At 60.0% G+C, this 56,250-nt stretch carries 55 protein-coding genes and 1 tRNA gene (2 of these 56 cut by a window edge); 25 read left to right on the top strand and 31 right to left on the bottom strand.

Annotated features, from left to right (window positions below; all coding sequences use genetic code 11):
* From trxA to B060_RS0104995, 6 genes are all read right to left on the bottom strand, one after another.
* A protein-coding gene (trxA, locus tag B060_RS0105020; protein WP_018080668.1) for a thioredoxin crosses the window boundary here: on the bottom strand, positions 1-284 show its 5' portion. 43 nt of this gene lie to the left of the window's left edge; only the first 284 of its 327 coding nucleotides appear in the window; the start codon lies at positions 282-284; the stop codon falls past the left edge of the window.
* A gap of 92 nt (positions 285-376) precedes the next feature.
* Positions 377-3,892: a double-strand break repair helicase AddA gene (gene addA, locus B060_RS0105015; protein WP_018080667.1), complete on the bottom strand. Its 3,516-nt coding sequence runs from the start codon at positions 3,890-3,892 to the stop codon at positions 377-379.
* Positions 3,889-6,885, bottom strand: coding sequence for a PD-(D/E)XK nuclease family protein (locus tag B060_RS0105010; protein ID WP_018080666.1), 2,997 nt, complete (start codon positions 6,883-6,885; stop codon positions 3,889-3,891). The genes addA and B060_RS0105010 overlap by 4 nt, the downstream gene beginning before the upstream one ends.
* Positions 6,882-7,595 (bottom strand): nucleotidyltransferase family protein, encoded by a 714-nt coding sequence (locus B060_RS0105005; RefSeq protein ID WP_018080665.1) that lies wholly within the window; start codon positions 7,593-7,595, stop codon positions 6,882-6,884. The genes B060_RS0105010 and B060_RS0105005 overlap by 4 nt, the downstream gene beginning before the upstream one ends.
* The gene (gene amgK / locus B060_RS0105000) at positions 7,592-9,145 is read right to left on the bottom strand and encodes an N-acetylmuramate/N-acetylglucosamine kinase AmgK (protein WP_018080664.1); all 1,554 of its coding nucleotides are present in this window, start codon (positions 9,143-9,145) and stop codon (positions 7,592-7,594) included. Before amgK ends, B060_RS0105005 begins: the two co-directional genes overlap by 4 nt.
* The gene (locus tag B060_RS0104995) at positions 9,138-9,962 is read right to left on the bottom strand and encodes a GNAT family N-acetyltransferase (RefSeq protein WP_018080663.1); all 825 of its coding nucleotides are present in this window, start codon (positions 9,960-9,962) and stop codon (positions 9,138-9,140) included. The genes amgK and B060_RS0104995 overlap by 8 nt, the downstream gene beginning before the upstream one ends.
* An 85-nt stretch (positions 9,963-10,047) precedes the next feature.
* On the opposite strand from B060_RS0104995, the gene B060_RS27105 reads away from it, so the two are divergent.
* Positions 10,048-10,197, top strand: coding sequence for a hypothetical protein (locus B060_RS27105; protein ID WP_018080662.1), 150 nt, complete (start codon positions 10,048-10,050; stop codon positions 10,195-10,197).
* 120 nt (positions 10,198-10,317) lie between these two features.
* A complete protein-coding gene (locus B060_RS23875; protein WP_018080661.1) occupies positions 10,318-11,196 on the top strand; it encodes a hypothetical protein in 879 nt (292 codons plus the stop codon).
* 171 nt (positions 11,197-11,367) lie between these two features.
* Here B060_RS23875 and rplS read toward each other — a convergent pair whose 3' ends face one another.
* The 3 genes from rplS to B060_RS0104975 form a co-directional block, all read right to left on the bottom strand.
* Positions 11,368-11,811: a 50S ribosomal protein L19 gene (gene rplS, locus B060_RS0104985; RefSeq protein WP_018080660.1), complete on the bottom strand. Its 444-nt coding sequence runs from the start codon at positions 11,809-11,811 to the stop codon at positions 11,368-11,370.
* Positions 11,812-11,854: 43 nt separating this feature from the next.
* Positions 11,855-12,577 (bottom strand): tRNA (guanosine(37)-N1)-methyltransferase TrmD, encoded by a 723-nt coding sequence (gene trmD / locus B060_RS0104980; RefSeq protein WP_018080659.1) that lies wholly within the window; start codon positions 12,575-12,577, stop codon positions 11,855-11,857.
* 114 nt (positions 12,578-12,691) lie between these two features.
* Positions 12,692-15,031: a TonB-dependent receptor gene (locus B060_RS0104975; RefSeq protein WP_018080658.1), complete on the bottom strand. Its 2,340-nt coding sequence runs from the start codon at positions 15,029-15,031 to the stop codon at positions 12,692-12,694.
* A gap of 248 nt (positions 15,032-15,279) precedes the next feature.
* Between B060_RS0104975 and B060_RS0104970 the strand changes: the two genes are divergently transcribed.
* Positions 15,280-15,567 carry an antibiotic biosynthesis monooxygenase gene (locus B060_RS0104970; RefSeq protein ID WP_018080657.1) on the top strand — a complete coding sequence of 96 codons (288 nt, stop codon included), beginning with the start codon at positions 15,280-15,282 and terminating at the stop codon, positions 15,565-15,567.
* A 48-nt stretch (positions 15,568-15,615) separates the two neighbouring features.
* Positions 15,616-16,167 (top strand): dihydrofolate reductase family protein, encoded by a 552-nt coding sequence (locus B060_RS0104965; RefSeq protein WP_018080656.1) that lies wholly within the window; start codon positions 15,616-15,618, stop codon positions 16,165-16,167.
* On the opposite strand, the gene B060_RS0104960 is transcribed toward B060_RS0104965, so the two are convergent.
* From B060_RS0104960 to rbfA, 6 genes are all read right to left on the bottom strand, one after another.
* Entirely contained in the window at positions 16,164-16,853 is a 690-nt protein-coding gene (locus tag B060_RS0104960; protein ID WP_018080655.1) for a pentapeptide repeat-containing protein, read from the bottom strand. The two genes, B060_RS0104965 and B060_RS0104960, sit on opposite strands and share 4 nt — an antisense overlap.
* 551 nt (positions 16,854-17,404) lie before the next feature.
* A complete protein-coding gene (locus B060_RS0104955) occupies positions 17,405-18,409 on the bottom strand; it encodes a dienelactone hydrolase family protein (protein ID WP_018080654.1) in 1,005 nt (334 codons plus the stop codon).
* A 312-nt stretch (positions 18,410-18,721) separates the two neighbouring features.
* The gene (gene pnp / locus B060_RS0104950; RefSeq protein ID WP_018080653.1) at positions 18,722-20,965 is read right to left on the bottom strand and encodes a polyribonucleotide nucleotidyltransferase; all 2,244 of its coding nucleotides are present in this window, start codon (positions 20,963-20,965) and stop codon (positions 18,722-18,724) included.
* A gap of 278 nt (positions 20,966-21,243) precedes the next feature.
* Positions 21,244-21,513, bottom strand: coding sequence for a 30S ribosomal protein S15 (gene rpsO, locus B060_RS0104945; protein ID WP_018080652.1), 270 nt, complete (start codon positions 21,511-21,513; stop codon positions 21,244-21,246).
* Positions 21,514-21,535: 22 nt separating this feature from the next.
* Positions 21,536-22,486: a tRNA pseudouridine(55) synthase TruB gene (gene truB, locus B060_RS0104940; RefSeq protein ID WP_018080651.1), complete on the bottom strand. Its 951-nt coding sequence runs from the start codon at positions 22,484-22,486 to the stop codon at positions 21,536-21,538.
* Positions 22,487-22,666: 180 nt separating this feature from the next.
* Complete coding sequence (rbfA, locus tag B060_RS0104935) at positions 22,667-23,176, bottom strand: 30S ribosome-binding factor RbfA (protein WP_018080650.1); 510 nt, start codon at positions 23,174-23,176, stop codon at positions 22,667-22,669.
* Between the two features lie 83 nt (positions 23,177-23,259).
* Here rbfA and B060_RS0104930 point away from each other — a divergent pair, with 83 nt between their 5' ends.
* The gene (locus B060_RS0104930) at positions 23,260-24,468 is read left to right on the top strand and encodes a DUF418 domain-containing protein (protein WP_018080649.1); all 1,209 of its coding nucleotides are present in this window, start codon (positions 23,260-23,262) and stop codon (positions 24,466-24,468) included.
* A 10-nt stretch (positions 24,469-24,478) separates the two neighbouring features.
* On the opposite strand, the gene B060_RS0104925 is transcribed toward B060_RS0104930, so the two are convergent.
* From B060_RS0104925 to B060_RS0104900, 6 genes are all read right to left on the bottom strand, one after another.
* Entirely contained in the window at positions 24,479-25,780 is a 1,302-nt protein-coding gene (locus tag B060_RS0104925; protein ID WP_018080648.1) for a bifunctional folylpolyglutamate synthase/dihydrofolate synthase, read from the bottom strand.
* Between the two features lie 148 nt (positions 25,781-25,928).
* Entirely contained in the window at positions 25,929-26,336 is a 408-nt protein-coding gene (locus B060_RS0104920) for a hypothetical protein (protein ID WP_018080647.1), read from the bottom strand.
* A gap of 191 nt (positions 26,337-26,527) precedes the next feature.
* The gene (locus B060_RS0104915; protein WP_026172604.1) at positions 26,528-27,463 is read right to left on the bottom strand and encodes an acetyl-CoA carboxylase carboxyltransferase subunit beta; all 936 of its coding nucleotides are present in this window, start codon (positions 27,461-27,463) and stop codon (positions 26,528-26,530) included.
* Positions 27,464-27,480: 17 nt separating this feature from the next.
* The gene (gene trpA / locus B060_RS0104910; protein WP_018080645.1) at positions 27,481-28,299 is read right to left on the bottom strand and encodes a tryptophan synthase subunit alpha; all 819 of its coding nucleotides are present in this window, start codon (positions 28,297-28,299) and stop codon (positions 27,481-27,483) included.
* Entirely contained in the window at positions 28,296-29,519 is a 1,224-nt protein-coding gene (trpB, locus tag B060_RS0104905) for a tryptophan synthase subunit beta (RefSeq protein ID WP_169533916.1), read from the bottom strand. Before trpB ends, trpA begins: the two co-directional genes overlap by 4 nt.
* A gap of 138 nt (positions 29,520-29,657) precedes the next feature.
* Positions 29,658-30,308, bottom strand: a complete 651-nt coding sequence (locus tag B060_RS0104900) for a phosphoribosylanthranilate isomerase (RefSeq protein ID WP_018080643.1) — start codon at positions 30,306-30,308, stop codon at positions 29,658-29,660.
* 127 nt (positions 30,309-30,435) lie between these two features.
* On the opposite strand from B060_RS0104900, the gene B060_RS0104895 reads away from it, so the two are divergent.
* The gene (locus tag B060_RS0104895) at positions 30,436-31,386 is read left to right on the top strand and encodes a glucokinase (protein WP_018080642.1); all 951 of its coding nucleotides are present in this window, start codon (positions 30,436-30,438) and stop codon (positions 31,384-31,386) included.
* A 77-nt stretch (positions 31,387-31,463) separates the two neighbouring features.
* Complete coding sequence (locus B060_RS0104890) at positions 31,464-32,408, top strand: glucokinase (protein WP_018080641.1); 945 nt, start codon at positions 31,464-31,466, stop codon at positions 32,406-32,408.
* 188 nt (positions 32,409-32,596) lie between these two features.
* On the opposite strand, the gene mscL is transcribed toward B060_RS0104890, so the two are convergent.
* From mscL to B060_RS0104860, 6 genes are all read right to left on the bottom strand, one after another.
* Positions 32,597-33,001 (bottom strand): large-conductance mechanosensitive channel protein MscL, encoded by a 405-nt coding sequence (gene mscL / locus B060_RS0104885; protein WP_018080640.1) that lies wholly within the window; start codon positions 32,999-33,001, stop codon positions 32,597-32,599.
* 15 nt (positions 33,002-33,016) lie between these two features.
* Positions 33,017-33,313 carry an integration host factor subunit beta gene (locus B060_RS0104880; RefSeq protein WP_018080639.1) on the bottom strand — a complete coding sequence of 99 codons (297 nt, stop codon included), beginning with the start codon at positions 33,311-33,313 and terminating at the stop codon, positions 33,017-33,019.
* A gap of 281 nt (positions 33,314-33,594) precedes the next feature.
* On the bottom strand, positions 33,595-33,993 hold the full coding sequence (locus B060_RS0104875; protein WP_018080638.1) for a VOC family protein: 399 nt from the start codon (positions 33,991-33,993) through the stop codon (positions 33,595-33,597).
* A 211-nt stretch (positions 33,994-34,204) separates the two neighbouring features.
* The gene (gene rpsA / locus B060_RS0104870) at positions 34,205-35,896 is read right to left on the bottom strand and encodes a 30S ribosomal protein S1 (RefSeq protein ID WP_018080637.1); all 1,692 of its coding nucleotides are present in this window, start codon (positions 35,894-35,896) and stop codon (positions 34,205-34,207) included.
* 238 nt (positions 35,897-36,134) lie between these two features.
* Positions 36,135-36,749 carry a (d)CMP kinase gene (locus B060_RS0104865; RefSeq protein ID WP_018080636.1) on the bottom strand — a complete coding sequence of 205 codons (615 nt, stop codon included), beginning with the start codon at positions 36,747-36,749 and terminating at the stop codon, positions 36,135-36,137.
* Positions 36,746-38,035 carry a 3-phosphoshikimate 1-carboxyvinyltransferase gene (locus tag B060_RS0104860; RefSeq protein WP_035423357.1) on the bottom strand — a complete coding sequence of 430 codons (1,290 nt, stop codon included), beginning with the start codon at positions 38,033-38,035 and terminating at the stop codon, positions 36,746-36,748. The genes B060_RS0104865 and B060_RS0104860 overlap by 4 nt, the downstream gene beginning before the upstream one ends.
* 242 nt (positions 38,036-38,277) lie before the next feature.
* On the opposite strand from B060_RS0104860, the gene B060_RS0104855 reads away from it, so the two are divergent.
* The 14 genes from B060_RS0104855 (at position 38,278) to B060_RS0104790 (ending at position 48,554) form a co-directional block, all read left to right on the top strand.
* A complete protein-coding gene (locus B060_RS0104855) occupies positions 38,278-38,769 on the top strand; it encodes a TIGR02300 family protein (protein ID WP_018080634.1) in 492 nt (163 codons plus the stop codon).
* Positions 38,770-38,942: 173 nt separating this feature from the next.
* A tRNA-Ala gene (locus B060_RS0104850) sits at positions 38,943-39,018 on the top strand.
* A gap of 227 nt (positions 39,019-39,245) precedes the next feature.
* Positions 39,246-40,415, top strand: a complete 1,170-nt coding sequence (locus B060_RS0104845; protein WP_018080633.1) for an AAA family ATPase — start codon at positions 39,246-39,248, stop codon at positions 40,413-40,415.
* 135 nt (positions 40,416-40,550) lie between these two features.
* Entirely contained in the window at positions 40,551-40,694 is a 144-nt protein-coding gene (locus tag B060_RS27100; RefSeq protein ID WP_018080632.1) for a hypothetical protein, read from the top strand.
* Between the two features lie 90 nt (positions 40,695-40,784).
* Entirely contained in the window at positions 40,785-41,417 is a 633-nt protein-coding gene (locus B060_RS0104835; RefSeq protein ID WP_018080631.1) for an HD domain-containing protein, read from the top strand.
* A 45-nt stretch (positions 41,418-41,462) separates the two neighbouring features.
* Entirely contained in the window at positions 41,463-42,125 is a 663-nt protein-coding gene (locus B060_RS0104830; protein WP_018080630.1) for a dienelactone hydrolase family protein, read from the top strand.
* A gap of 83 nt (positions 42,126-42,208) precedes the next feature.
* Positions 42,209-42,829 (top strand): ribonuclease D, encoded by a 621-nt coding sequence (locus tag B060_RS0104825; protein ID WP_018080629.1) that lies wholly within the window; start codon positions 42,209-42,211, stop codon positions 42,827-42,829.
* A 24-nt stretch (positions 42,830-42,853) separates the two neighbouring features.
* Complete coding sequence (gene lptC, locus B060_RS0104820; protein ID WP_018080628.1) at positions 42,854-43,546, top strand: LPS export ABC transporter periplasmic protein LptC; 693 nt, start codon at positions 42,854-42,856, stop codon at positions 43,544-43,546.
* Positions 43,547-43,602: 56 nt separating this feature from the next.
* Positions 43,603-44,109, top strand: a complete 507-nt coding sequence (locus B060_RS23870) for an LptA/OstA family protein (RefSeq protein WP_018080627.1) — start codon at positions 43,603-43,605, stop codon at positions 44,107-44,109.
* A gap of 8 nt (positions 44,110-44,117) precedes the next feature.
* Positions 44,118-44,888 (top strand): LPS export ABC transporter ATP-binding protein, encoded by a 771-nt coding sequence (lptB, locus tag B060_RS0104810; RefSeq protein ID WP_018080626.1) that lies wholly within the window; start codon positions 44,118-44,120, stop codon positions 44,886-44,888.
* Positions 44,889-45,098: 210 nt separating this feature from the next.
* Positions 45,099-46,619: an RNA polymerase factor sigma-54 gene (rpoN, locus tag B060_RS0104805; RefSeq protein WP_018080625.1), complete on the top strand. Its 1,521-nt coding sequence runs from the start codon at positions 45,099-45,101 to the stop codon at positions 46,617-46,619.
* A gap of 248 nt (positions 46,620-46,867) precedes the next feature.
* Positions 46,868-47,479, top strand: coding sequence for a ribosome hibernation-promoting factor, HPF/YfiA family (hpf, locus tag B060_RS0104800; protein ID WP_018080624.1), 612 nt, complete (start codon positions 46,868-46,870; stop codon positions 47,477-47,479).
* A 138-nt stretch (positions 47,480-47,617) separates the two neighbouring features.
* Complete coding sequence (ptsN, locus tag B060_RS0104795; RefSeq protein ID WP_018080623.1) at positions 47,618-48,082, top strand: PTS IIA-like nitrogen regulatory protein PtsN; 465 nt, start codon at positions 47,618-47,620, stop codon at positions 48,080-48,082.
* Positions 48,083-48,167: 85 nt separating this feature from the next.
* Positions 48,168-48,554, top strand: coding sequence for a DUF6896 domain-containing protein (locus tag B060_RS0104790; RefSeq protein ID WP_018080622.1), 387 nt, complete (start codon positions 48,168-48,170; stop codon positions 48,552-48,554).
* A gap of 41 nt (positions 48,555-48,595) precedes the next feature.
* On the opposite strand, the gene B060_RS0104785 is transcribed toward B060_RS0104790, so the two are convergent.
* Together B060_RS0104785 and B060_RS0104780 are read right to left on the bottom strand one after the other, a co-directional pair.
* Positions 48,596-49,015: an Hsp20 family protein gene (locus tag B060_RS0104785; RefSeq protein ID WP_026172603.1), complete on the bottom strand. Its 420-nt coding sequence runs from the start codon at positions 49,013-49,015 to the stop codon at positions 48,596-48,598.
* Positions 49,016-49,051: 36 nt separating this feature from the next.
* The gene (locus B060_RS0104780; RefSeq protein ID WP_018080620.1) at positions 49,052-50,008 is read right to left on the bottom strand and encodes an alpha/beta fold hydrolase; all 957 of its coding nucleotides are present in this window, start codon (positions 50,006-50,008) and stop codon (positions 49,052-49,054) included.
* A gap of 282 nt (positions 50,009-50,290) precedes the next feature.
* On the opposite strand from B060_RS0104780, the gene B060_RS0104775 reads away from it, so the two are divergent.
* Together B060_RS0104775 and B060_RS0104770 are read left to right on the top strand one after the other, a co-directional pair.
* On the top strand, positions 50,291-50,794 hold the full coding sequence (locus B060_RS0104775; RefSeq protein ID WP_018080619.1) for a hypothetical protein: 504 nt from the start codon (positions 50,291-50,293) through the stop codon (positions 50,792-50,794).
* A 19-nt stretch (positions 50,795-50,813) separates the two neighbouring features.
* On the top strand, positions 50,814-51,452 hold the full coding sequence (locus B060_RS0104770) for a CatB-related O-acetyltransferase (protein ID WP_018080618.1): 639 nt from the start codon (positions 50,814-50,816) through the stop codon (positions 51,450-51,452).
* On the opposite strand, the gene rimO is transcribed toward B060_RS0104770, so the two are convergent.
* On the bottom strand, positions 51,449-52,867 hold the full coding sequence (gene rimO / locus B060_RS0104765; RefSeq protein ID WP_018080617.1) for a 30S ribosomal protein S12 methylthiotransferase RimO: 1,419 nt from the start codon (positions 52,865-52,867) through the stop codon (positions 51,449-51,451). The two genes, B060_RS0104770 and rimO, sit on opposite strands and share 4 nt — an antisense overlap.
* A 119-nt stretch (positions 52,868-52,986) precedes the next feature.
* On the opposite strand from rimO, the gene fsa reads away from it, so the two are divergent.
* Positions 52,987-53,640, top strand: coding sequence for a fructose-6-phosphate aldolase (gene fsa, locus B060_RS0104760; RefSeq protein WP_018080616.1), 654 nt, complete (start codon positions 52,987-52,989; stop codon positions 53,638-53,640).
* Between the two features lie 38 nt (positions 53,641-53,678).
* On the opposite strand, the gene B060_RS0104755 is transcribed toward fsa, so the two are convergent.
* Positions 53,679-55,592 (bottom strand): hypothetical protein, encoded by a 1,914-nt coding sequence (locus B060_RS0104755; RefSeq protein WP_018080615.1) that lies wholly within the window; start codon positions 55,590-55,592, stop codon positions 53,679-53,681.
* Between the two features lie 159 nt (positions 55,593-55,751).
* Here B060_RS0104755 and B060_RS0104750 point away from each other — a divergent pair, with 159 nt between their 5' ends.
* Positions 55,752-56,250, top strand: the 5' portion of a protein-coding gene (locus B060_RS0104750; protein ID WP_155847752.1) for an acetyltransferase domain-containing protein. It continues 707 nt past the right edge of the window; 499 of the gene's 1,206 nt are visible here — the first part of the coding sequence; the start codon lies at positions 55,752-55,754; its stop codon lies off the right edge, out of view.

Here is a 56,250-nt window from a genome sequence, read left to right as displayed (position 1 = left end):
TTCGGCATGGCGCCGACCTTCATCGAGGTCATCTGACCATTCTTGAACAGCATCATGGTCGGGATGCCGCGCACGCCGAAGCGCGACGGGGTCATCGGGCTATCCTCGATATTGATCTTGGCGATCTTGATCTTGTCGCCCAGGCCCTCGGCCAGTTCTTCGAGGATTGGCGCGATCTGCTTACACGGGCCGCACCATTCGGCCCAGAAATCGACCAGAACAGGCGTGTCGGACTTCAGGACATCGGCTTCAAAGCTTTCGTCGGTGATCTTGTGCGTAGCCATGGATTTTAATCCTTAGGTCGCTTTTGGGAAAAACGCGCGACGGGACGTTGTTACAGTTTCGACTTCATAGGTAGTGAATAGGCGACCATAAATCAACGACTCAAAATTTCGCCAAGCCTGAGATTTACTAAAGCATCGCTTAAGGGCGTCAATCTTGGTCCATCCGTCCACAAAAGCGCCGCCTCAACCTGGTGGTTCGGATAGATCTGCCGCAGTAAGGCGACATAACCGGCCATCTGGCGCTGGTAGGCGATGGCGGCGCCTTCCGCCGTCTCCGGCGCCGGGCGGTTCGATTTGTAATCGATAATGACGACGCGGCTATCGGTCACCACAAGCCGGTCGATTCGGCCCGACAGCATGATCTCGTCGCCGCGCCCGGTTCTGCCAATGCCACCGGCCAGTGCTATTTCGGGGCGCGATTGCGGACCAAAAGCCTCGGCAAAACGCGCATCGTTGAGGACCGTCATCACCGCCTGTGCCATTTCGCGGCGCTGATCATCGGTGAGATCGGCCTGGCGCTCCAGATAGCGCGCTGCCACCTCAGGGCGCTTGTCCGCCGCGATATCGGGCAGGATTTCAAACAGCTTGTGGATCAGGATACCACGGCGATAACGGCCAAGGCCATTATGCGATTCCAGCGGCGACGGCGCGCGTTCGTTCTCTTCGCGGTCTTCGTCGCCCATCTGCGAAATCGCCGCCCAGCGCTCCTTGCCGCGTTCGCTATCGACATCGGCCTGCGCCACGAGTGCGGTCACGAAGTCCGGCAGGATGACCTCGGGCGCCAGCACCGCCGCCTCGGCGCTCAGCAGGGGCGAACGGGCGCCGTACAGCGTCACCACCGCCTCTTTGATTTGTTCCTCATCATCGAACGGTGCTTTCAGGGCCATCGGTTCCAGCGTGGTCTCCGGCAGACGCGCAAAGGCATCGCTCAGCAAGTCATACCATGGCGCGAAGGCGTTGTTCTTGCCGGTCGCCTTCTTGCCGGCATAGCCGCACAGGGTCAGGCGGTCACGGGCACGGGTCAGGGCCACGTAGAGCAGGCGCAGGCCTTCCTGCTCGTCCTTCAGCGCCTTGGCCGCCCGGATGGCGCTGATATTGCCCGTATCCTGCTTGCGGCCGCCGATACAAAGATAGAGCTCTCCGCCTTCGCCCCGCAGCAGGAGATCGTCCTTGTTGGCGCTGGTGTGCTGCGGCCCGATCGGCAGGATGACCCACGGCGCTTCCAGCCCCTTCGAGCCGTGAACGGTCATGACGCGCACCGAACGGCCGCCCTCTTCCTGCTCGCGCTTGATCTGCGCCGCCTTGAACTCGAACAGATCAAGACAGGCGGAAAGGCCGCTATCGCCCACGCCTTCGCCTTTCAGCGCCAGGGCCAGGGTTTCTTCCAGCACATCCTCGCATTCATCGCCCAGACGGGTCAGGAAACGCTGTTTGATCGAGCGTCCGGCGTCATCGCGGCGATTAAGCACGCGCGCCAGAAAATCAAAGGCGGTCAACTGGTGCGCCGCGCGATGCGCCCATAGCAGAAGCACACGCGCTTCGGCGAAACGGCCGTCCGTATCGGTATGATCGAGCAAAGCGCCCCACAGAGGACCTTCGCGGCCCTGCGCCAGACTATAAAGGTCGTCCTCACTGAGATCGCATAGCGGACTGCGCAAAACGCAAGCCAAAGACAAGCTGTCATTGGGCTGCAGGCAGAAGCGCATCAGGGCGCGCAGGTCCTGAAAGGCGATGTGGTCGCCCAGTTTCAGCCGGTCAGCGCCGGAAACCGGCACACCGGCGATCTTCAGTTCACGGATGATATGTTCAAACAGATGGTCGCGTTTGCGCACCAGAATGAGGATATCGCCCGCATGGAGCGGACGCGACGCCTCGGTTTTCTTGGTATAGACGCTGCGGCCAGCTTCGATCTCGGCCTTGATGGTGGCCGCCAGTTGCCGTGCCAGCCGTTTCGACGGCGGTTCGTGCGACGGGGCATCGACCGGCGCGACATCGGCGTCATCCGCCGTGACCTCCGGTGCCTTGATCGGGCGCACCAGCGGCCATAGCTCGACCAGACCCTTGTGAGCGTTGCGCTGCGCCTTGTGCACGATCGTATTGCCGGTGAAATTGAGCGCATGAGACAGATCCGGCGCCGGGAAGACGGCGTCGACGAAGCCGAGAATCTCCGGCAGGGTGCGCCAGCTTTCGACCAGATCGGGGGCGACGAATTTTTGCTCAGCGGCGCGCACCTGAGCATCGAAATATTGGCCGGCATCAAGGAACTTATCCGGCTGTGCGCCCTGAAAACCATAGATCGACTGCTTTTCGTCACCCACGGCAAAGACGGTGCGCGCCAGATCCGACTGGCCGCGCCCGGAGAAAAATTCCGCCGACAAAGCCTTTACGATAGCCCACTGATCCTGCGAGGTATCCTGCGCCTCATCGACCAGAATATGCTCCAGCCCGCCATCGAGCTTGAACAGCACCCAGACCGACATCAGGTGATCGGACAGCAGGGCCTTGGTCTTGTTGATCAGGTCCTGGAAATCGAGCGCGCCTTCCTGACGTTTCTGCGTTTGGTAGATGGCGCTGAAAATGGCGAAGAGGCGCAGGCCATCGAGCGTGTTTTCAGCGATTTCCGCCGCCTTGAGGCGTTGCATCAGATCAGCGACATCGATCGCCAGGCGGTCCATCAGCAGGGCGTCGGCGGCACTGGTTTCCTTGGTGTACGGGCTTTTGCGCGGCTCGTCCTTTTGCGTGAAGAACACCGTCTTGAGCACGTCGAAATCGAGTGGCTTACCGGCCATCTGCGCCTCGATCAGCGTCAGGAAGGCCGCCCCCGCCTTCTGATTGGTGCTGGTGCTGCCCGCCATCAGTCCGGCGGCGAGATCACGGATCAGTTGCCACTCCAGCCGGTTTTCATAGGCCTCAAGGCAGGCGTGTGTCGTGCAGACACCCTCCAGCCCCAGACTGACAAACAGGTCATGTGCCCAGTCGCCTTTGGCCTGAAGCGCGTCAAAATGCGCTTTGATGTCGTCGTGCTGATGTATGAACTGCTGTAATAACCGCTCGAAGCCCATAACCTTGAGCTTGCGGATCAGTCGGTCGCGCGCCGCCATCACCTCAGCCAGTTCCGGCGTATCGAGCGTCAGCAGACCGGCGCTGGCCTTTTCCGACAACTGCCCGCCGATCAGATCGTCCAGCACTTGAAAGGCGGGTGATAGACCGGCTTCGAGCGGGAAACGGCGCAGCAGCTTTTCGCAGAAACCGTGCAGTGTCTGGATTTTCAGACCGCCGGGCGTTTCCAGCGCCTTGGCGAACAGGGCGCGCGCGCGCGGCAGATCGTGCACCGCCTCATCGATGCTGGCCAGGTCACGCGCCAGTTCATCATCGGCCGCCACAGCCCAGCCGCCGAGCCGCTCGAACAAACGGCCCTGCATTTCAGCGGCGGCGGCCTTGGTGTAGGTGACGCACAGGATACGTTCGGGTTTGGCGCCGCCCAAAAGCAGGCGCGCCACACGGTTGACGAGGGTCGAGGTCTTGCCGGAGCCGGCATTGGCGGTCAGGAAGGACGAGGCTTTCGGATCGGCCGCTATATTCTGAGCGTTCGGATTTTGGGCGTTCATGCCTCTTCCTCCGCTTCCGCAGACTCATCATCGCCCAGCACGCTCCACTCATAGAGCCGTGCCAACTGGTCGTAATCGCCGCCGCGCACCTTGAGGAACTGTGGCGCGGTCCATGACAGGTAGGGTTTGGAAGGCTCGGCATAATCTTCAAGCCGGCGTTTCAGGCTGGCCAGCGCCGCTTCGGCCAGATCATTGGCGTTTTCGCCCTTTTGCACGGCGGACTTTTCGGTCGTGCTGTCGGGCGACACCCGCACATAGATCAGGTCGCCGATCGGCTTATCGCCATCGATGCCGGCAAAGCCACCATGGCGCAGGATCGCCGCGGTCAGGGTCAGTTGCGGATAGAAGCCGGCGGTTACCTGTTTGGCAGAAGGCGGCTGGCCGGTCTTGAAATCGAGAATATCGACGCCGTCCTCGCGCACCTCGATGCGGTCGGACTTGGCGATCAATGTGAAATCGCCACCCGCCGTAGCCATCACCAGTTCACCGCGTTCCTCGATGCGCAATCTTGGTCTTGCCGCACGGCGCTCCGCCTCGAAGGCGACGAATTCGCGCGCCAGATCCGGCAGGAGAGGCCGTTGCAGCGCCATCTGCGACGGTGACAGGTGCGTGGCGGCAAGCTCTTCCTCCAGCATGGCGGTCAGGCGGCGCACGCCTTCCGGGCCCAGCACGTCCTCCGCCGCAAAGCGCTCAAGGCTCTTGTGGATGGCGGTGCCGCGCTGGCGCGCCTCGACCGGCTCATTGGGGCGGTCCATCGGCCTGAGGCCCAGAATACGTTTGGCATAGATGGCGTAAGGATCGCGCACAAACACCTCGACCTCGGTGACCGACATGCGGTCGGGTCGCACGGCCACCGGTGGCTTTGGCGCCGGGCGCAGAGCGGGGCGGAGCAGGGCGGGCTTGCTTTTCAGGCCACAATCCAGCGCGCGTGACCAGGCAAGCACCTCCGGCCGCGTTTCGATCTTGATGCCTGCGCCGTCGCACAGGGTTTGCAAGCGCCACAGCCAGCGCGACGCCACCTGTGGCTCACCTTCACGGCGATGCCGCGTGACAAGGTAGACCTCCGGCGCTGTGGCCGCCTGGACAAAATCGTGCGCTGACAGGCCGGTGCGGCGCTCGGGTGTCGGCAAGCCCAGCTTCTGGCGCATCGGGCGGGAGAGAAACGGGTCCATATCCGGCGCCTGCGGCCACACGCCTTCTTCGAGACCAGCCAGAATCAGCCGGTTGGCCTTGACGAGGCGCGCTTCGATGGCGCCGAGAATGAGCAGGCGCGGGTGGGTATTACCGCCGGTGCGCACCTTGCCCTTGCCGATCAGATGACCGAGAATATCGTTGACTTCGCGCTGGCTGCTGACCGTAAAGCCGGCGCTTTCGCGGATCAGTTCGGCCAGCATTTCCGAGGCCTGCGCGCCGGGTGCTCCTGCCCACAAGACCTGCCCTTCATCGGCCGCCAGACGTTCGGCCAGTGCGACAACGCGAACAACGGCCTCGCTGAGTTCGCTCGGCGCGGCCGCGATGGCCGACTGCATCAGGCCAAGATAGTCCGTCCACAGATCAAGTGCTTTTTCATCCGCAGCCAGGGCAGCCGTAATCGCATCCGTATCGTTGGGCGTAGCGCCGCGCAAAGCCCTGGTTTCCAGCCCGTACAGGCCCTTATGGCCCGACAGACGGCAATAGGGGTTCTGCAGCAGGCTCAACAGCCGCACCGGATCGTGTGGTGTCTCCATCAGGCTCAGCAGATCGAGCAGGAAACGCCCGGTCAGGCTGTTCGAGAGCGGCTCACCGGCCGAGGAATCGGGCTGCAAACCCCAGCGCGACAAACGCGCGGCCACGCGGCGCGACAGGGTAATATCAGGCGTGATCAGCGCCACCACCTTGTTCGGTTCTTCCAGACATTCGCGCATCAGAAGCGCGATAGCCGAGGCCGCCTCTTCATCGCGCGCCGTGTGGATCTCTACCAGCCCCTTCAGGCCTTCCGTGAGGGTGTCGCCCTCTTCGGCCCTGAGCACGGCGATTTGTGCCAGCCAGTCCTTGGTGGCCTCGGCGGGACGCAGCGCTTCATTGATCAGGCGGCGGCGGGCATCACCCTTGCGGTCGGCTTCCATTGAGGCTGGCCAGGTATGGATCTGGTCGCGCGTCACCTCATGGCGGTCGAGCGTACGCTTCATCGTGCCTTGCGGATGCGATTCCTCGATCTGCGCCCAGACATCTTCGGCGAGGTGGAGATCGAGCCCCGGCAGGACCACGGCCCCCAGCGGCGCTTGCGCCACCACATTCATCAGGTCGGCCATCGAGGGTGCAGAGCCGGTCGAACCCGCCAGAATGAGCGGCGTATGCGGCGGATGCTCCGTCCACTGATTAACCAGACGGCGGATCAGGGTCACCTGCCGTTTTGATGGGTCCATCAGGCCCAGGTCATGCAGGCGTTTCGGCCATTGGCGCACGGCTACATTGAGGAATTTCGCCGAAATCTGCCAATGGCTGGCCCAGCCTTCGAGCGCATACTGGTCTTCGCCAATACCCGAGACGAGATTTTCCAGTTTGCCGACCGCATCAACCTCTTCCAGCGCCAGTGAATCGAAAAAGCCAGCCAGGCTGTCGGCCAGTTCGAGCGCCAGTCGGGCGGAAACCTCGCGGCCTTCGAGCCCGTCATATTCAGCCGTGATCAGGCGCGCCAGCTCGAAGCGACGGCGCAAGGGGGAAAGCGCCGGCGGCAGATCAAGTCCCAGCGCTTCGAGATCGAACGGCGGCTCGCCTTCATCGAGATCGCCGATGGCGCGGATCTGTGGCAGCAGCAAGGCCCCACCGCGCGCCTGCTGCGAAAATGACCGCGCCATCGAACGCGCGCCGCGCCGTGTGGGGGTCAGGATTTGCGCTGTCGAGAGCTGGTCGCCGAGAGATTGACAGATGCCCTTGGCCAGATCGTTGAGGAAGCACCGCCCGGACGGGATGGTGAACCAGCGCGGTCCTTGTCTGGCGAAAATATCGTTCATGACCTAAGGCGCGCCTCGGCGGCATCGCGCGCTGCCGGATCACCGACATGCATCCAGTCGCCGGTCATGACGCTGCCGTGCAGACGACCTTCAGGCGCGAGTCTGCGCCAGATTTTCGACAGGGAAAAAGCCGCTTCATCGACACCATCGACGATCTGCGGTCTGGTGATCTGCACGCCCATATAGGCATAGGGCGCCTGCGCCGCCTCGCCGCGAAACCGTAAGGCGGTGCCGTCCAGAAAGAAGTCGCCATGGCCGTCGAAGCCCATGGAGCGCGCAAGCGGGGCCAGCATTAGGGCGGCGTCCATGGTCTCAGGGTTCCACATCTGCGCCAGATCCTTCATGGCGTCATGACCGGCGTCCTCCAGCCAGACGCTGTCGGTATTGACCACCCAGACCGGATCATCGCCGAGCAGGGGGCGGGCTTTTTTCAGGCCACCACCGGTTTCCAGCAGGGCGTCGCGTTCATCGGAAATAAGGATATCGAGATCGCTGCGCGTTTTCAGATGGGCTTCCAGCTTGTCGGCGAAGTAGTGGACATTGACCACGAAACGCTTCGCGCCGGCCGCCTTGAGACGATCAAGCATATGGTCGATCAGGGTCCGCCCCGCGACCTCGACCAAGGCTTTCGGCTTGTCATCGGTCAGAGGCCGCATCCGCGTGCCGAGGCCGGCGGCCAGAATAAAGGCGGTTTCAGGGGCGCGTGTCATGATATCAGCCTGTCGTTGAAGCCATAGCGGCCGAACCAATCGCGCAAGCCCTCCATGCCGTCGGCACGAAGATTGCGGCTTAGGTGCCCCAACATGCGCGGCATGAAGGCCGCATATTTCGGTTTGTGATCCCGCGTCACCAGACGGGCGAATACGCCGAGGATGCGCGCGGCGTTAAGCGTGGCCAGCGCCGTATAGTCGCGCATGAAGGCGGCGCGATCGACCTGCGGACGCAATTTGAAATAATGATCCAGACACAGGGCTTCCAGCTCGGGCGACACATCGCGGCGGGCGTCCTGCAACAGCGACAGCAGATCCCAGGACGGGTGCGCGCGCAGGGCATCCTGAAAATCGATCAGACCCACGCGCTGAATGCCTTCGCGTTCTGGCAACCACAGCAGGTTTTCGGCGTGGAAGTCGCGATGGATAAAGACGGTTGCGCCGGCTTCGGCGCGTTGGCGCAAGGGCGCCCACAGCGCTTCCCATTCAGCCAGGGCCGTCGTATCCAGCGTGCAGGCCGGATCATAGTGCGGATACCACTCGGTGAAGACCTCGGCGCCTGTTTTCAGCGCCAGATCGTCATAGGCGAGCAGGGGCCAGCCGCCCGGCAGCACGTCCGGCGGCGTCACCGCGTGTAGCTTGGCCTGAACCTCGATGGCTGCCAGATAGAGCGGCGCTGCGTCCTGCCCCTGGTCGATCAGGGTCACAAAGACATCGGCGCCCAGATCTTCGCTGATCAGCAGGCCATTGCCTGAGTCCACCGCGATGATGTCCGGTGCCGATAGTCCTTGCGTCCGCAAATAGTCGGCCACCGCTACAAAGGCCTCGATTCGCCCGCCAGAAAGGCGCGCCAGGGCGAAATAGCCCGAAGTCCGCCGCTCAGATTCGCTTTCTCCCGGCCGGCAAGGCTCTGCTCCCGGCACGGGCGGCTGATCCATCAGCATAAAGCTTTGACCATCGGCGCGTACCAGACGCTCGTAGCGTCGCGTTGAGGCGTCACCGGGCAGGGGCTGGCGCATGGCGTCGGCAAAACCGGCATCGCTCAGGAACCGTTGTTTAAGACTTTCACGATCTGAAACGTTGAAATCCGGCATTATGTTTCTGAAGCGCCCATGCGGTGTTATCGTGACCTTTCGGCCCTGATCCCTATCGGCTTCTTCTAGGATGATATCGAGGCGATCGTCAAAGCCCAAATGACCCAGCCGCTCCGGCCATTCGATCAACAAAACGCTATAGGCCAAGGCGTCGTCGAGCCCCAGTTCATAAGATTCTTCCGGCGCTTTCAGGCGATAGAGATCGAGGTGGGCGATCTGAAAATCCGCTGTGTCATAGGTCTGCATCAGGGTAAAGGTCGGCGACGGCACGTCTTGATCAGAACTCGTCAGTGTACGGATCATTGCGCGTGCCAGCGACGACTTGCCCATGCCGAGACCGCCACGCAGATAGACGATATCGCCGCTTTTAAGCTGGGGCGCGAGGCGTGCGCCCAGATCGATTGTGGCGGCTTCATCGGGCAAATGCAGGGTTTGGGCTTTGGTGAGATCAGGCATGAAACGGCTCGTCGGGATGGGCTTGCAGCGTCTGTTCGACATAGGCCTTAAGGCTGTCCGTGTCCAACCCTTCGGTCTGCGGCGCGATCACCGGCCCCACGGTCAGGTCGAAACGCTTGCCGGCCTTGTTGAGGAACTCATGGAACAGGGTGATGTCGCGCAGTTCCTGTGAAAAACGGTTGAACAGGTGAAACCAGACGCTGTCCGGCCCGGCAAGGTGCATCGGCACGATGTCCGCGTTATATTTCTGCGCCAGCGATACAGCGGTCGGAGCCCACGCCGGATCGACCAGCCGGCCCTGAGCATCGCGCCTGGCCAGCCGTCCGGCCGGAAACATGACGACGCAGCGTTCGGCCTCGAAAGCGGCCTTCGCCCCTTGCAGGGTGGCGCGGGTTTTGTCGCGGGTGCGCTTGGCCTCGACCCACTCCACCGGAATAAGCGCCTCGGCGAAGCGCGGATTGACGCGCAGGGCGTCGGCATTGGCGAAAAAGATGGCGTCAGGCCGGCGCTTCAGGAGGGCGTCATAGACGGCGATGCCATCAGCGATGCCCGTCGGGTGATTGCAGACGACGACGCAGCGGCCGGACTGTGGCACGCGCTCAAGACCGCGGGTGACCACCTCAAGCGACAGCAGTTTCGAGACGTAATCGAGGCTTTCCGCACCGCCCTTGTGCGCCACCGCATCGGCCATGCGCACGGCCTTATGGCGCCCCAGGAGGGCATAGAGCACGGGCTGCGCGACAGGCCAGACGGGCGAGGCCACCAGCCCTGGTGCCCGCTCATGGATCAGTTCGTCGATAATATGCCGTGTCGCCATGGCCCTTGGTAGACCTGTTTGCCCGATCTGAGCAAGCACTCGGCAGGCCCTTGGCAATCACGCCGCATCCCTATATGACGGGTTCATGCCCGATAGCCTTGCCAAACCGCTAAGCGTAAAACCTGTCAGCGAAGATCGTCGCCGTCCCAAGGCGCTGCTGCCCTATGTCGCTCTGTGGGTCATGGCCATAGGGTGTGTGGTTTTTGCCCTGTGCACGATGTTTCTGCAGCGTTAGGGCGCTTATCCGTTCATTTGAATGGATTTCTTATATTAACCATGATGCCTTTCGCGCTAGCACGTTAACGATTATAGTCGGCCGCAGATGAGCGGTGCCGCAAGGCGCGTGGGGGTACATATGAACCGTAAATTCCTGCTATGGGCCATGGCCTTTGTGGTGATCTGCCCGGCCCTGTTTGGCGTCGGTTACTGGGTGTGGTGGGATCAGGTCCAGCGCTATGCCCCGGTCACCATCGCCAGCCCGACCGATGCCGCCGCCATTACCAGCCTGTTGACGCGCGCCGATTACGTTTCGCCCGATTTCCAGAAGGATGTCCTTACCACAGGCCCCGCATCCGGTATCACCACAGCCGTGACCAAGCCGGTGGACAAGCGCTGGGTCTATCTTGTGACGTACCGCGATTGCGCCCCGTGCCGCGCCTATGAGGATGTCGAGTTTCCGCGCCTGCAGGCCGGTGGCGTCGAGACCCGCATCGTCGCTTTTGCCCGCGAGGACAATGGCAATGTCAAGCAATCGACGCCGGAGGAACGCTCGACCATCGCCGAGCTGTGGCTGAACCGGAGCTGGCTGCTTTACCAGCAATGGCGCAACGCCGCGCCGGAAGCCTGGAAGGCCGAGAACATCGCCGTGGCCGATAACGATCTGGCGCGCTCGGGCGTGGTCTGGGCGTCGCGCGACTTCATCAACCAGCTTGCGCCGCTGTTGCGCAACAGCAAGGTCAATGTCGCCTATCCCATCGTCATCTGGCGCAACAAGAATAACGAACTGCGCGTCTGTAGCTGCGCCAGCAACAAGGCCTATCACTTCATCCGCGAGGACCTGGGCTTGCCCGGAGATCTCGAAACCGATGTCAAGGATCTGCTGCATCTCCCTAAAAACCTGATGCCGTTTGGCAGTGAAACCTCGGCGTCGTCCTCATCCTCCAGTCTGGCGCCGGCGCCGGGATTGAGCGCCGACAAGGATTATGGTCCGGGTGCGGCGCCATCGAGCTTTTAGAGCGCTTTCCGAAAAGTGTGACGCACTTTTCGGATAAAAAAGCGCGTCAAAACAAAAAATTAGAGCGCCGATCTGATTCAATCAGATCGGCGCTCTAAGACCGGCCATCAAACCATAAAAAACCCCGCCCTGTTGCCAGAGCGGGGTTTTTTATTGGGTCGGTTTAAAAGCTTACGCTTCGGCGTCCGGGTTGCCCGAGGACTCAGCGGCGGTCAGTTGCGCGCGAAGTTCGGCGCCCTTGGAGCCGCGCGTCGAGTTCATCGAACGCTCGACGATACGGGCAGCCTTACCGCGGCGATCGCGCAGATAGTAGAGCTTGGCGCGACGGACAACACCGCGACGCTTCACTTCGATGCCTTCGATCAGCGGCGACAGCAGCGGGAATACGCGCTCAACGCCTTCGCCGAAGGAGATCTTGCGGACGGTGAAGTTTTCATTGATGCCGGCGCCGGCACGGGCGATGCACACGCCTTCGAAAGCCTGAACGCGTTCGCGCTCGCCTTCCTTGATCTTGACGCTGACGCGCAGGGTGTCGCCAGGCTGGAATTGGGGGAATACCTTGGTGCCGCGCATCTTGGCGACTTCTTCGGCTTCAATCTTTTGCAGCAGGTTCATAGGAACGCTCCTAATAATTATGCGTCTTTCGACACGTTGAGGCTTATTTGCCTTTTAGCTGTGATTTGGAAAGATACGCCGCCCATAGATCAGGCCGTCGTTCCTTCGTGGTCGCCTCTCTTTGCTCCTGTCGCCACTTGGCAGCCTTTTTATGGTCGCCGTTCAGCAGCACTTCGGGGATGTCGAGGCCCTCGAACGTCCGCGGTCTTGTGAACTGCGGCTGCTCCAGGAGTCCATCCTCAAAGCTCTCATTATCGAGACTGGCCTGTGCGCCGAGAACCCCCGGTATAAGTCGCACCACCGCCTCGATGGTCACCATCGCCGCCGCTTCTCCGCCCGCAAGGACGGCGTCGCCGACGCTGATTTCTTCGAACCCGCGGCTGTCGAGCACCCGCTGATCCACCCCTTCAAACCGCCCGCACAGGACAATCAGCCCTGGGCGTGTGGCCCATTCCTTGACCTTCGCTTGCGTCAGGGGCCTGCCGCGTGCGCTCATATAGACAAGAGGGCGATCATTAAGCTCTATCGAATCAAGAGCTTGCGCGATCACATCCGCCTTTAAGACCTGACCGGGGCCACCGCCCGCGGGGGTATCGTCAAGAAAGCCGCGCTTATCGCTCGAAAAGTTGCGAATGTCCAGTGTTTCCAAGGCCCAGCGCGCAGATTCTTTCCACGCCGTGCCGATCAGCGAAACGCCGAGCGGCCCCGGAAAGGCTTCCGGAAACATGGTCAGGACGGTGACTTGGTAAGGTGTAGGGTCGGACATGCCGGCTCTATAACCGCAAGCGGCGCAAGAGTCACCCATCACAGCCAAGAAACCCGATCATCACCGCACAGGCGCGATGTCCCCCTCCCAAAGTGCGGGGAGGGGGAGCGAGGCTTAGCGCTTCAACCGCAAGGTCAGGCCCACTGCACGGGGCTGGCCAAGGAACGCCTTGTAGCTGCCGGCCTGGAACGGCGCGGAAAACGCGACCTGGTAGTAGGTATCGTCCGTCAGGTTCTGGCCCCACAGTTCTAGCGCCCAGCTTTCATCCGGCGCGCCGATGCTGAGGCGGCCATTATAAAGCGTGTAGGCGCGTTGCATCTTAATCGGCGCCAGATCGGAGCCGGTGTTATAACTGCTGTTATACTTGGCCGAGAGGGTGGCAACGAAGCGGTAACGACCGACGGCGTGAGCATAATCGACGCCATATACGCCCGACCAGCGCGGTGCGAACGACGCTGTGCCATTGGCCACCAGCGGCACGCCCGGCACGGCTTCGGGCCCGAACGTCGCCTCGTTATAGGTCACGCCGCCATTGAGGGTAAAATCACCGACCAGATAGCGGCTTTCGACCTCGATGCCCTGGCTTTTCAGGCGCGGCACCGAATTAACGACAAAGTTGGTGCCGAGGAAGGTGTTGAGCTGGAAGTTGCGGAAGCTTTCATCGAAGGCCGCGACATCGAGCGCCAGACGGCGGGAGAGGAAGCGGCCCTTGAAGCCGATCTCGACCGATTGCGAGGTTTCACGCTTGAAGGATGTATCGGTATCGGCCGTCAGGTTGCTGTTCTGCTCGCGATCGAGATTGAAGCCCGCACCCTTCCAGCCTGTGGCGTAGGAGGCATAGGTCATCAGGTTTGGTCGCGCCTGCCATTTCAGCTTGAGCGAGCCGGTCGTGGCGTTATCGGTGTTCTTCTGTGTGAGGGTCAGGTCATTGAACGCCGGATTGGACCACGGCTGGCAGATGGTGGTCTTCACCGAGGCGCTGGCGCAGGCAATCCCGTCATCGCTGTTGGTATAGGCCGAGGTCAGGCGCTTGGTTTGGCTATTGTAGCGCAGGCCGCCGAGCAGAGAGACGGTTTCGCTGATGTGCCACTCGGCATGACCAAAGATGGCGGTGTTGCGCTCGTGCTGACGATAGGTGTCGTGATTGCCTTCGCCTTCGACAAAGGATTGTCCGACCGGCAGACCGGTCAGTTGCGACACGCGGTTGATATTGGCGCCGGCGCTCAACAGCAGGCCGAGATAGGATTCGTAATCGGCGCCGTAAAGGGTTTCGTCGTGGCGCGTCAGGTCTTCCGAATTGGCGTAGAGACCGGCCATCCATTCGAACGCGCCGTTTTGGCCATTGAGACGGATTTCCTGCGACCAGGTATCGATCCGGTTGCCGAAGCCACCATTAGGATCACGGTAATAGATATCGGCGCTGGAGAAATCGGCGTCATAGCCATTGGTGTGATCCCAGTGGCGATAGGCGGTGATCGAGGTGAGCTGCATATTATTGGCCAGGCGCAGATCCCATTGCGCCGAAAGACCGGCATCGGTCAGCTTCTGCTTGGTCGAGCGGTTGGACCACGCCTGACGTGCCTTCGGATCGACCACCGAGGCCGTGCCGTCATCGGACGCCAGTTGATCGACATAGGCGCGGGTGCTGCCGATGGCGATGGCGGTGCCGACGCAGCACGATTCATCGCGCTTGGTGTAGTCGCCGATGAGGCGCAGGCGCGACCAGCCGTCGCCGTCATAGAGCAACTGACCGCGCGCCGACCAGTAGTTCTGATCGCCGTCGTCGGTCTGGGTGCGCGGGCCGTCGCCGGTATGGACATGGTACTGCCCCTCGCGCTGGCGCTTCACCAGCGACAGCGAGCCGGCCCATTTATCGGCCAGCTTGCCGGTGGTGTAACCGGCGACGCCGAGCGTGCCCTGCTCGCCGGCCGTCAGTTCGAGCGATGCGTGCGGCGTGAACGACGGCAGCTTGCTGACCACCTGAATGATGCCGGCTGATGCGCCCTTGCCGTAGATATCGGACTGCGGCCCTTTGAGGATTTCGATGCGGTCCAGCTCGCCCAGATCGCTCATGGCGGTGGCGGTGCGGGCGCGCGACACGCCATCGATCACCACGCCGACCGAGGAATCGAGGCCGGGATTGTCACCCACCGTGCCGACGCCGCGCAGGCGTGCCGTGGTCTGGGCTTCATTGGCGGTGGAGGTGATCAGCAGCGATGGGGTGAGGGTCTGCAGGTCCTTCAGATCGTGCGCGCCGGCTTTTTCAAGCTGGGTGCCGGAGACAACCGAAACCGTCAGCGGTGCGCGGCTGAGCGGCTCAGCCTTCTTTTGCGCGGTGACGATCACCTCGGTTGGGTCGGTATCTTGGGAAAACGCAGGAAAGCTCAGCCCCGCCAGCATCACGCCGGCGAGCGCCGTGCCTGTCAGGAGACGGCACGAAAGGGGTAACATCATATTTGGCCTCTTTTTGTAGCCCCATTTTCGGGGTCTATACGGAATCCGCCTAAGCGTTTTGTTATAGCCTCGCAAGCGTCAAAAGCGTGTAAACAGGCGCTCTTTACGCAACGTAAGCCTGAAAGCCTTATCTATCAACGAATCGCGTTACGCACGTACAGGATGGTTTTCCAACACCTGTTGTCAGGAAAGGACAGTCTTGTTACGGAACCCTGCCAGGTTCTGACAGCCACGGAAAGCGCACCGCCATGACACCCTATGTTTTGATCCTCCACGAGGTCGCTGACTATCCGGCGTGGAAAGTCATCTTTGATAACGCCGCCGTTATCCGTAAGGCGGCCGGTGAGATTAGCTATCAGGTGTTGAAATACGATACCGACGCCAACCGCATCGTCCATTTCTCGGCCTGGTCATCTCTGGACAAGGCGCGACAGTTCTTTGAATCGCCAGAACTGGTCGAGATCCGAAAAGTGGCAGGGGTGAAGGCGCCGGATTTCATCTATCTGGAAGAAATCGAGCGCGGATTGCTGACATAGTCGGGTTTCTGGTTTGCTGTTATGATGCCCTAAAAAAGGGAGCGAACCATGCGGACACTCAGCGTCTTCAACAATATCAGCCTTGATGGCTATTTCACCGACGCCCGCAACGATATGAGCTGGGCCCACGGCGCCGATGATGCGGATTTCAACGCCTTCGTCGCCGGCAATGCGTCGGGCGATGGCGTGCTGGTGTTTGGCCGCATCACCTACGACATGATGGCCGGCTGGTGGCCCAGCGACATGGCGGCGCAGGCCATGCCCGAGGTTGCGGCGGGCATGAATCGCATGACGAAGTACGTTTTTTCACGCTCGATGACGTCAGCGGACTGGCAGAACACGCAGGTTTTCAACGAGGATGCGGTCGAGGCCATGCGCCGCCTGAAAGCGGAAGCCGGCGGCGCCATGGTGGTGCTTGGCAGCGGCAGCCTGGTGGCCCAACTGGCCAGGGCCGGTCTGGTCGATGACTATCAGGTGGTGGTGTGCCCGGTCGTGCTTGGCGCTGGCCGTTCGATGTTTGAGGGTATCGACCGGCGCGACCTGATCCTGACGCAGAGCCGTGCTTTCAGCAACGGCAAGGTGTTTCTGCGCTACCGTTAGCGAACATGCAGGCCGAGTTCGGACAGCAGTTCGGCGGCCTGAGCGCGCGAGATGGTGGCGCCCTTGAACCGGCGGGCATCTTCCAGCCGGACGCCGCCGATATCGGTGCCGCGCAGGTCAGCCCCTTCAAAACGCGCATCGGTCAGGATGGCGTCGCGTAAAGAACAGTCCTCAAAGACGGTCTGGCGGAAATCGCAGCGATGCAGTTCGGCATTGTGCATGTCGAGCGATTTCAGCGTCTGCTTGCTGAACGAAAAACCGCGCAGGCGGGCGTCGTTCAGGCGGCATTCCTCAAAGGTGACATCGAGCGCGCGGGTATCGAGCAGATTGGCGCCGGTCAGCTTGCAGCGTTGGAAACGCGATTGCGACAGGGTGGCGCCACGGAACAGGCTGTTGTTGAAATCACAGCCGGTGAACCGCGACTCGATCAGGATGGCGCTGGTGAAATCGGCGTGCGCGCCCTTGCATTTGATGAACTGCGTGCGTTCCAGCTTGGCGCTGACGAACTTGGTCTTGCGGAACAGGCAGTCCTCGAACACCCAGCCATTGAGGATGAAATCGGACAGATCGACCTCTTCGACCTCGCAGCCGACCAGCTTGACGGGTGTGCCCTTATTGGCCAGCAACAGGACCGCGCCACGGTCGAGGATTTGGTCAGTTATGGTGGTGGCGGGTTCTGGGGTCATGGGTCAGTCAACAATTACAGCTAAATGAAATATTGTCAGTGCAAAGGACAGTGCATATCCGAGCCAGCCTGTCCTTGTGAATTTACGTCGAATGGCCGATACGGTTGCCAATATGAATAAGGCGAATGTTACATACTTCGCGCGCCAAAAGAAATTTGTCACGCTTGGGTCTGTGTATCTGCCGCCACAAATCATCTCACCACTATCATCAAGATGACATAGCAAATGAACACTTATGTTCATCCTTACAATAATAAGGACAACAAACCACAGCAACGGCGACCACGCGATTAAGGTATTCCAGTTTTGCCGGGCGAAATAGCGTTGCCAGAAATTTTGCATAAGCCTCAGCTTGCATTCAGGTAAACACATAGCTCTTACAGCACATGCTGTCGAGTTACGGGGTCGAGGGTTTGGCGCCAGCGAACGTATAGCGTTCGCAAGCCATGGTGACCCCTCAACTATCAGATAAAGAAAAGGCGACCCCATAAATGGGATCGCCTTTTCTTTATTCAGAGAAGACGAAGGGGCCGGAGGCCACTTCCACCCCGTTACTTGGCGGTTGGGAAATTCTTACGCTGGATGGTCCATTCCTTGTCCGTGCAAAGGCCGCAGGCCTCACCGACGAAATAGGTTTCAGCCGTCTTGTCACCGCGCAACTGCCATTCCAGCCACTGCACAGCCACCTTGGCGGATGGCCCACCATTGGGGCGCAGGAAATCGCCGCCATGCGAGGCGCTGTTATTCGCCACCATGACCGGCACATGATTGATGTGCTCAAAGTCATCCATGCCGTTCTTGTAAGCAATATCTTTCGGCCCGCCCAGAATATAGAGGATAGGGGTATGCAGGGTTTTAAGCGTTGCCTTAGTAACGTTTAATGCGGAGAGGAAATTGTTGCCGTCCGGAAAGGTGCCGCTGTTATCGATGATGACCGCTTTCACGCGCGGATCGCCAGCCAGACCTAAGGCCTGAATGCCCCCGCAGCTAAAGCCGGACACCGCAATCTTGGCGGGATCAATCTTGCCGAAATAGGGGCTGCCGGAGCGGGCGTTTTCCGCCAATGCCCATTCGAGGCCCGCCTTCACATCTGCACCGGTCGTTGCCGTGCCGGGAGCGGCACCTTCCGGACGCTTAGGTTCCGGGGTCGAGCCGGGGCCGGAATAGATGCCACCGGGCGCGATGACCACGTAACCGTAGGAGGCCAGCTCCGCCAAATGCAAACGCGAACCCGCGCCATCGGCCGAACAGGCGCCATTGCCCCAGGCCACAATGCCGAGCGTGCCCGAAGCGACCTTTGACAAATCCTTTGGCCGATAGACAACGTGATTGGGCAGGCTGGAGTCCTGTTCCTTCATCGCTGGATAGGCACCGGTGCCTTCGGTATCCGGGGCCTTGGCGTAGGCCGCCTGATCAGCATCAGATTTGGCCTTTTCCTCAGCGGTTTGCGGCGGAAAGACCGGCATGTTCGGCGGCGGAGCATTTTGGGCCACGACCGAACCGGCCATGGCCATGGTCATGAGGGCGATAAGGCTTAGTCCTGTTGTGTATTTCATGGCGTCCCTGCTTTTTTATTGTCGTTATCGACTAATTGTCAGACAAGAAATAATCCAAATACCGAAGATTGTCACGTGTTAACAGGGCCCAGCCATACGCTGTCGCGTTATGGTGGTGAGGGGTCCAAGACCCCTCCCCTTGCATTAAAAAAGCCTGCCACCCCTCAAAAGGGATGGCAGGCTTTAAAATCAGCAAGAAACCCCACCCCCATCCGGCTTCGCCGGACGGTCCCCCTCCCCGACAAGTCGGGGAGGTATAAGGCAGAGGCGTCAACCCAGACTCTGACGAGTTAGGGTCCTAGGGGCTTGCCCCTAGTCGCGACGCGGACGGCGCGGACGGCTCGAACGCTCGCCACGGTCCGAACGCTCACCACCTTCAGCCGTTTCCAGCTCAGGCTCTTCGCCGGACGCGATGCGGGCCGCTTTTTCAGCCGCCAGCTTTTCCGTCAGGTCTTCGCCAGTTTCCTGATCGACCACCTTCATGGAGAGCTTCGTCTTGCCACGATCGTCGAAGCCTAAGAACTTCACCTTCACTTCGTCGCCTTCGTTCAGGACGTCCGAGGTCTTGCCGACCTTTTCGTTCTTGATCTGCGAGATGTGGACGAGGCCGTCCTTGGCGCCGAAGAAGTTCACGAACGCGCCGAAATCGACGACCTTCACGACCTTGCCCTTGTAGATGGCACCGACTTCCGGCTCCGACGCGATCGACTTCACCCAATCGCGGGCGGCGTCGATCTTCGATTGTTCCGAAGCCGAGATCTTGATGGTGCCGTCGTCGGCGATGTCGATCTTGGCGCCCGTCTTTTCGACGATTTCGCGGATGACCTTGCCGCCGGTGCCGATCACTTCGCGGATCTTGTCGGTCGGGATCTTGATGGTTTCGATCTTGGGAGCGAATTCGCCCAGTTCTTCACGCGCACCGGAGATCGCCTTGTTCATTTCTTCCAGGATGTGCAGACGACCTGCGCTGGCCTGGCGAAGTGCCTTGGTCATGATCTCTTCGGTGATGCCGGCAACCTTGATGTCCATTTGCAGGGACGTGATGCCGTTGATCGAACCGGCCACCTTGAAGTCCATGTCGCCGAGGTGATCTTCGTCACCCAGGATGTCGGACAGGATGGCGTATTCGCCGGAGGGCTCAAGGATGAGGCCCATGGCGATACCCGAAACCGGCGACTTCAGCGGCACGCCGGCATCCATCAGGGCCAGCGACGAGCCACAGACGGTCGCCATCGAGGAGGAGCCGTTCGACTCGGTGATTTCCGAGACCAGACGGATCGTGTAGGGGAAATCTTCCGGGGCCGGGAGCATCGGACGCACTGCGCGCCAGGCCAGCTTGCCGTGGCCGATTTCGCGGCGGCCGGGCGAACCCATGCGGCCGGTTTCACCGACGGAGTACGGAGGGAAGTTATAGTGGAGAAGGAACTTCTCCTTGTAGGTGCCTTCCAGGCTATCGATGAACTGCTCATCATCGCCGGTGCCGAGCGTGGCCACGACCAGCGCCTGGGTTTCACCGCGGGTGAACAGGGCCGAACCATGGGTGCGCGGCAGGATGCCGACTTCGGACACGATCGAACGGACCTTGTCGACGGCGCGGCCGTCAACACGCTTGCCGTGCTCGATGATGTCGCGGCGCAGGACGTCGGCTTCACATTCTTTGAAGGCGGCGCCGAAGATGGCGGCGTCTACGCCGTCAGGATTTTCTTCGGTCTTGACCAGCGAAACGGCGGCCTTGGACTTGGCAGCGCCAACGGCTTCGTGGCGCGGGTGCTTTTCCTGGATGGTGTAGGCGTCGCGGATATCCTGGCCGACCAGGCCCTTGATCTTCGTGACGACGTCGGAGAAATCTTCGGCTTCAAACGCGAAGGGTTCCTTGGCGACGTGTTCGGCCATCTCGATGATGGCGTCGATCACCGGCTGCATGCCGCGATGCGCGAACATCAGAGCGCCGAGCATGGTGTCTTCCGACAGTTCCTTGGCTTCCGATTCCACCATCATGATGGCGTCCTGCGTACCGGCGACAACGAGGTCGAGGTTCGATTCCTTGATCTGGTCAACGGTCGGGTTCAGCACGTATTCGCCGTCGATCAGGCCAACGCGGGCGCCGCCGATGGGGCCCATGAAAGGCACGCCGGAGAAGGTCAGGGCCGCGGAGGCGGCGACCATGGCGACGATATCGGGATCATTTTCCATGTCGTGCGACAGGACGGTGCAGACAACCTGCACTTCGTTCTTGAAGCCCTTGACGAACAGCGGGCGGATCGGACGGTCGATCAGGCGCGAAACCAGGGTTTCTTTTTCCGAAGGGCGGCCTTCGCGCTTGAAGTAACCACCGGGGATCTTGCCGGCGGCGAAGGTCTTTTCCTGATAGTTGACGGTCAGCGGGAAGAAGTCCTGACCGGGCTTCGGCTTGCGGGCGTAAACGACGGTGGCCAGGACGGTGGTCTCACCGTAGGTGGCCAGCACGGCCGAGTCGGCCTGACGGGCAACGCGGCCCGTTTCCAGCGTGAACTTGCGACCAGCCCAATCGATGGATTTTCTTTTGATATCAAACATATGTTGTCTTTCATTCGGCTCCGGAACAGCCCCATGCCGTTCGGGAGGTGGCCACATAACGTTTAAGCGGCGCGTGTAAGGGGCTCTTCAGTTAAGCCCAGCGTATAAGCGAGATGCAGTCATCTCGCGGGGTGTATAAGCAGGCCGAAAGCATCGGCCGGGGTGTGTAAAACCGCCGGAAAGGCGGGTCGTTTTCAGGTGCCCTGTCACGTCTTTGCCTGAGGGCCAACAAGCAGAAGGGCTCGGAGTTGCCCCCAAGCCCTTGGTCGTTCCGATATTTAGCGACGCAGGTTGAGCGTGGCGAGGATAGCGGTGTAGCGGTCGGTGTGACGGTTCTTAAGGTAGTCAAGAAGACGACGACGTTGCGACACCATTTTCAGGAGGCCGCGACGGCTGTGGTTGTCCTTCTTGTGTTCCTTGAAGTGTTCGGTCAGGTTGGCAATGCGTTCCGTGAGGATTGCGATTTGCACTTCTGCACCACCGGTATCACCTTCGGTACGGGCGTGGGTTTTGATGACTTCTGTCTTGCGATCAGCGGTAATCGACATCGGGTTTCTCCTTAGTGAGAATTTAAAGATTCAAAAGACGCGAGGGATGAAGTGTTCCGCCGCGCAGTTCGCACAAGGCCAATACCTGCCCGTTAAACACCGCCTGAACCGTATCGGGAAACTCCGCATAGCCGTCATCGAGACGGGCTTTGAGAGCCGCATTTAACAGTTCAATCTGACGGGGCAGAAGGGCAAGGTCGCGTCCCTGCTTCAATCTTGCGGCCTCATCTTGCGTCACAGGCAGGCCCGGGATGTCGTCCAGTGCCGTCTCTACGCCAAGTAAAGCCTCAAGATGGGCGTTCCTATGCACTAATTCCTCAAGCTTTTCCAGTGTTATTGAGTCTTTTGTTTCAAACGCACCCACCGCCTCGCGACGAAGCGTGGTGACGTGACCGCAAACACCCAGTTCCAGGCAGATGTCGCGCGCGATCGAGCGGACATAGGTGCCCTTGCCGCAATGGAGCGTAAAGCTGGCGGTTTCGGTGTCGAAAGCATCGAGCGTCAGGTCGAATACCTCGATCTCGCGGGCTTTCAGTTCGACCTCGACACCCTGACGCGCCAGATCATAGGCGCGCTTGCCATCGACCTTGATGGCCGAAAACGCCGGCGGCACTTGCTCGATCACGCCGATAAACTGGGGGAGGGTGGCTTCGATAGCATCCTTCGTCGGGCGGGCATCGGATTCAGCGGTGACGCGGCCTTCGGCGTCGTAACTGTCGGTGGTTTTGCCGAAGGTGACGGTGAAGCTGTAGGTCTTGTCGGCTTCCATCAGGTAGGGCACGGTCTTGGTGGCTTCGCCGAGCGCGATCGGCAGGATGCCGGTGGCGAGCGGATCGAGCGTGCCGGCGTGACCGGCCTTCTGCGCCTGGAACAGCCAGCGGATTTTCCCGACCGCCGAGGTCGAGGTCATTTCAAGGGGTTTGTCGAAACATATCCAGCCGTGGATCGCTTCGCCTTTTTTCTTTCGGGCCATGGGAGTCCGTTTGTGTTGAAAGGAAGCAAGAAACCCCACCACCATATCGCTTCGCTCATGGTCCCCCTCCCCGAACAAGTCGGGGAGGTACAAGAAAACGAAAGCCTTGTACCTCCCCAGTTTTACTGGGGAGGGGGACCGCGCCGCTCTTGCGGCGTGGTGGTGGGGTTTCTTACTTAACTACTCTTCGTCCTCATCATCATGATGCAGATCGCGGGCGATATCCGGACGCATGAACAGAGCATCGATCCGTGCGGCTTCATTGAAGCTTTCATCATGCAGGAAGCGCAGTTCCGGCGTGAACTTCATCTCGATATGACGGCCCAGAACCCCGCGCAGGAATTTCGCGTGCTTGTTCAGCGCCGCCACTGCCGGACCGATCTGGTCCTTGGTGATGGTCACGGCCGCCTGATCGCTGGCCAGACCGGCGCCGAGCGGTTCGACGAACACGGTGGCGTGGCGCAGATCGTTGGAGCAGCGCACTTCGGTGATGGTGATCGAGACGCCCGCCAGGGCCTCATCGTGGATATCCTCATCGCGCAGGATTTCGACCAGGGCGTGGCGCACCAGTTCGCCGGCGCGCAACTGGCGCTGGGTGGGGCCGAGGTCCGTGGGCGTGCGGCCGTGGGCCTTGTTGCCCTGCGCCCGCTGGGACTTGTCTTTGGAAGAGCTGTATTTCATCAGGCTCATATAGGCGTTTTTGCTGATTTTTCTATTCAAAAATGCGGCGGGTGCGCTATGCAGAGTAAAACCATAAGTTTTACAGGGCTTCCATGACCACCAGCAAACCCAGTTTCGTGCCCCGTATGGAGGGGCTTGACGCCTTGCGCGGCTTCGCCCTGATGGGGCTTTTCTTCGTCCACATGCCCGAACTCTACGAACTGTACTGGGCGCATCCGGTCACCGATCCGGTCCAGCTTATGTGGCACGATACCATCTTCACGATCTTTGCCGGCAAGTCGTTCGCGCTGCTCGCCCTGTGCTTTGGCGTCAGTTTCTTCATCATCATGGATCGTGCCGGTAAACGCGGCGTCGATTTCACCGGCCGCTTTGTCTGGCGGCTTGTGCTGCTCGGTGTGATCGGCGTCCTGCACGGCCTGTGGTATCGCGGCGATGTGCTGGAAGTTCTGGCCCTGATGGGGCTGTTCCTCATTCCTTTCTATCGCCTGAAATCGAACGCGATCATTTTGATTTTGGCGACCTTCTTCCTGCTCCAGCCCCTGATAATCGTGCAGATGATCAGCGCCTTTAACGGCGCCACATGGGCCAATACCCCGCCGGATTACTGGACCGCCCCGACGCCCGACGCCTATCTCACCGGCAAGAGTCTCATCGAGACCATCCGCATAAACTGGGTTGATGGCCATCCGTTCAAATGGGACTTCATGCTGAAAGCCGGACGCCTCAGCCAGATCCTTGGCCTGTCGCTGGTAGGCATGGTGCTGGGCCGTATCGACTTTTTCGGCCAGCCGGAAAAGTTCCGCACCCTTCGCCTCACCGCCCTGACCATCGCGGCAGCGGTCACCGTTGGTCTGTGGCGGGGCAAGCCTTCGCTGATTACCTTGATACCGACCTCCGACGCCGTCTTTATGCCACGCTCCTTGTGGGATTCGATGCTGTCGGGCTGGTTCGACCTCAGCCTGATGACGGTGCTGATGATGGGCTTCCTGTCGCTCTATTACAGCTTCGGCCACAAGGTGCTGAACCTGCTGGCGCCGGTCGGCCGCATGACCCTGACGCTTTATGTCGGCCAGTCGCTGATCTTCGTGCCGGTGTTTTACAGTTTCGGACTGGGGATGCACGCCACCATGCTGCAATCAACCGCGGTGCTGATCGCCATTGTCGTCTTCGCGTTCCAGGTCGCCTTCGCGCACCTGTGGTTCAAGGCATTCCTCTACGGACCGCTCGAATGGCTGTGGCGCGCCGGCACCTATCTGACGCTTCAGGTGCCGTTTATCCGCCGCACGCAGGCCTCACTTTAGAGGCCCTGCCTCAGACAGGATAGGTTTCAGGACTCAAGGCCAGACAGTCGCCGACGAGATAGAGCGAGCCGCAGATCAGCACCCGCAAGGGCGTATGCGGCAGGGCTTGGATAGCCTCCAGAGGGCTTGCGGCGATCACCGCTGTGAGCCCTTTGCTTTGTGCGGCTTTCGCCAGTTCGGCGGGTGCAATGGCGGCATCGCTGCTGAACGGGACGCAGGTAATCTGCGCCTCCAGACCCGCGAAATGGCCGAAGAACTCTGTGGCGTCCTTGGTGTTGATCAGGCCGCAAATCAGATGCAGGGGCTTCGGGTCGCGCGCCTGCCGCCGGTCGATAAAGTCATGCAAGGCCCGCGCGGCGTGGGGATTATGCCCGCCATCCAGCCATAGTTCGGACGCCCGGTTCTTTAGCCCTTCAAACAGCGGCCCCGCTTTAAGCGCTTGCAGGCGGCCGGGCCATTGGACTGTCGTCAGGCCGGTCTCGATGGCGTCTAGGGTGACGCCGAGCATGAGCGTGGCCTTGATGGCGAGCGCGGCATTCTCGATCTGGTGTTCGCCCGCCAGAACGGGCAGCGGCAGGTCATAGAGCGCGTCTTCGTCCTGAAAGATCAGCCGGTCGCCTTCGCGCCAGGCATCTATGCCCTGTCCCATGCTGGTGAGGGACACGCCCAGTTTCAGCGCCTGCCGTTCGAGAGCCTGCGAGGCCTCTTCCGGTTGACGGGCGCTGAGGGCGGGCACGCCGCGTTTGAAGATACCGGCCTTCTGACTGGCGATGGTCTTGAGATCGTTGCCGAGGAAGGCCTGATGATCGTAATCGATCGGCGTGATGAGCGTCAGTTTCGGCTGGCTGACGATATTGGTGGCATCTAACAGGCCACCAAGGCCGGTCTCCAGCAGCAGCAGGTCGGCGGGGGTTTCGGAAAAGGCCAGGAAGGCGGCGGCGGTGGTCGATTCAAAGAAGGTCAGGGCTTGACCGTCATTGGCGATCTCGACGCGGTTGAGGCAATCGGCCAGATAGTCCTCACCAATCAGCTTACCGGCGAGGCGAATGCGTTCGGCGAAACGGACGAGGTGCGGCGAGGTATAGACATGAACCCGCAGGCCTTGCGCTTCGGCCATGGCACGCAGCAGGGCGATGGTCGAGCCCTTGCCGTTGGTACCGGCCACATGCACGACTGGCGGCAGCTTATCCTGTGGAGACGCTAAGGCTTCGCAGACGCGCAGCATCCGGTCGAGATTGAGGTCGATCAGCTTGGGATGCAGGGCTTTCAGGCGTTCAAGCGGTGCGTCGAAGGGGAGAAGGCGGTCGGTCATGTCATACTTCCCCCTCGCCCCGTTTACGGGGAGAGGGTTGGGGTGAGGGGCTAATCGATGAGGTGGCCCCTCACCCGGCCCTTTGGGCCACCCTCTCCCCGTAAACGGGGCGAGGGGATATATCCGCCCATTAGCATCTCAATCAGATTCAGGGGAGAGGTTTTGCATCCTTGTCCGGACGGCGGATCAGCCAGGCAATGAGCGCAATGGCTGCCGCCCACAAACCATAAGCACCAAGATCGTAGATATTGTCGGCTATGCTGGTCTTATAACTGTCAATGGCTCCATAACTAACACCAGAAAGCATACCGCACAGGGCGTAAGGTGCGGCCTCTCGCCATTTATTAGCATATAATATGGAATGAATGAGCAGCCCGATCGGCAGAGCAAAGAGCGAGATTAAAACCGAGCCTAACATAACAGCGTCCAGGTAATAACTTTTGAACTCGGGCTCGGAACGGGTGATAAAATAAGCCCCGAAAAGCGTTGTAATGAAAACACCCACTATTAGGCCGATGAGCGTTTTCACCAGTCGATGTTGCTTGATATTTTCCATAGCTGCCCCTCGTCATCACGCTAAGACCAAACTTATGTCATGGGAGGTGGGTTTGGCGCCAGCGAAACGCATGCGTTTTGCCAGCCATGGTGACCCCACAACTTACACGTCCAATAAAAAATCCGGCCAAACCGGCCGGACTTTTTATTGGAAGGCAGAACTTGGGGCCGCAGGCCCCAAACCCCGATAACTTAGGCTGCGCGGCGCTTGCCGCTCATCAGCATCGACATCAAAGCGCCCAGCACTTCCGGCAGTTCCGAGCGCGGCACAACGCGATCGACCATGCCCTTTTCGACCAGGAATTCCGAACGCTGGAAGCCTTCCGGCAGCTTTTCGCGGATGGTGGACTCGATCACGCGCGGACCGGCGAAACAGATCAGCGCACCGGGTTCAGCCAGATGAATATCACCCAGCATGGCGTAAGACGCGGTGACGCCGCCGGTGGTCGGGTCGGTCAGCACCACGATATAGGGCAGTTGCGCTTTTTTCAGTTCCTGAATGCCGAGCGTCGTGCGGGCCATCTGCATCAGCGACAGCGCGCCTTCCTGCATACGGGCGCCACCGGCGGCCGTGAAGACCACCATCGGCACCTTGCGCGCCACGGCGGCTTTGGCGGCGGCGATGAAGCCCTCACCGGCGGCCATACCTAAGCTCCCGCCCATAAAGGCGAAATCCTGCACCAGCACGATGCAATCGACGCCTTGCACCTTGCCATAGCCGATGGCCATGACATCGCGTTCGCCGGTGGCGGCGCGGGCAGCCTTCAGGCGGTCCTTGTAGGGCTTGCCGTCGGAGAAGTGCAGCGGGTCTTCAACCACTTCCGGCGTCGGCAGGGATTCCCACTGGCCATCATCGAAGGTGAATGTCATGCGTGCCTTGGGGCCAATCCGCATATGGCGGCCATTGGGCGTCACCCACAGGGCCGCTTCCAGATCCGAACGATAGATCATATCGCCGGTATCGGGGTCTTTCACCCACAGGTTTTCCGGCGTTTCGCGCTTGTTATTGACGAAATTGGATATGCCGGGCGCGATCTTGCTCAGCCAGCCACCGCGCTCGCGGCGCTCGGCAGATTTCGCGGAGGCCGGTAATTTCGGGCCCTTGTTAGACGTATCAGCCATAGCCATACTCTAAGTTACTCCAGTTAGTCCCGAGCCTGATGCACAGCCTGTGCCAAAATCGCGGCCTTTTCCAGCACTTTCACGCTGGATGGGGTATTTTCCAGTAAAGAAGTCTTGATCTCATCGACCAGAGCCGAGCCCACGACCGCCGCATCGGCGATGCGGGCGACAGACGCAGCACTTTCCGGTGTGCGGATGCCGAAACCCACCGCTACGGGCAGGTTGGCGGCGTCGCGCACCTTCGAGACCGCCTCGGCAATGGCGTCGGCATCGACCGATTTGACGCCGGTGACGCCCGCTACCGAGACATAGTAGATAAAACCGCGAGTCCGTTTCACAAGCGTTAACAAACGTGAATCGTCGGTGGTGGGGGTGGCCAGGCGGATCAGGGCGATGTCGTTGGCGTCGAGCGCGTCGCTTAAGGCATCGGCCTCTTCCGGCGGGCAATCGACCACGATCAGGCCGTCGGCGCCAGCCTCTGCAGCGCTTTGGGCAAAGCGCTCGTAGCCCAGGAAATCGACCGGGTTCATATAGCCCATCAGAATGATCGGCGTGTCCTGATCGATCTCGCGGAAGCGCTTCACCAGCATGAAGACATCGCGCAGCTTGGTGCCGGCGGCCAGAGAGCGCTCGGCGGCATGCTGGATGGTCGGGCCCTCGGCCATCGGATCGGAGAAGGGGAAGCCCAGTTCGATCAGATCGGCACCGGCGGCCGGCAGGCCTTTGAGAATTTCAAAGGTCGTTTCCAGATCGGGATCGCCGGCCATGATATAGGCGATGAAGGCGGATTTGTTGTGCGCTTTCAGATCGGCAAAACGCTTGTCGATACGGGCAATACTCATGACAACGCACTCCCGTTCTTCTCGCCCATGTGCTTGGCCACCGTTGCGATATCCTTATCACCGCGGCCTGACAGATTGAGCACGACAATGCCGCCCTTGCCGACTTGGCGCGCCAGATCGCCGACCTTGGCGATGGCGTGCGAGGATTCCAGCGCCGGGATGATGCCTTCGAGCCGTGAGGTCAGGGAAAAGGCTTCCAGCGCCTCTTCATCGGTGCAGGTGACGTATTGCGCACGCTTGATCTCGTGCAGATAGGCGTGCTCAGGCCCGATGCCGGGATAGTCGAGACCGGCGGAAATCGAATGGCCTTCCAGAATCTGGCCGTCTTCGTCCTGCAACAGATAGGTGCGGTTGCCATGCAGCACGCCGGGGCGGCCGCCATTGAGCGAGGCGGCGTGGCCATTATAGACATCGAGGCCGTGACCGGAGGCTTCAACGCCGACCAGCTTTACGGTGTCATAGTCGATGAAGGGATAGAACATGCCGATGGCGTTCGAGCCACCGCCGACGCAGGCGATGACGGCGTCCGGCAAGCGGCCTTCCATTTCCAGGATCTGCTCGCGCGTTTCCTTGCCGATCACCGACTGAAAATCGCGGACCATTTCCGGATAGGGGTGCATGCCGGCGGCGGTGCCGATCATGTAATAGGTGTTGTGGACGTTGGTCACCCAGTCGCGCAGGGCTTCGTTGAGCGCGTCTTTAAGCGTACCGGCGCCGCTGGTGACCGGCGTCACCTCCGCGCCCATCAGCTTCATGCGGAAGACGTTCGGCGCCTGACGCTCGACATCCTTGGCGCCCATATAGACAACCAGCGGCAGGTCAAACTTGGCGCACACGGTGGCCGAGGCGACGCCGTGCTGGCCAGCGCCGGTTTCGGCGATGATGCGCGTGCGGCCCATCCGCTTGGCCAGCAGGATCTGGCCGATGCAGTTGTTGATCTTGTGGGCGCCGGTGTGGTTCAGCTCTTCGCGCTTGAAATAGATTTTCGCGCCGCCGTGGTGCTCGGTCAGGCGTTCGGCGAAATAGAGCGGCGACGGGCGGCCAACGAAATGCTTGAGCAGGCTGTGGAATTCGGCCCAGAAGGCGGGATCGTTCTTGGCGTCTTGCCACGCCTGCGTCAGCTCCAAAACCAGCGGCATCAGGGTCTCTGGCACATAGAGACCGCCGAAATCACCAAACCGGCCACGGGCATCGGGTTGGGCGTAGGTGTTGGGTCGCAAGACGGGATCGCTCACCGTGAAATTCCTTCAGGGCTAAATGATAATGTCTCCAAACTCGGCTGAGTTTGGCAAGGGCGACTGCCCGCCCGAGCTGTTGCGAGGCAAGCCCGCGCGGCGTTAGCGCACAAGAAATGTGCCTTATAGCGACTTTGCCGCTTTTAGGAAGTCTGAAATGAGACCGGCGTCCTTGATGCCGGGCGCGGATTCGACACCGGAGGAGACATCGAGCATCGATGCACCACTCTCTTGTACGGCGGCGGACAGGTTGGCGGATGACAGGCCGCCGGCCAAAAACCACGGTTTTGCTGCGACGTGGTGACGCATCAGGCTCCAGTCGAAGCTTAAGCCCAGTCCACCGGGCAGGGCGGCGTCCTTCGGCGCCTTGGCGTCAAACATCATATAGTCGACGTGCGGTTCATAGGCGTGGGCGCCGGCCAGATCGGCTTTTTCGCTGACGCTGATCGCCTTGATCAGGGGTATGCCTGTTAACCTTTGGATCTCGGCGACGCGCTCCGGGCTCTCCTTGCCGTGGAGCTGGATCAGGTCGGGCCTCACGTCGTTCTTCAGAGCTGCCAGCAGATCGTCATCGGGATTGACGACAACGCTGACAAGGGGTGTGGAAACGTTTACCCGGCGAATCACCTGCATGAGGCCGGACATGGCTTCCAGGGGCAAATGGCGCGGGCTTTTCGCAAAGTGGACGAAGCCCAAAAAGTCAGCGCTGTCATTTAGCGCCGTTTTGGTCGACTCAAGCGTCGAAATCCCGCAGATTTTCACTTTTGGAGGCATAAAACACCTTGAATTTGTCGCTCATAACGCAGACGCTTCAACATAAATCAAGGTTTGGGACTTAGATTTCAAATTAAATCAAGCCGGCTCACAAGAAGCGGCGAAAAAATTTAGGGCAAGGAACATCATGGCCGACCACGTGCTATTGAGTGACATCAGTAACGGCACCTACCTAAAGCTGGCTATCGCCAGGCGCGGGGAGCGTCCGAAAGAAACCGCACATTACGCCTGCAACAGCCTGGAAGGCTTCAAGACCTCAATCCGCGACTTTCTCGATGCGCAGGGCAATCCGCATCTGAGCGGCGCGGCGATTTCGGCGGCCGGCTGGGAGCGCGGCGGCATTATCCAGCTTCCCAACCATGGTTTTTCGATCGATCGCGCCGACATGCGCGGTTTCCTCAATACCCAACGTATCAATCTGGTCAATGATTTCGTCGCCAAGGCGCTGGCCATTCCGCGCCTCGAAGAGGGCGAACGCGACAAGATCTGCGGCGGCGATCCCCTCGAAGAACAGGTGATCGCGGTTATCGGTCCGCACAATGGCCTTGGCATGTCGGCGCTGGCGCCTGACGGCATGGGCAACTGGACGGCGATGCCGACCGAGGGTGGCCACTCCGATCTGGCTCCGACCACAGACCTGGAAGAGGCTGTGCTGCGCGTGCTGATCGACAAATACGGTCACGTGTCGCGCGAGCGCGTTATCTCCATCCCCGGCGTCGTCGATGTCTGGAAGGCGCTGGCGAAGATCGACGGTGACGATGAGGCGCGCACGCCGATGATCGAGGAGATCATCGCCATGGCCAGCACCGGTGATGAACGCTCGAAGCAGGCGATTGATCTCAGCATGGGCTGGTTCGCCGCCATGGCCTCAGACGTGGCGCTGATCCTGGGGGCGCGGGGGGGCGTCTATCTGGCCGGCGATCTGCTCGATCAGATCGGTGATCTCTTCGATGTCGAAGCCTTTGTGAAACGCTACAGCGACAAGGGGCGTCTCAGCCGTTATGTCAGCGAGGTGCCGGTGTTCAAGACGACCGCCCGCGATATGGAAATCATCGGTCTGGCGACCCTTTTTGACTAAAAGCGCTTTCCGAAACGTGTGACGCACTTTTAGGATCCAAAAAGTGCGTAAAAGCAAAGTTCAATCCGGAGCGGACAATGTCCCATGTTTTGTTGTGTGATTTTACCTTTGGTTCCTACATCAAGCTGGCGCTTGGCCAGCCCGGCCGTCGGCCTGAGCCGGCCACCCTGCACGCCTGCGCCGATCGCGACGCCTTCGACCGCGAGGTGCTCGGCTTCCTGAAAGAGCGTGGCGATCCGAAGCTGCTTGGTGTGGCTATCTCCTCGCGTGGTTGGGAACGCCGGGGCGTGCTGCAGTTGCCCGACGAAGGCATAACGCTTATTCGTGACGAGGTGCGTGACCTTTTGGGCGTCAAGCGTTTGAATCTCGTCAATAATTTCGTGGCGCGAGCCATGGCGATTCCCCATCTCAAGCCTTCCGAACGCGAGCAGATCTGTGGTGAGCAGGCCATGGAGGAGCAGGTTATCGCCGTGCTTGGTCCGCACCACGGGCTGGGTCTGGCCGCCTTGGCGCCCGACGGTGCCGGGCACTGGACCGCCATGCCGTGCGAAGGCGGCCATTCCGACCTGCCGATCGATACCGAGCGCGAATGGCAGGTTTGGCGCGTGCTGCATAACAGGTTTGGCCATGTGGCGCGTGAATGCGCCGTCTCGCTCTCAGGTCTGGTCGAGGTGTGGCAGGCCCTGCATGTCATCGATCAGGTGGGAGCGGCCAAGGCAAAGCCGGAAGAAATCGTGGCGCTGGCGCGTGGGGGCGATGCACGCGCGCTTGAGGCCATCAGCCTCAGCATGGGCTGGCTGGCCGGCATGGCGTCGGATGTCGGGCTGATTTTGGGCGCACGCGGGGGCATTTACCTGACCGGCGACCTGATGGACATGCTGGCCGACCTGTTCGACCGCAAGGCCTTCTGCGCCCGTTATCTGCACAAGGGTCGCCTCACGGGCTACGTGTCGGAAATCCCGGTCTATCGCACGCTTGCGCCGGACCTGGAGATTATGGGTCTGGCAACCCTCTTCGATTAGCCCAACCCTACTGTGAGGGGCTGCAAATAGCCGCTTTTCTGCGATACGATGCTCACGTACTTAAGTACGTTCCGCTTCGTTTCTCGAAAAACAACCATTTTGGCTGCGCCGAACTCCGTTTCGCCGCCTCATAGCGGGCTATGCGCGGGTACAAATGCAAAAAAGCCGGAGCATCGCCCCGGCTTTTTTTATGTCTTTTTCAGTTCGGCCAGAATGGCGGCCAGCAGCTCTTCCTGCGATGGCCCCGGCGGCGCCGGATCGGCGGCGGGCGGGGGAGGCATCAGACGGTTGATGGCCTTGACCACCAGGAAGATGGCGGTGCCGATGATCAGGAACTGGATGATGGTATTGATGAAGGCGCCATAGGAGATAGCGACTTCCGCCGTCTTGGTCGCCACGTCGGCGGGCTTCAGGATCAGCTTGAGATTGGAAAAATCGACGCCGCCGGTGATGAAGCCGATCGGCGGCATGATGATGTTGTCGACCAGCGAGGTGACGATCTTGCCGAACGCGCCGCCGATGACCACACCGACCGCCAGGTCGATGACATTGCCGCGCATGAGGAAGGTTTTGAATTCCGAGGCGATGCTCATGGTCAGGCCTTTCGCTTAGCCGTTGTCGTCGCCGGAGAGGTTCAGGCGTTCGCGCAGCTCCTTGCCGCTCTTGAAGAAGGGCACATGCTTCGCCGGCACCTTGACGGATTCGCCAGTACGCGGATTGCGTCCGGCGCGGGCAGGGCGGGAGCGGACAGACAGGGCGCCAAAACCGCGCAACTCGACGCGACCACCTTTTTCAAGCGTGGTGATCATGGATTCCAGAATGAGATTGACCGCGCGCTCGACGTCTTTTTGCGTCAGGTGCGGATATTCGGAAGCCAAGCGCTCAATGAGTTCTGATTTCAGCATTGCTCTCCCCCATCAGGTTTGACCGGAGCAACGAGCATGTCTGAAAATGAAAATGAGTTCAAGGGGTTGGATATAAATTAACGTGTTGGTAGCGCTACCATAGACACATTTTTTCAACCAGCAGGTAATTTCCTTAATCGCGCAACGGGCTTTGAGGGAACCGGTATCATAAAAAACCCCGTGGTCCGTCGGTTTTTAAAAAAACCTTACGCCACGGGGGGTTAGGCGAATTCCGGTCACTTTACCGTGTTGCAGCATATGATAGAGGCGCGGTACGCGCTTTATGCTTTGGCGGCGGGTTGGTTGATGGCCCAGCCGACACCGAACGGATCGGTGAGTTGTCCGTAGGTATCGCCCCAGAACTGGACATCGAGCGGCATCCTGATCTCGCAGCCGGCGGCGACGGCGCGGTCCCACCACAGTTGAGCGTCTTCGACCATCAGGGTCATGGTGAAGCTGATGGAAGGCTGGTGCGGATAGCCGTGTTCGGGAAAGGCGTCGGACAGCATCAGCGAGCCGTTGTTGATTTCAAGATGTCCGTGCATCAGGCGGCCGTCTTCGGTCGGGCGGCGATCATGCTCTATGGCGGCGAAGGCCGCTTTGTAGAAATCGATCGCCTTGGCGGCGCCTATGACGGTCAGGTACGGAATGACACCGTGAATCAGGTTGGGAAGGGACATGTTTCAACTCCTTGTGGATGCCCACTGTGCCAGTGCGCTGACAAAAACATGGCAGCGGCAACAGGCCAAAACGGAAGGTGCCGGTATGTAACGGGCACAAAAAAGCCGGAGCCCCTTGCGAGACTCCGGCTTAATTTTGGATCCTGACCCTTGCCGTTCAAGCGCCTAAAACGCTGTCACGATTTCGGGTCCAGGGTCGTTACGACCCTGGTTAGGACTCTTGCTTACCGCGCAGAGCGGCGCCGAGGATATCACCGAGCGAAGCGCCCGAATCCTGCGAACCGTACTGTTCGATAGCTTCCTTTTCGGAGGCCATTTCCAGAGCCTTGATCGAAACGGAGACCTTGCGGGCCGCCTTGTCGATGTTGGTCACCTGGGCGTCGATGCGATCGCCGACGGCATAACGCTCAACGCGCTGCTCGTTGCGGTCACGCGACAGGTCGGACTTGCGGATAAAGGCCGACATCGGCGCGTCATCTTCACCGAACTTCACTTCGATGCCACCGGTGGTGACTTCCGTGACGGTCACAGTGATGTTCTGACCCTTCTTGTAGGTGTCGCCGGTCATCGGATCGCTGCCGAGCTGCTTGATGCCCAGCGAGATGCGTTCCTTTTCCACGTCGACGTCCAGAACCTTGGACTTGACGACATCGCCCTTCTTGTACTTGGCGATGGCTTCTTCGCCCGGAACGTTCCAGTCGAGGTCCGACAGGTGGACCATGCCGTCGATTTCGTTTTCGAAGCCGATGAACAGGCCGAATTCGGTGGCGTTCTTGACTTCGCCTTCGATGGTGGAGCCGACCGGATGAGCGCTGAGGAAGTCGTCCCAGGGGTTGTTCTGGGCTTGCTTCAGGCCGAGCGACACGCGGCGCTTGGAGGCGTCGACTTCGAGCACGACGACTTCAACTTCTTGCGAAGTGGAGACGATCTTGCCCGGATGGACGTTCTTCTTGGTCCACGACATTTCCGAAACGTGCACCAGACCTTCAACGCCCGACTCGAGTTCGACGAAGGCGCCGTAGTCAGTGATGTTGGTGATGCGACCGGAGAACTTGCCGCCGACCGGATACTTCAGGTCAACACCATCCCACGGATCGGACTGCAGTTGCTTCATGCCGAGGCTGATGCGTTGCGTATCGGGGTTGATCTTGATGATCTGAACCTTGACAGCGTCGCCGACGTTGAGGACTTGCGACGGATGCGACACGCGCTTCCACGACATGTCGGTCACGTGCAGCAGGCCATCGATGCCACCGAGGTCAACGAACGCACCGTAATCGGTGATGTTCTTGACAACGCCGTCACGGATTTCGCCTTCGGCCAGTTGGCCGACCAGCTCGGTGCGTTGTTCGGCACGGGCTTCTTCTAGGATGGCGCGACGCGACACGACGATGTTGCCGCGCGGGCGATCCATCTTCAGGATGGCGAAAGGCTGTTCCTTGTTCATCAGCGGAGCGACGTCGCGCACGGGGCGGATGTCGACCTGCGAACCGGGCAGGAAGCCCGAAGCGCCGTCCATATCAACCGTGAAGCCGCCCTTAACGCGACCAACGATCGTACCCATGACAGGCTCGCCCTTGTTGAAGATAACTTCAAGACGGGTCCAGGCTTCTTCACGGCGGGCCTTCTCGCGGCTGATGACCGCTTCGCCCATGGCGTTTTCGACGCGCTCAAGGTAAACCTCGACGGTGTCGCCGACCTTCAGGGTCTGGCCGTCAGCGAGGCCGAATTCCTTCAGGGAGATACGGCCTTCGGTCTTCAGACCGACATCGACCATAACGTATTCTTTTTCGACGGCGACGACGAGGCCGTGAATGACCTGGCCTTCAAGCATGTCGCGGCCGTGCATGGATTCGTCAAGCAGGGCGGCAAAATCGTCGCGCGACGGATTGTATTCGCTCATAAAGTCTCTTTGTTGGTTAGCGCGTGTCCCGTCTTTCATATCCCGAAAACGACGTTGAGGCCGTGGCGTTCGACGGGGAAAGGGCGCGGGGGTGCGGCTTTGGATTTTGTGAAGTTTGGGTTTGGGAGGCAGCCATAAGGCGGGCCCCAAGATGTGAACCACAAGCTCGAAAGCTCCGAAGACGTCCCGTGTGCTGCCTCTAATAAAACCGCTGTTGGATTTAACGCTCTGTCGAGCGTCACAGACGGCTTTTCACAAGGGATCGCGCAGTTGCGATGGCGGCTTCTATACCCAAGTCGGAGGTATCTAGCAAGAGCGCATCTGTGGCTTTTTCCAAAGGGGCGCTTGACCGCGACGAATCACGCTCATCACGGATGCGGATATCGCTCAAAACCTCGGCCTCGCTAAGGTCCGGATTGAGTTTGACCAGTTGCAGCCAGCGCCTGTGGGCGCGCACTTCAGGTGCGGCGGTCACGAAGAGCTTGACCGTGGCGTGGGGCGCGATGACGGTGCCGATATCGCGGCCATCGAGCACGGCGCCCGCGGGCTGGTTGGCGAAATCCTGCTGATATGTGAAGAGGGCGGCGCGGACTTCTGGAATGGCGGCCACCTGAGAGGCGCGCTCGCCGGCGTCTCGGCCGCGCAAGGCCTCATCGGCCAGGGTTTCGGCGTCGATCAGGGTGGCGGCAAGGACGGGATCGATATGACGGACATGCGCCAGGTGACCGGCGGCGCGGTACAAAAGCCCGGTATCGAGAAACGGCAGGCCGTAATCGGCGGCGATTACCGAGGCCAGCGTGCCCTTGCCTGACGCGGCCGGGCCATCGAAGGCGATGAGGAGTGGGCGGGTCATTCGAACGTCATCTCAACACCGACGCTTTGCAGGTCACGCCAGTAACCGGGATAGGTCTTGGCGGTGCAGCCCGGATCGAGGATGCGGATGCCGTCGATCACCAGAGCCGCCTGGGCGAAAGCCATGGCGATGCGGTGATCGTGATAGGTATGGATATCGGCCTTTACCGTGCGGCCGATCAGGCTGCGATCGGGCGTAACCAGCAGATCGTCGCCGATTTCCTCCGCCAGACCGGGCTGGATGCGGTTCAGTTCGGTGGCCACGGCGTTGATGCGGTCACATTCCTTGACGCGCAGATTGGCGATGCCGACAAAACGGACCGGGTGGTTGTTAAAGGCGGCCAGGACGGCGATGGTCGGGATGGCGTCCTGCATCTGACTGCCGTCGATAACAGCCGGCAAATTAGGGAACTGCTTTATAAAGTCATAGGCCTTGGCGTCCGGCTGCATCATGGCTTCCGGCGCAATGCCGATGTCGATAGCCGTGTCCAGCAGCGCATTGATGCCCCAGATATAGGTGGCGGCGCTGGCGTCGGGCTCCACCCAATAATCGCGCGCCGCATAGGGCGTGTTGGCGATATCCCAGCTCAAGGGGGCCGTTTGCGAGATGTTGGCGCCGAACGCCTTCATGCATTCCAGAGTGATATCGATATAGCCGCGTGCGCCGATATCGCCATCTTTTACGCGCAAGGAGAAAGGCGCGTCGCCCTTGGTCCCGGCCATCATCAGCGCCGAGACATACTGGCTCGACAGGCTGGCATCGACTTCGATGGTACGCTTGCTGAAGCCGCCTTCGCTCGACACCGTCACCGGCGGGCAGCCGGTCGGGGCCGTGGCGGTAACGCCGGCCGCGTTGAGGGCTTCCACCAACGGCGCTATGGGCCGTTTCTGCATATGCGCATCGCCGGTGAGGACGGTCGTACCCTTGATATTGGCCGCCGCCGCCGTCAAAAAGCGCACCGCGGTACCGGCATTGCCGAGAAACAGCGGCGCTTGCGAAGGCGTAAGCGTGCCGGTGCTCGTCACCATGAAATCGGTGTCGCCAGCGTCCTCGACCGTTACGCCAAGCTGACGTAAGGCCTGCGCCATATAGGTCGTGTCGTCGCTTTTGAGCGCGCCGCTGATGTGGCTTTTGCCTTGAGCCAGGGCGGCGATCAGCAACACCCGGTTGGTGATCGACTTCGATCCGGGCAAAGCGATTTTGCCAGCAAGCCCTGCGGGTGCGCCGGTTTTTTGCGGCACAAGCCTTACGGCGCTGGCCTGAGCGGGTGTCTGATGAGCTGTCATGACGCGCTTACTAGCAAATAACCGGCGATGCACAATCACCATTTTACGATCCGAGACCCGCTGTGCGGCGCAATGACCTGTGCATAAGCTCTGCTTCGGGAAGCGAAAAAGAGCCATAAAAATTAGCCAGAGTGGGATTTAAGGTTTTGACAGGAAGCCTATCTAGTGGCAAGGGAGCCCATCAAAAGCTTTTTTCAAAGCCTGACTAAACCCAAGCCCAAACCTCACTTAAAGGAATTCTCGTGGCTGATCCTGCCTTAGGCACCAAACAAGTTTGCCCGAACTGCACGGCAAAATTCTACGACCTGAACAAGCACCCGGCGCATTGTCCGCGTTGCGAGTTCGAGTTCGACCAGGAAGAAGTCGTCCGCACGCGCCGCTCGCGTGTCCGCACCGCCCCGACCGATTATGAAGATACGGACGAGGAAACCGAAGATCTGGCCAAGGCAAAGGCGGCGGCTGAAGAGGAAGATGAGGACGAAGAGCCCGAAATCATCACGCCGGAAATCGATCAGGTGGTTGCCGACGATCCGCTGCTGGTGGACGAAGACGAAGACCTCGATCCGGCCGATCCGGCTCGCGTCGGTACGCCCGATAGCGTCGACATGGATATCGAAGACGCCGAACTGGTCGACGATGACGCCGACGACGTGCCGTTCCTCGAAGACGAGGACGACGCCGATTTCGACGAAGAAATCGACGGCCTGCCCGGCGAAGAAGACGACGACCGCTAAATATCAAACCCGCCGGCGCGATCCGGCGGGTTTTTTTAGGCCTGTGTTGGGTCTGTGCGTCATGCCTGTGAAAAAGTTCAAAAAAGTTCGCAAAAGGGCTTGCGTCCCCGCGAACCCTGAACTAGAAGTCGCCGCCTCGGACGGGGCAACCCATTCGATGCCATCCTAAAGATGGGGCTTTAGCTCAGCTGGTAGAGCGCTTGCATGGCATGCAAGAGGTCAGCGGTTCGACTCCGCTAAGCTCCACCAATAAAGCCCGCTTCCCTAAAGGACGCGGGCTTTTCCAATTCAAAATCAAGCATATAGCCTGCGCCGTCCAAGCGCTGAAGGAAAAGATCCCGCTTTGATTCAGGGTATCTTGTCGGTAGGCGCAAGACTGGGCGGTAGCCTTTGGCCGGACGTTGCGGCAGGGTGAAATCGGGTGCCCGCGTTTCTGCATATCTTGCCAAGCACATGCGCGGCCCATAAGCTGAGCCATGATCACCACCCTGGCCATCTCCGGTTACCGTTCGCTGCGCGATGTGCGGCTGGAACTGGATATGCTCAATGTGGTGACCGGCGCCAATGGCTCCGGCAAGTCGAGCCTCTATCGCGCCCTGCGCCTGCTGGCGGAGATCGCCCATGGCGGGATTGTTCGCTCGATTGCCTCCGAAGGCGGACTGGATTCGACGCTGTGGGCCGGGCCGGAACAGTTTTCGCGCAGCATGAAAAGCGGTGAACACGCCATTCAGGGCACGGTGCGCAAGCACCCGGTCAGTCTGAAGCTGGGCTTTACGTCGGAAGACTACGGCTATGCGATCGATTTGGGCCTGCCGCCACCGCTGACCTCGGTTTTCCCGCACGATCCGCATATAAAGTCCGAAAGCCTGTGGCTGGGGCAAATCTTAAGCCCGCGCAATGAAATCGCCAAACGCAAGGGCCCACTCATTCAGGTGCGTGACAAGGCCAATATCTGGCAGGAGGCCCTGACCAATCTGTCGCCCTTCGACAGTCTGATGACGCATGGCAGCGATCCCCGCGAAGGCGCGGAACTTTTGCTGGTGCGGGAAAGCATGCGCAACTGGCGATTTTACGATCACTTCCGTACCGACCGCGAGGCGCCGTTGCGTCAGCCGCAGATCGGCACCCATTCGCCGGTGCTCGCCAGCGATGGCCACGACTTGGCGGCTGCTATTGAAACCATCCGGTCCGTCGGGGCGGTCGAAGATATGGCTGAGGCTGTCGACGATGCCTTCCCGGGATCGCGGATCGAGGTCGAATTCGCCGGCGCTTATGTCGAGATCGTCATGCGCCAGACGGGTCTCTTGCGCCCGTTGAAAACGGCTGAGTTGTCCGACGGTACTTTGCGCTATCTGCTGCTGATCGCCGCCCTGCTGTCGCCACGCCCACCGTCCCTGATGGTGTTGAACGAACCGGAGATGAGCCTGCATCCGGATTTGCTGGCGCCGCTCGGTCGCCTGATTGCTAATGCTTCCAGACGGTCGCAGGTGATTGTTGTTTCGCACGCGCCGGAACTCGTGGCGGCTCTGGAAGCGGCCGCGCCCACTCGGCGCATTCTGCTGGAAAAGGAGTTGGGCGAAACCGTTATCCGCGATCACGACATGCAGACATTGGAACGACCCACCTGGGAATGGCCGGCGCGGTGATCACTTGTGATCAGGGTTAACACCTGATTCAGGTCTTCATCATCGAATCTTGATAATTATCGGCTATAACCAGACGACAGGTTCATAATAAGGACAGGCACAGACCCGTCCGATTGCGTGAGTAGAGGATTGCCTATGCAAAAGATCGACGCCGTAAACTGGATTTCCGCCGCGCGCAGTTGTGCGCCGGCGCAATGTGCCGCCGCCTTCGTCTCGGCCATGGCGACGCCACGCAACCGCACTTACGCCGATACACAGCGCCAGCCATCGGCCCGCTAAAACTCTGACATCTTACCCCTTCAAGCGACCGATGGTATCGCGATATGCCGCAATCGACCTGCTCGATACGGTGCTGGCCCTGACCCCGGCATGATGACTCTGGAAACCACATGGTTGGAATTGTGTGAACGGCTGGGCGTCCAAAGCTCACGCCGTCATCCGGTTTGGCAGGTTTTGGTGTCCGCCTATGGCGAACCATATCGCCACTATCATACACTTGCTCATATCAGCGCTGTGGTGGCCCATGCCGAACGCCTGCGCGAACATTTCCAGATGCCCGATACCGTGCTGCTGGCCCTGTTTTTTCACGATGTCATCTACGATGCGGCGCGGCAGGATAACGAAATGCGCAGCGCCGACCTGATGCGCGAGCTTCTGCCCGATATCGATACCGAACGCGCCGGCGCTATGATCGTGGCGACGCAACATCACACCGCCACATCTGATCCGGATACCAACCTGCTGCTCGATATCGACATGTCGATCCTGGGCGCGGACTGGCCGGCCTATCGCGCCTATGCCGAGGGCGTCTATCGCGAATATCTGCCGGTCTATGGTCATGACGCCTATGCGGCGGGCCGCGTGGCGCTGTTCCTCCAGCCGACGCTTACGCGCGACTCTCTTTTCCTTACGCCGGAATTTGCCGGACGCGAAATCGTGGCGCGTGACAATCTGCACAGGGAAATCACCTTGTGGCAGGCCGGCGGGTTTGCGCACGCTTAGATCCGGCCTATATATACCCCACCACAATCTTCTAGGAGACCCTGCATGGGCCGTATGATCACCCTCAATCGCGCCGATGGCGGCCATCTCGACGCTTACCTCTCCGATATCGACAAGAGCAGGCCAAGCGTCATCGTCATTCAGGAATGGTGGGGTCTGAACGACCACATCAAGTCGATCGTCGATCGCTTCGAGTTCGAAGGCTTCAATGCCCTGGCGCCCGACCTCTATCATGGCCGCATCACCAAGGATGCCGACGAGGCCGGCCACCTGATGAACGGGCTCGATTTTCCGGGCGCGGTCCATCAGGATATCGCGGCGGCGCTCGACTACCTGAAAGAGATTAATCCGTCCGTCGCCGTCATGGGCTTCTGCATGGGCGGCGCTCTGACCATCGCTGCCACCGCTCGGCTCGAAGGCTTCAAGGCGGGGGTGTGCTACTACGGCGTGCCGCCGAAGGAATTCGCCGATCCGGCCGATATCAAGGTGCCGTTCCAGGGCCATTTCGGCACGAAGGACGATTGGGTGACGCCGGCCGTGGTGGCCGATATTGAGGCCTCGATGACGAAGGCCGGCCATGTGCCGGAACTCTACAGCTATGAGGCCGACCACGCGTTCTTCAACAAGACCCGCGCCGATGTCTACGATCCGGAAGCCGCTGAGCTGTCGTGGACACGCATGATGGCTTTCCTGCGCGCTAAACTCTAGGAGCAATTGACCTTTTCGGGATTTGGGATTAGGCCAAATCCCAAAGGGGCAATGTAAACAGCTCCAGCGAAAAGGCATGTATTTTGACCGTATTTTATCACGAAGGCGATTTGCCCGAGGGTCTTGATCTCGGCGCGTCCGTCGCCATCGATTCCGAGACCATGGGCCTGCGTTTCCGCCGCGACCAGCTCTGTGTTGTCCAGCTTTCCGCCGGTGACGGCCACGCCCACGTCGTGCGTATGGCGCGCCCCGGCTATGATTGTCCGAACCTCAAGAAACTGCTGGCCGATCCGAACGTGCTCAAGCTCTTTCATTACGGCCGCTTCGATATCGGCATGTTCGAGCTGCACCTGGGCGTCACCACGTCGCCGGTCTACTGTACCAAGATCGCCTCGAAACTTGCGCGCACCTACACCGACCGCCATGGCCTGAAGGATCTGACCCGCGAACTGCTGGCTGTCGATCTGTCCAAGGCGCAGCAAAGCTCGGACTGGGGCGCTGCCACCTTGTCACCCGAACAACTGGCCTATGCGGCCTCGGATGTGCTGCACCTGCACGCCCTGAAAGAGAAGCTCGATATCATGCTGGCGCGCGAAGGCCGCGACCATCTGGCCAAGGCGGCGATGGCCTTTTTACCGCACCGCGTCAAACTGGATTTGGCAGGATGGGAAGATTGCGATATCTTCGCGCATAGCTGGGCATAATCCGCTCCAATTGACAGGCCAATTATGACCCTGACGGACCTCCACGAACCGCTTCAGCCTTTGGGCAATGCGGTGCCGATCGACTTACAGGTTGAAAAGGCCGAGCGTCAGGTGCGTCTGGCGCAACAGGTGGCGGCCGTGCGCCGTCGCTCGCGCATGATCGCCTTCCTGCGCAAGGCCTTGCCGGGTTCGATCATCCTCCTGGGTTTGCTCAATGTCGGCTGGATCGCGGCCCAGACCATCATCAATTCGATGAACGTCTACAACGCCGCCACCAGCGAAGTGCGCATGACCAATCCGCGCTATTATGGCCAGGGCTCCAGCGGTGACCACTTTACCATCAGTGGTCTGGAGGCGATCCGCAAGTCGCAAAACGCGACCACGATTCAGCTTAAAGCGCCCTATATGGAATTCAAGAACGGCGATAACGAACGCCCGACGCGCATTTCGGCGGCCAATGGTGTTTATGACCAGACCAACAACACCTTCACCCTGAACGGTCATGTGGTCATGGAGGCCGGCGGATCCGATTTCGTGGTCAAGACCGAGCAGGCCATCGTCAATCTGGAGAATTCGACTGTCTATGGCGACAAACACGTTGAAGGAACGGGTTCGGTGGGTCATATAGAGGGAGAATCCTTTATCATTTCCAATGACGGACGTGTCGTTGATTTCAAGGGTAAGGGCGAGACCAAGGTCTGGGCGCAGATACAGTAATCAAAGGTTTTTCGCCGCAATCCGGCGCGAAGGGCTCTCTAAGGGATGACGACGTGATGAAGACGCATAAGGTTGTGGCGGTGCTGGCGGCGGTCGGGCTGGGTTTTGGCCTGTCGGGTGCCGTGCAGGCGCAGGTGTCCGGTCAGGGCGGTCCCGTCATGGTTGGCGGCGACGCCATGCACCTTGAAGAAAACACCCATACCCAGGTGTGGAACGGCCGCGTCGAGGTCAAGCAGGACGATGCCCGCCTGCGCGCCGATAATATTCGCATCACCTTCGCGCCCGGCGATAGCGGCAGCGGTTTCGGCCCGGTTCAGGTCATCGAAGCCACCGGCAACGTCTATTATGTGACGACCGACAACACCATCAAGAGCGATCAGGCGGTCTACACCAAGTCCGCCGACAATCTGATCTTCACCGGCCAGGTTATCCTGACGCAAAAGCAGAACGTCATGACCGGCAGCCGTCTGGTCTATCAGGTGACCAATAAGGTGACCAATTTCGACAACGGCAATGGCCGCGTCAAGGCAATCATCTATCCCGATAAAAAACCGGCACAGTAGACCATTCAATGAACAGTATTGAAGAGCTTCATCCGTCTCCGGTCAAGGCCGACCTTACCCAAGGTATTCTCGTGGAGGGCATCGGCAAGACCTACAAGGAACGCGCCGTCGTCAAGAGCGTCAGTCTGAAGCTCGGCCGTGGTGAGGTTGTCGGGCTTCTGGGGCCGAACGGCGCCGGCAAGACCACCTGCTTCTATATGATCACCGGCCTGATCGAAGCCGATTACGGCACGATCAAGCTCGATGGTCAGGATATCACCCACCAGCCGATGTATCAGCGCGCCCGTATGGGGCTGGGCTATCTGCCGCAGGAAGCCTCGATCTTCCGTGGCATGTCTGTGGAACAGAACATTCTGGCCGTGCTCGAACTGAATGAAAAGGACCCGGCGGTCGTGCGCGAAGAAACGACGCGCCTGCTCGAAGAACTACGCATCACCCATATCCGCCATTCGCCGGCCACCGCCCTGTCGGGGGGTGAGCGTCGCCGCGTCGAAATCGCCCGCGCGCTGGCCGGCAAGCCCTCCTTCATGCTGCTCGATGAGCCTTTCGCCGGTATTGATCCGCTGGCGATCTCGGATATCCGCGAAGTGGTCATGTACCTCAAGAGCCGCGGTATCGGCATTCTGATCACCGATCACAATGTCCGCGAAACGCTCGATCTTGTCGATCGCGCCTCGATCATCCACTCCGGCGAGGTGCTTTTCGAAGGCACGGCCGACCAGATCACCCACGATCCGGAAGTGAAGCGCGTCTACCTCGGCGAGTCTTTTAATTCTTAACGGCTTTGATTCGTTAATGTTAACGTTTCGACAGGAATTGTTAACGCAATAATGCCAGACATGATTTTCGTACGGTTTCCGCAAAAATGACGGGAGCTAAAGAAATATAGACGTTTTTCGCTCAGTATGACGCGAACATGTTTTTCGTTTGGCGCGCAATACACCCGAAAAGTGACAACCACTTTATCGGATTGCGCTTGAAGGTCTGAAATGGCGCTCGGTCAAAGATTAGAACTCAAGCAGGGACAGGGGTTGGTGATCACCCCTCAATTGCAGCAGGCTATCAAGCTGCTGCAATTGTCGAACCTTGAGCTTGAGGCGGTGATCGAGACCGAACTGGAACGCAATCCGCTCCTGCAGCGCGATGACGCCGATCCGGTCGGCGACGCCAACGACTCAGATGCACCGGCAGAGGCTAGCGACAGCGGCGAATCACGCGAACTGGAACTGAGTGACCGTGACACTATCGCCGCCAATTCCGATCTCGATGCCTCGTCTTCTGATGTTTATGGCGATGATGAGCCGGTGGTGCGCGAGCGCGAATCGGTTGTCTCCGACTCCAACGAAGGCCCGGTGGTCGACTGGTCCAAGGCGGGCAAGGGCGGTACAGGCTTTGATGGCGACGAAGATATGGAACGCGCCCTGACGCGCGAAAAAACCCTGACCGAACACCTGACCGACCAGGCCCTGATCGCCCATTTCAGCGCGCCGGAAATGGCGATCGCCCAGATCCTGATCGATGCCGTCGATGAGGCCGGCTATATGCGCGCGCCCCTGACCGAGATCGCCGATCGGCTGGGCTGCGAACTGGCCCTGGTCGAGAAGGTGCTTGGCACCTGCCAGGGCTTTGAGCCGACCGGCATCATGGCCACCAGCGTGCCGGAATGCCTGAAACTGCAACTGGTCGAGCGCAACCGCTTTGATCCGGCCATGCAGGCCCTGATCGATAATCTTGAGCTTCTCGCCCGCCGCGATCTCAGCGCCCTGCGCAAGGTGTGCGGTGTCGATGAAGAAGACCTGAGCGAGATGATCGCCGAGCTGAAATCGCTCAATCCGCGCCCCGGCTCCGCCTATGGGGCCGAGCCGTCGCAGACCGTGGTGCCCGATGTTTTCGTGCGTGCCGATGCCAATGGCGGCTGGCGCATCGATCTCAATTCCGACACCCTGCCGCGCGTTCTGGTCGATCAGAAGTACCACACCAAGGTGGCGACGGCGGCGCGCTCCGAATCCGAGAAATCCTATCTCAACGAGTGTTTGAGCCAGGCCAACTGGCTGATCAAAAGCCTGGATCAGCGCGCCCGCACGATCCTCAAGGTATCTGCCGAGATCGTCCGCCAGCAGGACGCCTTCTTCGTCTATGGCGTCGAATATCTGCGCCCGCTCAATCTGAAAACCGTGGCCGACGCCGTGGGGATGCACGAATCGACCGTGTCGCGCGTCACCTCCAACAAGTATGTCGCCACGCCGCGCGGCGTCTTCGAACTGAAGTTCTTCTTCACCTCGTCCATCGCCTCGAATGACGGCACCTCGGCCCATTCGGCGGAATCGGTGCGTCACAAGATCAAGACCCTGATCGACGGTGAGAAAAACTCCGGCGAGATCCTGTCGGACGACCGCATTGTCGAAATTCTGAAAGAAGCCGGTGTCGATATCGCCCGCCGCACCGTGGCGAAATATCGCGAAGCCTTGCGCATTCCGTCTTCGGTCGAGCGCAAGCGCCAAAGCCGCTAACGCACTTTCCGGTGTGCGGCAGTCTGGGCTTGCCCCGTGATTAAACTGATAAAAAACAAGGTGAATGGGGTGCTTTTCTGTCGCACCTCCTACACGATTTCTTGACTTCCCATCAGGCGCAAGAGGCGTACAGTCGAGGCGTACCCGCAGGGATACGCCCTGGGTGCCCATTGCCGCCGGCCGCTCAACATTCGTCTTTGGCCGGCGACGAAGTTCTTGTTGTTTTAAGAACGGAGCGACATATCGCTATGCAAATTCAAGTCAGTGGAAAGCAGGTCGAGGTCGGTGACGCCTTGCGCGAGCGCATTGAAACCGAACTTACGTCAGGCATCGCCAAATATTTTGAACGCGGTGGTGACGCCGAAGTGACCATCTCCAAGCAGGGTCACTTGTTCAAGGCGGATTGCTGGGTCAGGCTGGCCTCGGGCCAGACCCTGATCTCGCATGGTTTTGGCGGCGACGCCCATTCGGCCTTCGACGGTACGCTCGACACCATGGAAAAGCGCGTGCGACGCTACAAGCAGCGCCTGAAGCAGCATCATAACGGTACGCCGGCCAAGGAAGAAACGGCCAATGTCACGGTCCTGCGCGCCTTCGATATCGAGGATGACGCCGACGAAATCGATGACGGCATGGATCACACCTCGCCACCGCACTCGATGATCATTGCCGAAACCGAGCAATCGCTCCGCACCATGACGGTCTCGATCGCCGTGGCCGAGATGGAGTTGTCCAACTATCCGGCGATCATGTTCCGTAACGCCGCCCATGGTGGCCTGTCGGTCATCTATCGCCGTCCCGATGGCAATATCGGCTGGATTGATCCGCAGCGCACGGCGCCCAAGACCATGACTCAGTAGACGACTCAACCCTTGGTGTGTGAGGGGTGGCTTGACCTTGTCGATCCATCCCTCTATGGCAGGGCTGCGACTGCGATCTGGTCGTTGTGGCAGCCCTTCCGCGCGTTGGCACCTGTCTGATCTGACCATGGATATACAATGTTTCTAACGAGCCTGCTGGACAGACACGCCATCCTTGGCAGTGTCAGCGCCAATTCCAAGCGTCAGGGTCTGCAAATGGTGGCCGATGTCGCGGCGCGCCAGTTGGGTCTCGATTCGGTTGAGGTGCATCAGGCCTTGCTGGAACGTGAAAAGCTGGGCTCAACCGGCGTGGGCCTCGGCGTCGCCGTGCCGCATGCCGCGCTAAAGGGGCTTGACCGTATGCATGGTGTTTTCGTGCGTCTGGAAACCCCGGTCGATTACGATTCGATAGACGACATGCCGGTTGACCTGATCTTCGCCCTGCTGGCGCCGGAAAACGCCGGCACAGAGCATTTGCGCGCCCTGGCCAAGGTCTCGCGCGTGCTGCGTCAGAAGGATCTGCGCGAACAACTGCGCAAGACCGACAAGCCGGACGCTCTCTATGCCCTGCTTACCGGCATCGCGGATTCAAACGCGGCTTAGGGTTCGGACACTGAAGTTAGGTTTCAGATTAACTTAGCATCGAACAATGTATGCTTCATGCGAGCGCTAAAAAGTCGGAGCTTATATGTCTCAAATTAACTTTGGACATGTGAAGAATTTTGTAGCTCTTCAGGCCAAACTTATCGCTGAGTTGAACCGTTGCTTCGCCTCACCTTTACAAGATGCCCCGAAGCGCGGGCGCTTTAAACTTTCTGAATACACATGGTGTTTTAAAAAGCATGGCATGGGATTTAGGTTCCTACGCTTACAGTCACCCCGCATTATTATCGAGGCCCACGAATACCTATCAAACAGCGGGGTTATCGATGCTTGGCGAATGTTATTGTATTTAGAATCTCTAGGTTTGAAGCCTGAGGCGGAATTGATTGACTTATATCTCTATGAGCAATGCCGAGCAGGTTTGCTTTTTCCCTTAGGCTCCCGCTCTTATGAACTCGTGCCTTTAGAATGAGCATATACGTGGGCCAAAATTCAAAGGTATGAATTTTGGAATTACCCGACGACCTCAATCGGTATAAGCTTGATCTCTTCGCTCGCCTTGGGGCGGTGAAGATCGATATGCAAAAGCCCGTAGGCCAGGCTGGCCTTGCTGACCTCCAGCCCGTCACTCAGGACAAACGCACGGTTGAAACCCCTGAGCGCAATGCCGCGATGCAGGTAATCGCGCGTATCGGTCTCGCCGGTGCGATCGCGGGTCGCGGAAACCGTCAGGTGCGCACCCTTCACCTCGATGCGTAAGTGTTCGGCCGTGAAACCGGCGACGGCGATGCTGATGCGAAAATGATCCGCGCTCAAGGATTCGACATTGTAGGGCGGATAATTATCATGGCTGCGGCCGATGCGCTCGATCAGCAGGCGCATATCATCGAAGCCCAGCAGGTAGGGGCTGTCAAAAACCATAGTCCGCGTCATATCAGCCCTTTCCAGTCATGCGCAGGATATAGGGCGTCAGACCTGAGTTTCAAGAAAGCGCGTGAGGGCGGCGCGCGCCTGGGGCTCGCTCAGCGTCGGGGTATGGCCGGTATGGTCAATCTCGACGCGGGTGAAATCACGCGCCATGCCGGCCATCTTGCGCGCCTCGCCGGCATCGAGCACATCCGACAGCACGCCGCGCACCAGAAGCAGTTTGCGGGCGGTGGCCAGACTGGCATAGCAGGGCGCCAGATCATAGGCGCTGAGCGCCACGGTCATGCCCTTGAAGGCATCGGTGATGCTTGGGTCGTAGGCGAGGTGCAGATAGCCGTCGCGGCCCTTTTTGAAGACGCGGCGGGCCATTTTCAGCCAGTCATCCTGCGTATGACCGGGGAAGGCCAGCTTGTTTTGTTCAGCGACAAAAAGGGCGGCCTCCTGCCAGTTGCGCATGGCCTTGCGCGGCAGGGCGGCGAAGGCGGAAATACGCGCCAGCCCCTTCGGTGCCACGGTCGGGCCTATATCGTTAAGAACGGCTGATTTGACCAGGTTGGGGCGCAGGGTCGACAGCACCATGGTGATCATGCCGCCCATCGAATTGCCGATAAAGATGGCCTGGCCGATCCCCATGGCGTCGCACAGGCCCAGCACGTCCTTGGCGTAGGTCCACAGGTGGTAGTTCATGGCGTCGGGATCGTTTTCCGACAGGCCGCGGCCGCGCATATCGGGCACGATGACGCGACGATCGAGCGCGGCGATAGAGGGGGCCACCTCCTCGAAGTCGGCGCTGTTGCGCGTCAGGCCATGCAGGCAGATGACCGGCAGGCGCACACGGCCGGGGGCGGCCGGATAATCGCGGGCATAGAGACGCAGGCCGTCATCGCTCGACCACCAGCGGTCGTGAAAGGCGGGCGCCTTGCGAACCACGCTCTCGGCCGGTATGCGGGCCTCGTGCGTGTAGTTCAGTTCCGGCAGCGTGTCCTTGAGATTGATCAAAGGTCTGGACCCTGTGTGGCTTGGGGCTGTTACGTAAAATCCCTGAAATAGCTTCACGCCACATAGATGAAAAAAATGCAAACGCAGGAGGTTAAGCCGGGGTTCACCGCGTCCATCTTGCCTTTTCTGTGCGGAATGGCTAGATAGAGGCAGAGCCTTGAGGTGAGGCTCGGCCCTGCGAAAGACCTCCGGTCACCCTCACGCACACGGTTGCTGTTATAAAATCTGCTCTTTTGTGGCTTTTCGGGATGGGGAAAAGGCCTTGTACAAAGGAGATATCCCATGCCTGATACGCATGACCTCAAGCCCCTCGATGCCTATAAACGCGACGCCGCGAAACTGCTCAAAGCGGTGCGCGCCGACGATGTGAGCGCGCGCGACCGCTTCCGCCGGCTGGAAAACGCGCCGCCGGGTGTGCAGCTCAAGCACGCCCTGACCGTGATCGCGCAGGAAGCCGGCTTCCCCAACTGGACGGCCTTGAAAAGCGCTGCGGAAGAGGTCGATTTTTCCGAAATCTTCGCTGCCCCCAGTCTCAAGGATTCGATCAATCACTGGTTCCGCGATTACGACGCGGCCAAAGCGCACCAGCAGGCGCATGGCGGCGTCCTGTTGCCTTACCGCCATCAGGCCTTCGTGACCTCGCTCGAAATCCTGCCGCGCCTGGGCTACGAAAAGGACGATCCTGCCTGGAAGGACATCGGCTACGATTTCATCCGGCCGGCTTCGACCGAGGCCCTGACGCGCATCAAGGCCCGCCTGTCACGTCGCCTGACGGCGAAGTTCTGATCTCAAAAAAGGTTATCCCATGTCTCTTCTCAAGGCGGATTCCGTCCACCCGATCACGGCGCCAAATGGCACGGTGATCACCAGCACGGTTTATCTGCAAAACGTCATCGACCATCCGCGTATCTCGGTCGGGGCCTATTCCTATGCGTCGAATGCCTTGCCACAGGCCAACTGGGCGCAGACCCTGGCGCCCTATCTCTTCCCGATCAGCAAGGAGAAACTCACGATCGGCAAGTTCTGCCAGTTTGCCCATGGCACGACCTTCATCACCTCATCAGCCAATCATCCGATGGGCGGGTTTTCGACCTATCCGTTCAAGGTGTTCAAGCCCGAAACCATGATGGGTTATATCGACCTGCCGTTCCGCGATACGGAGGTTGGGCATGATGTCTGGATCGGTCACAACGCCACGATCATGCCGGGCGTCACCATCGGTTCTGGCGCCATCATTGCTTCTGGCGCGGTGGTGACGAAGGACGTCACACCCTACACCATCATGGGCGGCAATCCGGCGCAGGTCATCCGCCAGCGCTTTTCAGACGAGCTTATTTCTGATTTACTGGAAATAAGTTGGTGGGACTGGCCGATCGAGAAAATCGAAGCCAGCCTCACCGCCATAGAAGGTGCAGATATCGACGCGCTGAAAGCGGCTGTTTAGCAGCGCGTGATCAGATTGTGCATCCGGCGCGGGGTGGCACCCGGCACGCGATTGAGCTTGATCAGGCCTTCGGGTTCGCCCCACAGGTCATAGGCGTCCGCCTTGGTCACCCTGGCCTTGACCAGATCGCCGGCCTTCAGGCCGCTGAAGCCCTTAAGGAAGATGTGCCCGTCGATTTCGGGCGCATCGCCTTTGGTGCGGGCGATGGCGGTGCCGTCATTGCGGATGTCATCGACCAGACAGTCCTCGATGCGGCCCACCTTGGCCTGCAGCTTCTGCGCCGAAATGCGCGAAGCCACGGCCATGAAGCGTGCTAAGCGATCCTGCTTGACCTCTTCGGGCACATGGTCGGGCAGCAGCTTGGCAGCCGCGCCTTCGACGTTTTCATAGGCGAAGGCGCCGACGCGATCGATCTGCGCGGCTTCGAGCCAATCGAGCAGGAAGTTGAAATCGGCCTCGGTCTCGCCGGGGAAGCCGACGACGAAGGTCGAGCGCAGCGTCAGGTCGGGGCAAATTTCGCGCCATGACAGGATGCGGTCGAGCGTCTTTTCCTGATTGCCGGGGCGCTTCATCGCCTTGAGGATCTTCGGCGACGCGTGCTGGAAGGGGATATCGAGATAGGGCAGGATCTTGCCCTCGGCCATCAGCGGGATGACTGAATTGACGTGCGGATAGGGGTAGACATAGTGCATCCGCACCCAGATGCCGAGTTCGCCAAGTCCGCGCGACAAATCCTCGAACGAAGCGTTCCAGTTCTGGCCGCGCCATTCGCTCTGGGCGTAACGGATATCGAGCCCGTAGGCGGAGGTGTCCTGCGACACGACGAGCAGTTCCTTGACGCCGGATTTGGCCAGAATCTCGGCTTCGCGCAACACGTCTGCCACGGGGCGCGAAGCGAGATCACCGCGCAAAGAGGGGATGATGCAGAAGGAGCAGCGGTGATCGCAGCCTTCGGAAATCTTGAGATAGGCGTAATGCTTCGGCGTCAGGCGCACCCCGGCTGAGTCTTCCGGCACCAGCGGGCGGAACGGATCGGGCTTCGGCGGCACCACGTTGTGCACGGCGTCCATAACGGCGTCATACTGGTGCGCGCCGGTGACGGCGGCGACATTGGGGAAGCGCGCACGGATCATCGCCTCTTCACCGCCCATGCAGCCGGTGACGATGACCTTGCCGTTTTCGGCCAGGGCCTCGCCGATAGCGTTCAGGCTTTCTTCCTTGGCGGAATCGAGGAAGCCGCAGGTATTGACCACAATGACATCGGCGCCGGCATAGGAGGCCGAGGTGTCATAACCCTCGCCCTTCAGGCGCGTCAGGATGCGCTCAGAATCGACCAGCGCCTTGGGGCAGCCGAGCGAGACAAAGCCGACCTTGGGCTGGGCATCAGAAATAGGGGGCGCGACAGAACGGGTCATATGAAAAAGCTTGAACTTGTGGGGGGATGATGGCTTAAGCCTCCATAACCACAAATTCGCGCCGGTTGGAAGCTATTCCTCGTAGCTGGCCCTCCGTGCAACCTTACAGGAACCCCGCAATGCTGCTTTTTGCCGATACCGCCGACACCAAGATCCTTGCCGAACTGCTTGAAACCGGCCTGATCGACGGCGTCACCACCAACCCGACCATCATCGCCAAGTCCGGCCGCAACATGTTCGACGTGATCAAGGAAATCTGCGACATGTGCGAAGGCCCGATCTCGGCCGAAGTGGCCGCGACCGACGCCAAGACGATGATCCTGGAAGGCGAGAAGCTGGCCAAGATCGCCACCAACGTGGTCATCAAGGTGCCGCTGACGCTCGAAGGCCTCAAGGCGACCAAGGAATTTTCGTCGCAAGGCCTGATGACCAACGTCACGCTGTGCTTCTCGGTGTCGCAGGCCCTGCTGGCCGCCAAGGCTGGCGCCACCTTCGTGTCGCCCTTCGTCGGTCGTCTCGATGATGTCGGCGCCGATGGCATGGAACTGATCCACAATATCCGCACCCTCTATGACAATTACGATTTCGACACCGAAATCCTCGCGGCCAGCCTGCGTCATCCGGGCCACGTCGCCGAAGCTGCCCTGGCCGGCGCCGATTGCGCCACCCTGCCGCCGCAGACCTTCAAGGACATGTTCAAGCACCAACTGACCGACAAGGGCTTAGAGACCTTCTTGGCCGATTGGGCCAAGACCGGCCAGTCGATCCTGTAAGATCGGCTATATCGCCAGACGACATTCAATCGGAGAGCTTAGCGCTCTCCGATTTTTTCTTGCGAGGCATCGGGCATGACCTGTCCGCCTTGTGGCACAGCGTTGTTTGGCGGAGGCGACGCAAAGCCGTTGCTCTGCATACGCATCTTGTCGTCCTCGTTCTGATGCTTCAGCACGTCATTGAGCACGGCGGTCGTGTTCAAGGTCCAGTCGGCCTGACCGGCCCAGCCGCTGTCAGGCTTGTCGGGCGCGGCAATGGCGGCGAGCAGATCGGCCTTGCTGGCGCCGGCTTTGAGACGGGCGAGCCAGTCCTTCGCCGGTTTCGCCCATCGGCCAGGACGCGGATCATGGGCGAGTTGTGTCATAAGCTGCGTGGCTGTGGTCACGTCGCCGGATTCGGCGTGGACGAGAGCGGCGTGGAAAACGTAGGTGTCGACCTCTGGCGCCAACCGCCAGGCCAGTACGGCCGCGCCGGCGGCATCGGCATCAAGATGATCATTGCCTGACGCCTTGGCGCGGTAATACCAGAAGGCATTGCTCGCGGAATTTGGGTTCAGTTCTGCGGCGCGGGTCAGGGCCGCTTCCGCCGCATCAAACGCATCGGCGTTCTGCGTGGTCTCGGCAAGTTTCAGTTCGGCGCGGCCGAGGAGATGAAAGCCTTCGAAATCATCGGGGTGAGTCAGGGTCGCTTTTTGCAGCCATGGCAGGGCATTGCGCGCATCACCGTAGAGAATTTCAGAGCGGCTGAGCGTCATCTGCGCATCGAAGCTATCCGGCTGTTTTCCGGCCTCGCTGCGAAGATCGCCGAGCAGGTGACGGCCGTGCGCTATGGACGGACAGCCTTGCAGGGCGGCCTTCTCCAGTACCTGTTTTTCCGCCGAGGCCGGCAAGTCATCAAAGCTCACATCCGGCAGGGGAAGGTGCGCGATGGTCATGCGGCCAGGCTTGAGCGCCTTCAGCAGATACTTACGCAACAGGACATCAAGGCTGACCGCACTGCTGCCGAAGAGGCGGCCGAAGGCGTCGACGCGATTGTCACCGGCCTGAAGCGCGGCATCATAGGCCGCCAGTTTTTGCGCCCGCTCCGGCGACGACAGAATCCAGTGCGTCAGCAGCCATGCGCGCGACGCGAATTCTGTCGTCAGCCGTGCATTGTCTTCAAGGGCCAGCTCCGCAGGCCCTTTGTCAGTGACGCGCTGGCGATTGCGTTTCTGGGCAACGGTGTTTTGCAAGGTCCCGGTTTCGCCGCGTCGACCGCTGAACCAATCATTATCGTTCAGCACGTCCTTGTAATCGAGGCGGCTGGGGTAGCGCATGTCGAGATTACGCAGGTAGGCGGCTGTGGTGTAGGGTGGCAAACCCAGGATCGCGGCATCGTCCTCAAAGCGCATGGTCGAGACGTAGCGGGCATAGCCCTCAATGTACCACAGGGGCGCGCGTTGCGAAAAATGGCTGCGAAAGAAGTGGCGGGCATAGGCCTGAAAGACAAGCGTCTGGCCTTCGTCTTCCATCTGCTCGGCTACATTTAGCGCGGTGTAGACCGGGCCCGGTTGATAGACCGCGAAACCCTGAACGCCGTCTTCGCAAGTTTCGTAAAGCCCGACGGCTCGTTCCGGCATTTCCGGATTGACGATGGCGAGATCATGGGCGCTTTCGGTGTAATAGAGGGTGAGCTTTGGTGTGCCAGCCGGGTCTTCGGCGATGTGGGAAAAATCGTAGAGTACATAGCGGAAGCGTTCGAGATTTTCGAGCAAATCGCGGATATGACCTCGGCTGGTATCGCTGTAGACTGTGAAGTGCGGGCTTTCGGCCTTCAGCCAATGGTGCGGCGTACCCGCTTTCTCGCCACGCACAACGACGGTTGTGCTGTCCGGCGGCGCGGTCTCCTGAGACTGCGTCGCCTGTGCGGTAAGGGCTAGCGCCAGAAGGCATGTAAACGTTTGCAATTTCATGTGGTCGCTTCCCCTCTTTGGGCATAATCGTACCCGCATGGCGCGAAAACTGCAAGCGCTGACGATCGGGAGGGTGCGCTCGATATCTGCCCATTCACGCGCTTGCCAAGATTAACCTTTGCGATAAAGTGACCGCGATATCCGATGGGGGATGCCGTGATGAGCGAAGACCTGCTAGCCGACACCGCGACAGGGCCGATCCGGACCGATGCGGCGCGAAGGCTCGATATGATCGACCTTTTGCGCGGACTGGTGATCGTGCTGATGGTGCTCGATCACACGCGCGATTACATGCACCTGGGCGCGCTGGCCTTCGATCCGCTCGATCTCGACAAGACGACACCGCTCCTCTTTTTCACGCGCTGGATCACCCACCTGTGCGCCCCGACCTTCACCTTTCTGGCGGGCGTTTCGATCTTCCTGCAGGCGGCGCGCGGTAAGACTGGCTGGCCACTGTCGCGCTTTCTGCTGACGCGCGGGCTGTGGCTGGTGGTGCTCGAAATCAGCCTGATCAGCTTCGGTTTCAATTTCGCCGTGCCGTTCTTTTTCCTGCAGATCATCTTCGCCATGGGGGTGAGCATGATCGCGCTGGCCGCACTGGTGTGGCTGCCATCGCGTGTTATCCTGCTGCTGGGCATTGTGATCGTGGCCGGACATG

It is taken from the genome of Asticcacaulis benevestitus DSM 16100 = ATCC BAA-896, from assembly GCF_000376105.1.
Classification (GTDB): domain Bacteria; phylum Pseudomonadota; class Alphaproteobacteria; order Caulobacterales; family Caulobacteraceae; genus Asticcacaulis; species Asticcacaulis benevestitus.
Note: the sequence above shows the minus strand (reverse complement) of the source record. Positions and strands in the feature narration are given on the sequence as shown.

Excerpts from the sequence above, each read along its gene's own strand:
- addA (WP_018080667.1), bottom strand. The coding sequence starts at position 3,892 with ATGAACGCCCAAAATCCGAACGCTCAGAATATAGCGGCCGATCCGAAA.
- B060_RS0105010 (WP_018080666.1), bottom strand. The coding sequence starts at position 6,885 with ATGAACGATATTTTCGCCAGACAAGGACCGCGCTGGTTCACCATCCCG.
- B060_RS0105005 (WP_018080665.1), bottom strand. The coding sequence starts at position 7,595 with ATGACACGCGCCCCTGAAACCGCCTTTATTCTGGCCGCCGGCCTCGGC.
- amgK (WP_018080664.1), bottom strand. The coding sequence starts at position 9,145 with ATGCCTGATCTCACCAAAGCCCAAACCCTGCATTTGCCCGATGAAGCC.
- B060_RS0104995 (WP_018080663.1), bottom strand. The coding sequence starts at position 9,962 with ATGGCGACACGGCATATTATCGACGAACTGATCCATGAGCGGGCACCA.
- B060_RS27105 (WP_018080662.1), top strand. The coding sequence starts at position 10,048 with ATGCCCGATAGCCTTGCCAAACCGCTAAGCGTAAAACCTGTCAGCGAA.
- B060_RS23875 (WP_018080661.1), top strand. The coding sequence starts at position 10,318 with ATGAACCGTAAATTCCTGCTATGGGCCATGGCCTTTGTGGTGATCTGC.
- rplS (WP_018080660.1), bottom strand. The coding sequence starts at position 11,811 with ATGAACCTGCTGCAAAAGATTGAAGCCGAAGAAGTCGCCAAGATGCGC.
- trmD (WP_018080659.1), bottom strand. The coding sequence starts at position 12,577 with ATGTCCGACCCTACACCTTACCAAGTCACCGTCCTGACCATGTTTCCG.
- B060_RS0104975 (WP_018080658.1), bottom strand. The coding sequence starts at position 15,031 with ATGATGTTACCCCTTTCGTGCCGTCTCCTGACAGGCACGGCGCTCGCC.
- B060_RS0104970 (WP_018080657.1), top strand. The coding sequence starts at position 15,280 with ATGACACCCTATGTTTTGATCCTCCACGAGGTCGCTGACTATCCGGCG.
- B060_RS0104965 (WP_018080656.1), top strand. The coding sequence starts at position 15,616 with ATGCGGACACTCAGCGTCTTCAACAATATCAGCCTTGATGGCTATTTC.
- B060_RS0104960 (WP_018080655.1), bottom strand. The coding sequence starts at position 16,853 with ATGACCCCAGAACCCGCCACCACCATAACTGACCAAATCCTCGACCGT.
- B060_RS0104955 (WP_018080654.1), bottom strand. The coding sequence starts at position 18,409 with ATGAAATACACAACAGGACTAAGCCTTATCGCCCTCATGACCATGGCC.
- pnp (WP_018080653.1), bottom strand. The coding sequence starts at position 20,965 with ATGTTTGATATCAAAAGAAAATCCATCGATTGGGCTGGTCGCAAGTTC.
- rpsO (WP_018080652.1), bottom strand. The coding sequence starts at position 21,513 with ATGTCGATTACCGCTGATCGCAAGACAGAAGTCATCAAAACCCACGCC.
- truB (WP_018080651.1), bottom strand. The coding sequence starts at position 22,486 with ATGGCCCGAAAGAAAAAAGGCGAAGCGATCCACGGCTGGATATGTTTC.
- rbfA (WP_018080650.1), bottom strand. The coding sequence starts at position 23,176 with ATGAGCCTGATGAAATACAGCTCTTCCAAAGACAAGTCCCAGCGGGCG.
- B060_RS0104930 (WP_018080649.1), top strand. The coding sequence starts at position 23,260 with ATGACCACCAGCAAACCCAGTTTCGTGCCCCGTATGGAGGGGCTTGAC.
- B060_RS0104925 (WP_018080648.1), bottom strand. The coding sequence starts at position 25,780 with ATGACCGACCGCCTTCTCCCCTTCGACGCACCGCTTGAACGCCTGAAA.
- B060_RS0104920 (WP_018080647.1), bottom strand. The coding sequence starts at position 26,336 with ATGGAAAATATCAAGCAACATCGACTGGTGAAAACGCTCATCGGCCTA.
- B060_RS0104915 (WP_026172604.1), bottom strand. The coding sequence starts at position 27,463 with ATGGCTATGGCTGATACGTCTAACAAGGGCCCGAAATTACCGGCCTCC.
- trpA (WP_018080645.1), bottom strand. The coding sequence starts at position 28,299 with ATGAGTATTGCCCGTATCGACAAGCGTTTTGCCGATCTGAAAGCGCAC.
- B060_RS0104900 (WP_018080643.1), bottom strand. The coding sequence starts at position 30,308 with ATGCCTCCAAAAGTGAAAATCTGCGGGATTTCGACGCTTGAGTCGACC.
- B060_RS0104895 (WP_018080642.1), top strand. The coding sequence starts at position 30,436 with ATGGCCGACCACGTGCTATTGAGTGACATCAGTAACGGCACCTACCTA.
- B060_RS0104890 (WP_018080641.1), top strand. The coding sequence starts at position 31,464 with ATGTCCCATGTTTTGTTGTGTGATTTTACCTTTGGTTCCTACATCAAG.
- mscL (WP_018080640.1), bottom strand. The coding sequence starts at position 33,001 with ATGAGCATCGCCTCGGAATTCAAAACCTTCCTCATGCGCGGCAATGTC.
- B060_RS0104880 (WP_018080639.1), bottom strand. The coding sequence starts at position 33,313 with ATGCTGAAATCAGAACTCATTGAGCGCTTGGCTTCCGAATATCCGCAC.
- B060_RS0104875 (WP_018080638.1), bottom strand. The coding sequence starts at position 33,993 with ATGTCCCTTCCCAACCTGATTCACGGTGTCATTCCGTACCTGACCGTC.
- rpsA (WP_018080637.1), bottom strand. The coding sequence starts at position 35,896 with ATGAGCGAATACAATCCGTCGCGCGACGATTTTGCCGCCCTGCTTGAC.
- B060_RS0104865 (WP_018080636.1), bottom strand. The coding sequence starts at position 36,749 with ATGACCCGCCCACTCCTCATCGCCTTCGATGGCCCGGCCGCGTCAGGC.
- B060_RS0104860 (WP_035423357.1), bottom strand. The coding sequence starts at position 38,035 with ATGACAGCTCATCAGACACCCGCTCAGGCCAGCGCCGTAAGGCTTGTG.
- B060_RS0104845 (WP_018080633.1), top strand. The coding sequence starts at position 39,246 with ATGATCACCACCCTGGCCATCTCCGGTTACCGTTCGCTGCGCGATGTG.
- B060_RS27100 (WP_018080632.1), top strand. The coding sequence starts at position 40,551 with ATGCAAAAGATCGACGCCGTAAACTGGATTTCCGCCGCGCGCAGTTGT.
- B060_RS0104835 (WP_018080631.1), top strand. The coding sequence starts at position 40,785 with ATGATGACTCTGGAAACCACATGGTTGGAATTGTGTGAACGGCTGGGC.
- B060_RS0104830 (WP_018080630.1), top strand. The coding sequence starts at position 41,463 with ATGGGCCGTATGATCACCCTCAATCGCGCCGATGGCGGCCATCTCGAC.
- lptC (WP_018080628.1), top strand. The coding sequence starts at position 42,854 with ATGACCCTGACGGACCTCCACGAACCGCTTCAGCCTTTGGGCAATGCG.
- B060_RS23870 (WP_018080627.1), top strand. The coding sequence starts at position 43,603 with ATGAAGACGCATAAGGTTGTGGCGGTGCTGGCGGCGGTCGGGCTGGGT.
- lptB (WP_018080626.1), top strand. The coding sequence starts at position 44,118 with ATGAACAGTATTGAAGAGCTTCATCCGTCTCCGGTCAAGGCCGACCTT.
- rpoN (WP_018080625.1), top strand. The coding sequence starts at position 45,099 with ATGGCGCTCGGTCAAAGATTAGAACTCAAGCAGGGACAGGGGTTGGTG.
- hpf (WP_018080624.1), top strand. The coding sequence starts at position 46,868 with ATGCAAATTCAAGTCAGTGGAAAGCAGGTCGAGGTCGGTGACGCCTTG.
- ptsN (WP_018080623.1), top strand. The coding sequence starts at position 47,618 with ATGTTTCTAACGAGCCTGCTGGACAGACACGCCATCCTTGGCAGTGTC.
- B060_RS0104790 (WP_018080622.1), top strand. The coding sequence starts at position 48,168 with ATGTCTCAAATTAACTTTGGACATGTGAAGAATTTTGTAGCTCTTCAG.
- B060_RS0104785 (WP_026172603.1), bottom strand. The coding sequence starts at position 49,015 with ATGACGCGGACTATGGTTTTTGACAGCCCCTACCTGCTGGGCTTCGAT.
- B060_RS0104775 (WP_018080619.1), top strand. The coding sequence starts at position 50,291 with ATGCCTGATACGCATGACCTCAAGCCCCTCGATGCCTATAAACGCGAC.
- B060_RS0104770 (WP_018080618.1), top strand. The coding sequence starts at position 50,814 with ATGTCTCTTCTCAAGGCGGATTCCGTCCACCCGATCACGGCGCCAAAT.
- rimO (WP_018080617.1), bottom strand. The coding sequence starts at position 52,867 with ATGACCCGTTCTGTCGCGCCCCCTATTTCTGATGCCCAGCCCAAGGTC.
- fsa (WP_018080616.1), top strand. The coding sequence starts at position 52,987 with ATGCTGCTTTTTGCCGATACCGCCGACACCAAGATCCTTGCCGAACTG.
- B060_RS0104755 (WP_018080615.1), bottom strand. The coding sequence starts at position 55,592 with ATGAAATTGCAAACGTTTACATGCCTTCTGGCGCTAGCCCTTACCGCA.